Source organism: Psychrosphaera algicola, assembly GCF_028401425.1.
GTDB classification, from domain to species: domain Bacteria; phylum Pseudomonadota; class Gammaproteobacteria; order Enterobacterales; family Alteromonadaceae; genus Psychrosphaera; species Psychrosphaera algicola.
Genome location: NZ_JAQOMS010000002.1, coordinates 3,690,974 through 3,748,644 on the forward strand (window position 1 = coordinate 3,690,974; position 57,671 = coordinate 3,748,644).

General features: G+C 40.0%; 55 protein-coding genes and 13 pseudogenes (1 of these 68 cut by a window edge). 56 read left to right on the plus strand and 12 right to left on the minus strand.

Features of this window, described 5'->3' with window-relative positions; translation table 11 throughout:
- Both PN838_RS20270 and PN838_RS20275 read left to right on the plus strand, forming a co-directional pair.
- Positions 1–534, plus strand: a pseudogene (locus tag PN838_RS20270) (DUF3570 domain-containing protein); it begins 772 nt to the left of the window's first position.
- 32 nt (positions 535–566) lie between these two features.
- Positions 567–1,529 carry an FAD:protein FMN transferase gene (locus tag PN838_RS20275; protein ID WP_272181781.1) on the plus strand — a complete coding sequence of 321 codons (963 nt, stop codon included), beginning with the start codon at positions 567–569 and terminating at the stop codon, positions 1,527–1,529.
- 58 nt (positions 1,530–1,587) lie between these two features.
- Here the strand turns inward: PN838_RS20275 and PN838_RS20280 are convergent.
- Positions 1,588–2,087: pseudogene (locus PN838_RS20280) on the minus strand (lactoylglutathione lyase family protein).
- Between the two features lie 93 nt (positions 2,088–2,180).
- Between PN838_RS20280 and PN838_RS20285 the strand changes: the two are divergent.
- From PN838_RS20285 to ybaK, 4 genes and pseudogenes are all read left to right on the plus strand, one after another.
- Positions 2,181–3,059 (plus strand): annotated as a pseudogene (locus PN838_RS20285) (LysR family transcriptional regulator).
- A gap of 147 nt (positions 3,060–3,206) precedes the next feature.
- Positions 3,207–3,623: a GFA family protein gene (locus PN838_RS20290; RefSeq protein WP_215965361.1), complete on the plus strand. Its 417-nt coding sequence runs from the start codon at positions 3,207–3,209 to the stop codon at positions 3,621–3,623.
- 150 nt (positions 3,624–3,773) lie between these two features.
- The gene (locus tag PN838_RS20295) at positions 3,774–4,631 is read left to right on the plus strand and encodes a CPBP family intramembrane glutamic endopeptidase (RefSeq protein WP_272181782.1); all 858 of its coding nucleotides are present in this window, start codon (positions 3,774–3,776) and stop codon (positions 4,629–4,631) included.
- A 10-nt stretch (positions 4,632–4,641) separates the two neighbouring features.
- Positions 4,642–5,095 (plus strand): annotated as a pseudogene (ybaK, locus tag PN838_RS20300) (Cys-tRNA(Pro) deacylase).
- A 12-nt stretch (positions 5,096–5,107) separates the two neighbouring features.
- Here ybaK and PN838_RS20305 read toward each other — a convergent pair.
- From PN838_RS20305 to PN838_RS20320, 4 genes and pseudogenes are all read right to left on the minus strand, one after another.
- Positions 5,108–6,343, minus strand: a pseudogene (locus tag PN838_RS20305) (exo-beta-N-acetylmuramidase NamZ family protein).
- A 73-nt stretch (positions 6,344–6,416) separates the two neighbouring features.
- On the minus strand, positions 6,417–7,382 hold the full coding sequence (gene murQ, locus PN838_RS20310; protein WP_272182663.1) for an N-acetylmuramic acid 6-phosphate etherase: 966 nt from the start codon (positions 7,380–7,382) through the stop codon (positions 6,417–6,419).
- A 329-nt stretch (positions 7,383–7,711) separates the two neighbouring features.
- A complete protein-coding gene (locus tag PN838_RS20315; protein ID WP_272181783.1) occupies positions 7,712–7,915 on the minus strand; it encodes a hypothetical protein in 204 nt (67 codons plus the stop codon).
- Between the two features lie 59 nt (positions 7,916–7,974).
- On the minus strand, positions 7,975–8,262 hold the full coding sequence (locus PN838_RS20320; RefSeq protein ID WP_272181784.1) for a hypothetical protein: 288 nt from the start codon (positions 8,260–8,262) through the stop codon (positions 7,975–7,977).
- Positions 8,263–8,832: 570 nt separating this feature from the next.
- Between PN838_RS20320 and PN838_RS20325 the strand changes: the two genes are divergently transcribed.
- The 44 genes and pseudogenes from PN838_RS20325 (at position 8,833) to PN838_RS20540 (ending at position 46,696) form a co-directional block, all read left to right on the plus strand.
- The gene (locus PN838_RS20325; RefSeq protein WP_272181785.1) at positions 8,833–9,282 is read left to right on the plus strand and encodes a hypothetical protein; all 450 of its coding nucleotides are present in this window, start codon (positions 8,833–8,835) and stop codon (positions 9,280–9,282) included.
- Between the two features lie 155 nt (positions 9,283–9,437).
- Positions 9,438–9,776, plus strand: a complete 339-nt coding sequence (locus tag PN838_RS20330; RefSeq protein ID WP_272181786.1) for a hypothetical protein — start codon at positions 9,438–9,440, stop codon at positions 9,774–9,776.
- Positions 9,777–10,345: 569 nt separating this feature from the next.
- A complete protein-coding gene (locus tag PN838_RS20335; protein WP_215965368.1) occupies positions 10,346–10,522 on the plus strand; it encodes a glycine zipper domain-containing protein in 177 nt (58 codons plus the stop codon).
- A gap of 121 nt (positions 10,523–10,643) precedes the next feature.
- Complete coding sequence (locus tag PN838_RS20340) at positions 10,644–10,994, plus strand: hypothetical protein (protein ID WP_215965369.1); 351 nt, start codon at positions 10,644–10,646, stop codon at positions 10,992–10,994.
- Positions 10,995–11,098: 104 nt separating this feature from the next.
- Positions 11,099–11,323, plus strand: coding sequence for a hypothetical protein (locus PN838_RS20345; RefSeq protein ID WP_215965370.1), 225 nt, complete (start codon positions 11,099–11,101; stop codon positions 11,321–11,323).
- Between the two features lie 118 nt (positions 11,324–11,441).
- Complete coding sequence (locus PN838_RS20350; RefSeq protein ID WP_272181787.1) at positions 11,442–11,702, plus strand: hypothetical protein; 261 nt, start codon at positions 11,442–11,444, stop codon at positions 11,700–11,702.
- 567 nt (positions 11,703–12,269) lie between these two features.
- Positions 12,270–12,728 carry a division/cell wall cluster transcriptional repressor MraZ gene (gene mraZ, locus PN838_RS20355; protein ID WP_215965374.1) on the plus strand — a complete coding sequence of 153 codons (459 nt, stop codon included), beginning with the start codon at positions 12,270–12,272 and terminating at the stop codon, positions 12,726–12,728.
- Between the two features lie 23 nt (positions 12,729–12,751).
- Positions 12,752–13,697, plus strand: a pseudogene (gene rsmH / locus PN838_RS20360) (16S rRNA (cytosine(1402)-N(4))-methyltransferase RsmH).
- The gene (gene ftsL / locus PN838_RS20365; RefSeq protein ID WP_272181788.1) at positions 13,687–14,010 is read left to right on the plus strand and encodes a cell division protein FtsL; all 324 of its coding nucleotides are present in this window, start codon (positions 13,687–13,689) and stop codon (positions 14,008–14,010) included. The pseudogene rsmH and the gene ftsL overlap by 11 nt, the downstream one beginning before the upstream one ends.
- A complete protein-coding gene (locus tag PN838_RS26635; protein ID WP_334313411.1) occupies positions 14,007–14,861 on the plus strand; it encodes a hypothetical protein in 855 nt (284 codons plus the stop codon). Before ftsL ends, PN838_RS26635 begins: the two co-directional genes overlap by 4 nt.
- A gap of 26 nt (positions 14,862–14,887) precedes the next feature.
- Complete coding sequence (locus tag PN838_RS26640) at positions 14,888–15,826, plus strand: peptidoglycan D,D-transpeptidase FtsI family protein (protein WP_334313412.1); 939 nt, start codon at positions 14,888–14,890, stop codon at positions 15,824–15,826.
- On the plus strand, positions 15,816–16,904 hold the full coding sequence (locus PN838_RS20375; protein ID WP_272181789.1) for a Mur ligase family protein: 1,089 nt from the start codon (positions 15,816–15,818) through the stop codon (positions 16,902–16,904). The genes PN838_RS26640 and PN838_RS20375 overlap by 11 nt, the downstream gene beginning before the upstream one ends.
- Complete coding sequence (locus PN838_RS20380) at positions 16,874–17,365, plus strand: glutamate ligase domain-containing protein (protein WP_272181790.1); 492 nt, start codon at positions 16,874–16,876, stop codon at positions 17,363–17,365. Before PN838_RS20375 ends, PN838_RS20380 begins: the two co-directional genes overlap by 31 nt.
- Positions 17,362–18,862 (plus strand): annotated as a pseudogene (locus PN838_RS20385) (UDP-N-acetylmuramoyl-tripeptide--D-alanyl-D-alanine ligase). Before PN838_RS20380 ends, PN838_RS20385 begins: the two are co-directional and overlap by 4 nt.
- Positions 18,856–19,938: a phospho-N-acetylmuramoyl-pentapeptide-transferase gene (mraY, locus tag PN838_RS20395; protein ID WP_272181793.1), complete on the plus strand. Its 1,083-nt coding sequence runs from the start codon at positions 18,856–18,858 to the stop codon at positions 19,936–19,938. The pseudogene PN838_RS20385 and the gene mraY overlap by 7 nt, the downstream one beginning before the upstream one ends.
- A 9-nt stretch (positions 19,939–19,947) precedes the next feature.
- Entirely contained in the window at positions 19,948–21,309 is a 1,362-nt protein-coding gene (murD, locus tag PN838_RS20400; RefSeq protein WP_272181794.1) for a UDP-N-acetylmuramoyl-L-alanine--D-glutamate ligase, read from the plus strand.
- Positions 21,310–21,370: 61 nt separating this feature from the next.
- Positions 21,371–22,515, plus strand: a pseudogene (ftsW, locus tag PN838_RS20405) (cell division protein FtsW).
- Positions 22,505–23,601: pseudogene (gene murG, locus PN838_RS20410) on the plus strand (undecaprenyldiphospho-muramoylpentapeptide beta-N-acetylglucosaminyltransferase). Before ftsW ends, murG begins: the two co-directional pseudogenes overlap by 11 nt.
- A gap of 29 nt (positions 23,602–23,630) precedes the next feature.
- Positions 23,631–25,039 (plus strand): annotated as a pseudogene (gene murC / locus PN838_RS20415) (UDP-N-acetylmuramate--L-alanine ligase).
- A gap of 1 nt (position 25,040) precedes the next feature.
- The gene (locus PN838_RS20420; RefSeq protein ID WP_272181795.1) at positions 25,041–25,970 is read left to right on the plus strand and encodes a D-alanine--D-alanine ligase; all 930 of its coding nucleotides are present in this window, start codon (positions 25,041–25,043) and stop codon (positions 25,968–25,970) included.
- Positions 25,967–26,302: an FtsQ-type POTRA domain-containing protein gene (locus PN838_RS20425; RefSeq protein ID WP_272181796.1), complete on the plus strand. Its 336-nt coding sequence runs from the start codon at positions 25,967–25,969 to the stop codon at positions 26,300–26,302. The genes PN838_RS20420 and PN838_RS20425 overlap by 4 nt, the downstream gene beginning before the upstream one ends.
- A complete protein-coding gene (locus tag PN838_RS20430) occupies positions 26,272–26,712 on the plus strand; it encodes a cell division protein FtsQ/DivIB (protein WP_272181797.1) in 441 nt (146 codons plus the stop codon). Before PN838_RS20425 ends, PN838_RS20430 begins: the two co-directional genes overlap by 31 nt.
- 9 nt (positions 26,713–26,721) lie before the next feature.
- Positions 26,722–27,960, plus strand: coding sequence for a cell division protein FtsA (ftsA, locus tag PN838_RS20435; protein ID WP_272182664.1), 1,239 nt, complete (start codon positions 26,722–26,724; stop codon positions 27,958–27,960).
- Positions 27,961–27,986: 26 nt separating this feature from the next.
- Entirely contained in the window at positions 27,987–29,150 is a 1,164-nt protein-coding gene (ftsZ, locus tag PN838_RS20440; protein ID WP_215965386.1) for a cell division protein FtsZ, read from the plus strand.
- 89 nt (positions 29,151–29,239) lie between these two features.
- On the plus strand, positions 29,240–30,151 hold the full coding sequence (gene lpxC / locus PN838_RS20445) for a UDP-3-O-acyl-N-acetylglucosamine deacetylase (protein WP_215965387.1): 912 nt from the start codon (positions 29,240–29,242) through the stop codon (positions 30,149–30,151).
- 315 nt (positions 30,152–30,466) lie between these two features.
- Positions 30,467–31,546 carry a 4-hydroxyphenylpyruvate dioxygenase gene (hppD, locus tag PN838_RS20450; RefSeq protein ID WP_272181798.1) on the plus strand — a complete coding sequence of 360 codons (1,080 nt, stop codon included), beginning with the start codon at positions 30,467–30,469 and terminating at the stop codon, positions 31,544–31,546.
- Between the two features lie 18 nt (positions 31,547–31,564).
- Positions 31,565–31,879, plus strand: a pseudogene (locus tag PN838_RS20455) (VOC family protein); the annotation flags it as partial.
- A gap of 228 nt (positions 31,880–32,107) precedes the next feature.
- Positions 32,108–33,115 (plus strand): fumarylacetoacetate hydrolase family protein, encoded by a 1,008-nt coding sequence (locus tag PN838_RS20460; protein WP_272182665.1) that lies wholly within the window; start codon positions 32,108–32,110, stop codon positions 33,113–33,115.
- A gap of 229 nt (positions 33,116–33,344) precedes the next feature.
- Complete coding sequence (locus PN838_RS20465) at positions 33,345–33,590, plus strand: cyclic nucleotide-binding domain-containing protein (RefSeq protein WP_272181799.1); 246 nt, start codon at positions 33,345–33,347, stop codon at positions 33,588–33,590.
- Positions 33,591–33,613: 23 nt separating this feature from the next.
- Positions 33,614–34,492 carry a patatin-like phospholipase family protein gene (locus tag PN838_RS20470; RefSeq protein WP_272181800.1) on the plus strand — a complete coding sequence of 293 codons (879 nt, stop codon included), beginning with the start codon at positions 33,614–33,616 and terminating at the stop codon, positions 34,490–34,492.
- Entirely contained in the window at positions 34,489–35,139 is a 651-nt protein-coding gene (locus tag PN838_RS20475; RefSeq protein ID WP_272181801.1) for a patatin-like phospholipase family protein, read from the plus strand. The genes PN838_RS20470 and PN838_RS20475 overlap by 4 nt, the downstream gene beginning before the upstream one ends.
- A 19-nt stretch (positions 35,140–35,158) precedes the next feature.
- Positions 35,159–36,417: pseudogene (locus PN838_RS20480) on the plus strand (condensation domain-containing protein); the annotation flags it as partial.
- A gap of 15 nt (positions 36,418–36,432) precedes the next feature.
- Positions 36,433–37,800, plus strand: a complete 1,368-nt coding sequence (locus PN838_RS20485) for an amino acid adenylation domain-containing protein (RefSeq protein ID WP_272182666.1) — start codon at positions 36,433–36,435, stop codon at positions 37,798–37,800.
- Positions 37,797–38,441 carry a phosphopantetheine-binding protein gene (locus PN838_RS20490; protein WP_272181802.1) on the plus strand — a complete coding sequence of 215 codons (645 nt, stop codon included), beginning with the start codon at positions 37,797–37,799 and terminating at the stop codon, positions 38,439–38,441. Before PN838_RS20485 ends, PN838_RS20490 begins: the two co-directional genes overlap by 4 nt.
- Positions 38,432–38,917 carry a thioesterase domain-containing protein gene (locus PN838_RS27970; RefSeq protein WP_502592203.1) on the plus strand — a complete coding sequence of 162 codons (486 nt, stop codon included), beginning with the start codon at positions 38,432–38,434 and terminating at the stop codon, positions 38,915–38,917. The genes PN838_RS20490 and PN838_RS27970 overlap by 10 nt, the downstream gene beginning before the upstream one ends.
- A 1,598-nt stretch (positions 38,918–40,515) precedes the next feature.
- Positions 40,516–41,127 (plus strand): transglycosylase SLT domain-containing protein, encoded by a 612-nt coding sequence (locus PN838_RS20500; protein WP_272181804.1) that lies wholly within the window; start codon positions 40,516–40,518, stop codon positions 41,125–41,127.
- 40 nt (positions 41,128–41,167) lie between these two features.
- Positions 41,168–42,106: an SPFH domain-containing protein gene (locus PN838_RS20505; RefSeq protein ID WP_215965394.1), complete on the plus strand. Its 939-nt coding sequence runs from the start codon at positions 41,168–41,170 to the stop codon at positions 42,104–42,106.
- A gap of 12 nt (positions 42,107–42,118) precedes the next feature.
- The gene (locus PN838_RS20510; RefSeq protein ID WP_272181805.1) at positions 42,119–42,580 is read left to right on the plus strand and encodes an NfeD family protein; all 462 of its coding nucleotides are present in this window, start codon (positions 42,119–42,121) and stop codon (positions 42,578–42,580) included.
- Positions 42,581–42,697: 117 nt separating this feature from the next.
- Positions 42,698–43,201 (plus strand): MASE1 domain-containing protein, encoded by a 504-nt coding sequence (locus PN838_RS20515; protein ID WP_272181806.1) that lies wholly within the window; start codon positions 42,698–42,700, stop codon positions 43,199–43,201.
- Positions 43,202–43,413: 212 nt separating this feature from the next.
- Positions 43,414–43,824 (plus strand): CHASE domain-containing protein, encoded by a 411-nt coding sequence (locus PN838_RS20520; RefSeq protein ID WP_272181807.1) that lies wholly within the window; start codon positions 43,414–43,416, stop codon positions 43,822–43,824.
- On the plus strand, positions 43,752–45,401 hold the full coding sequence (locus PN838_RS20525) for an ATP-binding protein (protein WP_272181808.1): 1,650 nt from the start codon (positions 43,752–43,754) through the stop codon (positions 45,399–45,401). Before PN838_RS20520 ends, PN838_RS20525 begins: the two co-directional genes overlap by 73 nt.
- Positions 45,402–45,473: 72 nt before the next feature.
- The gene (locus PN838_RS20530) at positions 45,474–45,746 is read left to right on the plus strand and encodes a hypothetical protein (RefSeq protein ID WP_272181809.1); all 273 of its coding nucleotides are present in this window, start codon (positions 45,474–45,476) and stop codon (positions 45,744–45,746) included.
- Between the two features lie 222 nt (positions 45,747–45,968).
- Complete coding sequence (locus PN838_RS20535) at positions 45,969–46,241, plus strand: hypothetical protein (RefSeq protein WP_272181810.1); 273 nt, start codon at positions 45,969–45,971, stop codon at positions 46,239–46,241.
- Between the two features lie 17 nt (positions 46,242–46,258).
- A complete protein-coding gene (locus PN838_RS20540) occupies positions 46,259–46,696 on the plus strand; it encodes a hypothetical protein (RefSeq protein ID WP_272181811.1) in 438 nt (145 codons plus the stop codon).
- Between the two features lie 86 nt (positions 46,697–46,782).
- Here the strand turns inward: PN838_RS20540 and PN838_RS20545 are convergent.
- The 5 genes and pseudogenes from PN838_RS20545 to PN838_RS20565 all read right to left on the minus strand — a co-directional run bounded on the left by PN838_RS20545 (position 46,783) and on the right by PN838_RS20565 (position 50,974).
- Positions 46,783–48,163, minus strand: a pseudogene (locus PN838_RS20545) (Na+/H+ antiporter NhaC family protein).
- Positions 48,164–48,397: 234 nt separating this feature from the next.
- Positions 48,398–48,862 (minus strand): GGDEF domain-containing protein, encoded by a 465-nt coding sequence (locus tag PN838_RS20550; protein ID WP_272181812.1) that lies wholly within the window; start codon positions 48,860–48,862, stop codon positions 48,398–48,400.
- Entirely contained in the window at positions 48,790–49,851 is a 1,062-nt protein-coding gene (locus PN838_RS20555) for a 7TMR-DISM family protein (RefSeq protein WP_334313547.1), read from the minus strand. The genes PN838_RS20550 and PN838_RS20555 overlap by 73 nt, the downstream gene beginning before the upstream one ends.
- Positions 49,852–49,908: 57 nt before the next feature.
- The gene (locus tag PN838_RS20560) at positions 49,909–50,148 is read right to left on the minus strand and encodes a hypothetical protein (protein WP_272181813.1); all 240 of its coding nucleotides are present in this window, start codon (positions 50,146–50,148) and stop codon (positions 49,909–49,911) included.
- Positions 50,149–50,359: 211 nt separating this feature from the next.
- On the minus strand, positions 50,360–50,974 hold the full coding sequence (locus tag PN838_RS20565; protein ID WP_334313413.1) for a transporter substrate-binding domain-containing protein: 615 nt from the start codon (positions 50,972–50,974) through the stop codon (positions 50,360–50,362).
- Positions 50,975–51,365: 391 nt separating this feature from the next.
- Here PN838_RS20565 and PN838_RS20570 point away from each other — a divergent pair, with 391 nt between their 5' ends.
- From PN838_RS20570 to PN838_RS20580, 3 genes are all read left to right on the plus strand, one after another.
- Positions 51,366–52,007 carry a CSS-motif domain-containing protein gene (locus PN838_RS20570; protein ID WP_272181814.1) on the plus strand — a complete coding sequence of 214 codons (642 nt, stop codon included), beginning with the start codon at positions 51,366–51,368 and terminating at the stop codon, positions 52,005–52,007.
- A gap of 374 nt (positions 52,008–52,381) precedes the next feature.
- Entirely contained in the window at positions 52,382–52,573 is a 192-nt protein-coding gene (locus tag PN838_RS20575; protein ID WP_272181815.1) for a hypothetical protein, read from the plus strand.
- Positions 52,573–52,905: an EAL domain-containing protein gene (locus tag PN838_RS20580; RefSeq protein ID WP_272182669.1), complete on the plus strand. Its 333-nt coding sequence runs from the start codon at positions 52,573–52,575 to the stop codon at positions 52,903–52,905. Before PN838_RS20575 ends, PN838_RS20580 begins: the two co-directional genes overlap by 1 nt.
- Before the next feature lie 110 nt (positions 52,906–53,015).
- Here PN838_RS20580 and PN838_RS20585 read toward each other — a convergent pair whose 3' ends face one another.
- On the minus strand, positions 53,016–53,834 hold the full coding sequence (locus PN838_RS20585) for a mechanosensitive ion channel family protein (RefSeq protein ID WP_215965401.1): 819 nt from the start codon (positions 53,832–53,834) through the stop codon (positions 53,016–53,018).
- A gap of 288 nt (positions 53,835–54,122) precedes the next feature.
- Positions 54,123–55,376, minus strand: a complete 1,254-nt coding sequence (locus tag PN838_RS20590) for a hypothetical protein (protein WP_272181816.1) — start codon at positions 55,374–55,376, stop codon at positions 54,123–54,125.
- Between the two features lie 387 nt (positions 55,377–55,763).
- On the opposite strand from PN838_RS20590, the gene PN838_RS20595 reads away from it, so the two are divergent.
- From PN838_RS20595 to PN838_RS20605, 3 genes are read left to right on the plus strand one after another with little or no spacing between them, the layout of a single operon-like run.
- Entirely contained in the window at positions 55,764–56,429 is a 666-nt protein-coding gene (locus PN838_RS20595; RefSeq protein WP_272181817.1) for a caspase family protein, read from the plus strand.
- On the plus strand, positions 56,324–56,884 hold the full coding sequence (locus PN838_RS20600) for a caspase family protein (RefSeq protein ID WP_370661056.1): 561 nt from the start codon (positions 56,324–56,326) through the stop codon (positions 56,882–56,884). Before PN838_RS20595 ends, PN838_RS20600 begins: the two co-directional genes overlap by 106 nt.
- Positions 56,881–57,609 (plus strand): formylglycine-generating enzyme family protein, encoded by a 729-nt coding sequence (locus PN838_RS20605; RefSeq protein ID WP_272181819.1) that lies wholly within the window; start codon positions 56,881–56,883, stop codon positions 57,607–57,609. Before PN838_RS20600 ends, PN838_RS20605 begins: the two co-directional genes overlap by 4 nt.
- Positions 57,610–57,671 lie beyond the last annotated feature (62 nt).

Genomic DNA, 57,671 nt, shown 5'->3' on the forward strand with positions numbered 1-57,671 from the left:
CAAACGGACCCATTTAAAGTCGTGAGTGTCGTCGACGAAAACGGTGTAACCCTCAATAATATCTACGAATCTCGACCTGATAAACGTCAAAAAAACAGTGTGTACGCTCAAGGAAAATATCACCTAAGTAAGTCAGTTGTTGACGTGTCTTATCGCTATTTTTGGGATGACTGGGGAATAAAATCAAATTCAATCGACGCTAAATATTGGATGCCTATGGGCAAAGGGTATTTAGAGCCACACATTCGTTATTATCAACAAGACGAAGCTGATTTCTATCAACCTTTTGTGACACAGCAACCTGAGGTTGATTCTAATGTCAGTGCCGATTATCGCATTGGCAAACTGACAGGTCTAACATTAGGGCTCAGCTATGGATTTCCGTTAAATAACGGTCATGAGATCTCTTTTCGTGCAGAGTTATATCGCCAAAAAGTAACAGATCCAGGAGTGAATAACATTGGCGTCATTAATCAACTTGATATTTTTCCGGATGTAGACGCGGTCATTTTTCAAACCAATTATTCGTTTTGAGCGAATGGTTAAAAGCCATATTTACAAGCAACATGAAAGACCAAAAAATCGATAAACGTACATTTAAAATAAGCCAGCGGCCAAACGGTTTAGCCATTTTGTTCAACGCAATGGCTAGCCCCTGCGAGGTGTTAATAGAAACTGACGATTTTAATGAAACAGGCCGTATTGCTAAATTAATATGCGAACGTACGTGGCAAATTGAAGATAAATTCAGTCGATATAACCCATTAAGTATTGTTAGCAAGATTAATAACTCAAACAACAAACCTGTAGCAATAGACCCTGAAACCTACAGGTTATTACAGTTTTCCCATTCATGTTTTCAGATAAGTGGTGGTTTGTTTGACATCACTTCCGGAATTTTACGACAAGTTTGGACTTTTGATGGCAGTGATAAAATCCCTAAAAAATCGGACGTTAATCGGTTGGTAAAAAGTATTGGTTGGCAACATGTAAAGTGGGATGAGTCGTCGATTACTTTGCCTAACAATATGGAAATAGATTTAGGTGGCATTGGCAAAGAATACGCTGTAGATGTAGCCGTTCAGTTGCTCAGAGCCGAAACACCGTACTCTGCTTTAGTTAATTTTGGTGGTGATATTGCCGTTACAAATCAACCGAAGTTTGACCCAGCACCGCAACAGCAATTACACCAAAATAAAACAATAAATAGGGTAAAAACGGCTCACCCTTGGCATATCGCTATTGAACTGGGCGACAAACAAACATCAGATTTAACGACAATTGAACTAACTACAGGAGCAATCGCCACAAGTGGTGATGCCAATCGATATCTAGTAAAAGATGGTCAACGTTACTGTCATATATTAAATCCAAAGACTGGCTGGCCGGTTGCTGGGGGACCGAGTTCAGTAACGGTCGCTGCGCCAACATGTATCGAAGCCGGCATCGCGGCTACGATAGCAATGCTGAAGGGGAATTCTGCGAAAGCTTTTTTAACTGAGAATCAAATTCAGCATTGGATTTATTGATCAAACTAACATTATTCAAGGCAACCAAACTGTCTCAACAGCTCAATACGTCGAGGGTTTAATAAGCGCCAGCGGCGTATGTCAACTCATAACTGTGGCTATATATTTCAAGAATATTGCCAAACGGGTCTTCCATATAGATCATTCGGTATGGCTTTTCATCTGGGTAATAATAGCGCGGCGCTGCCATTCGTTTTTTCCGCCAGCGTCGACAATTTTTTCAACAAGTTCTTCTAAATTAGGATCTTGCACACAAAAATGGAATACGCCTGTTTTCCAATACTCAAAATTGTCTTCTGGTTGTTGTTGATTAACAAACTCAAACAATTCTACGCCAATGCGGTCGCCAGTAGATAGGTGCGCTATTTTAAATTTTTGCCAATTGGCACCAAATACATCAGTACACATTTCACCAATTGGACTTTTGTCTTCCGTTATTTCAGTCGGCTCCATAATGAGATACCAACCTAAAACGTCGGTATAAAATTTAACGGCTTGCTCTAAATTAGGTACTGAAATTCCAATGTGTGAAAACGTTCTTGGATAAGGTTTAGTCATGTTTTTTCCTTTATTCATTTGATGGTTAAACTATACCGCCAGTGTTAAAGTATAAAAAATTATCGATTGTTATATTTATGAGTATATTTTGTAATGATTAATCAAACTTGGTTAAATACGTTTTGCACATTGGTTGAGGTAGGGCACTTTACCAAAACGGCAGAGAATCTTTTTATGACCCAGTCTGGTGTTAGCCAGCATATAAAAAAATTAGAAAACCAACTTGGTGTAGCCTTGTTAATAAGGCATGGCAAGTCGTTTTCGCTAACGAATGCCGGAGAGCAACTTCATAAACGCGGAAGAGAATTACTTAATTCTTTGCAAGAATTAGAGGGGTGATCAAATTTGACGAGCAATACGAAGGTAAAGTTAAAATTTCATCGCCGGGTAGCATTGGTCTAAAACTATACCCCCATTTGCTCAACATTCAGCAAGTACATCCAAAGTTGGTAATGGACTATACGTTTGCGCCGAATAAAAACATTGAGCAAAACTTATTAGAGCGAAAAATCGATTTAGGCCTGCTGACCGAACTCAGCGATTCAAGTCGGTTAGTGAGTAAAAAATCGCAAATGAACCGTTGGTTTTAGTAACAGCAAGTGATGTCAAATCAATAGATTGGGGGTATTAATCGAGCTTGGGTTTATATCACATCCAGATGCAGCGCATCATGGCCGACTTCTCCTCAGTAAAAATTTTGAACAATTCGAAACCATAGAACAGTTTCAAATCAAGGGGTTTTCTAATCAAATAAGTCTTATTTTAGAACCGGTTAGCAAAGGATTCGGCTTTACCATTTTACCACTTTATGCAGCCAAGGCATTTTATCAACAAGACAAGATTTACATTCATCAACTCGCCAAGCCTGTAGCCGAAAGTTTATTCCTGTGCACTAATCGACATTCCATAATGGCAAATCGAATTAAATTTATTAGCCAAGTGGTGACGACTTACCTTGAAAGCAGTGATTAATATAATCAAAGGTTGTTATGCAACGCCTTGCTTAAATCTATATCTTCAGTACATTAGAATTTGGTGTAAGTAACATCAACTTAAATTTGATGGACATATTGAAGGAAAGTGATTACTTGTATTGATAACGGTTAATGGAAATTAGAAATGTTAAATGCGAAAGCGAGTTGTCTGTGCGGTAACGTTAAGATTACCGCCAATGAAATAAATCCTAAATTCACGGTTTGTCATTGTGATTCCTGTCGAGTGTGGGGCGGTGCGCCATTTTTCGCGGTGCAGTGTGGCACAAATGTCGAATTTGAGGGTGAGAATAACATCACTATGTTTGATTCATCGAGTTGGGCATCGCGTGGTTTTTGTGCACAATGCGGTACGCATCTGTTTTATAAACTTAAAACAAGCGGTGAATATAATATGCCAGTCGGCTTCTTCCAAGATTTGACTGACTTAACCATGGATATGCAATATTTTAGCGACCAACGGCCAGCTTATTATTGTTTTTCTAACCAAACCAAAGAAATGACAAAGGCTGAAATTATGGAATATTTCGCCAATAAAATATGACAATCCATATTTTGTAGCGCGTAAAGTGTTTAATTCTTTTTTCTGTTTAGACCCATATTGATTTTTAGTTTTAGTAATATAGCTAGGTTGAAATAGAAATATTATGCAATTGCAAAATAAGGCAAGCTAATGATAATACTCCGCACTTTAATGACAATAATGATTAAAATTGTATTAGCTTGTCTGGCGATATTTGCAGGGATATTCGCGGTTAAGTTTTTGTTGTTTCCAGCCGTCTATTTTATTTTTAACATGCAAAGTGGTCAGTTGAAAGTAGTAGAGCAGTTTACAACGCTCATGTTTATCGGCTTGGGATATTACTTATATGTTAAATATTATGAAAAGCGCAGGCCTGACGAGCTAACGTTTAGAGCGAGTCACCTCTTTTACGGCGCAGTTTCCGGTGCGGCTTTGATCTCGGTAACTAGCTTATTGCTCTTTTATTTGGGCTATTATGAAGTTGTGTCGTTTCAGGGATTAGAGGGCATACCGATTGTAGGGAGTACGATATTAGTCGCTGCAATGTTAGAAGAGTTTTTGTTTAGAGGTGTACTATTCCGTGTAATTGAAGCGCATGTTGGGACACTTTTCTCGTTGTCTTTTGTTGCAACCCTGTTTGGTCTGCTTCACCTCTTTAATGAAAATACGACCGTTGTAACCGCATTTTCTGTAACCCTACTCGGTGTTTTTTGGGGAGGGATTTATGTATTAACGCGCAATATATGGGTTGTGGGGCTTAACCATGCGGCTTGGAACTTCTCAATTTTCTCTACGGGTATCCCCTTGTCTGGAAATGAAGATTGGCGTGCAGTTGCCCCTTTTGAAAGTATTTATAATGGACCTCTACTGTTAACTGGCGGTGAATTTGGGCCAGAAGATTCAATTATTAATATTATTGTTCTACTTATTAGCGTTGTTGTAATATTTTATTTTGCACAAAAAATAAGGCTATTGTCGGCTTTGGCGAAAATACCACGTCGCCTAAGTTGGAAAAGGAGGTTTAGATGACGCCTATGGAATTAATGTCGCAAAGAAAAACAAAATTGCACATACGATACACGAATACACACATGATGAATCGGTAAGGTCATATGGTTTAGAGGCGTCTGAAAAGCTTGGTATACCACAGGGGCAGGTATTTAAGACCTTAGTGGTCGCAACTGATAATAAAGAATTAGTCGTCTCAATTATTCCTGTATCAAGCAAATTGAGCATGAAGCTGATAGCTAAGGCTGTTGGTGTGAAAAAAGCAGTGATGGCGGATAAGTCTGATGTAGAACGTTCTACGGGCTATGTATTAGGTGGCGTCAGTCCGCTAGGTCAAAAAACGACTCAAAACCATAATCCATAGTGCTGCCCTAGATTATGAAACCATCTTTGTCAGCGCTGGGCGGAGAGGACTAGAAATAGAGTTGCGCCCAAATGATTTGGCGAAGCTGACATCTGGAAAATTTGCGGAGATCTGCCAGTGAAAACTCGTTCCGTTATAGATAGATAAGGTAGGGTTTTCTATCTGCTAGAAACTTTTGTAAACCCGGTTGCCATTGTTGTTTAATTTGCTCAGCGCTATGGCCCGCCAATATGCTTTTTCTTACTTTGTCAGTCCCCGCTAATTTGTCCATAAACTCAGGCCGTTCAAAAAACTCAAGATCATTTTCTTTAAACATTTGGTACCATTTTATAAAAATGGCCAGATCTAATCCTTGGATCCTTGATGAGGATAACGACTCACCGGTTAATAGTTTGCCTTTGAGCTTAGGAAAAGGAGCGGCATGAGCAATGGGTTGTGGCGTGAACTGGAATTTAACCTTGGCCAAAAAGTTATTACTTACAAGGTCATGACCGACAACTTGAAATGGAAATGGGGTGCCCCGACCAATGCTCGCGGGTGTTGCTTCAAAAAACATAGTGATGGATATAAGCGGACCGCAATCTCATTAGGCAAGTTGGGGCTTGGTGGTATGGGCAAAATATAAGGTGTTGTTCTGTTGTAGTTCGCTACCGGAATAACCCTTAGATCTAATGTGGGCAACTCACTTTGGGTAGTTGTGCTTGATGTATTTGAGTGCTCAATCGACAACCAGTTTTCACCAATAATCATTTGGGCCAATTCTCCTACCGTTAAACCATGTAATAGCGGAATAGGGTGTATACCAACAAAAGAGCGAAACGCTGGTTCCAGCACAGGTCCATCTACATGCATAATATTGGGATTAGGTCGATCTAAGACGATAAACGTAACACTAGATTCAGCGGCGGCTTGCATTACATAATGCATAGAGCTGATATAGGTGTAAAAACGCGTGCCGACATCTTGAATATCAAAAAGCATGACATCAATCGAGTCCATTATCTGCGCTGAAGGCTTTTTGTTTTTGCCATATATCGAAACGATGTCTAGGCCAGTGACAGGATCTTTGCCTGAACTGACCTTTTCACCTGCGCCATGATCGCCTCTAAATCCATGTTCCGGGGCAAAGATATATGTAATGTTGACATCATGGCTTAATAAAATATCAACAAGGTGTTGGTCGCCCACCATAGAGGTTTGATTAACGACTAACCCAACGGATTTGTTTTTAGCAATGGTAAGTATTTTTTAATTGAGCGGCGCCAACCACCACATCATTATTAGTTGGTGGTTGACCATGTTGAGCAATAACAGAAAACGTTGAAGCGGCGAGTAATATCAACACTGTCAAAAATATTCTAATCCACATGATTTACTCTTTATGTACGGCATTGTGGCTACGTTAATAGCCGGTTAGTTACCTAATTATTTGTTTTATCATTTTACTCTGTTGCCTGTTTTACGCTTTGTAAGGCATGCCGTAAAAAACCACCATTACGAACCAATTCTTGTTGGATATCTTGGATATTTTCATTCGTCAAAATATGAACAATCGCCAGTTTGGCATTGTAGTGCGTTAAGTCGAGGGCGACTTGCGCCGTATGGGCGTCGCATCCTGTAGCCTGCATCACAATTCGGATTGCTCTGACATACAACTTTTTGTTGCTGGCGTTTACGTCAACCATAAGATTTTCATAAACCTTACCAATGCGGATCATACTGGCAGTACTCAACATATTTAGAATGAGCTTTTGTGCCGTTCCCGACTTCATTCTTGTTGAACCTGTTAATACTTCCGGGCCAACTACAGCGCAAATATTAATGTCACAATAACTGGCTAACTGACTGCTCGGGTTACAGCTGATGGAAATGGTTTTTGTACCTATGCTTTTGGCATAATCAATTGCGCCAATTACGTAGGGTGTACGACCACTTGCAGCAATCCCCACAAGGATGTCGTTTTCACCATAATTGATATTGATAAGATCATTTTTACCGAGTTCAAACGAGTCTTCAGCACCTTCAACGGCCTTATAAATCGCCTGGCTGCCTCCGGCAATAATGCCAACAACTTGTTTACTCGAAACGCTAAAGGTTGGCGGACATTCAACGGCGTCGAGAACACCTAAACGACCACTGGTACCAGCACCAATATAGATAAGTCGACCACCTTTATTAAACGCGTTCACAATCTCTTCAACCGCTTTCCCTATTTCTGGAATACAGGCTTTTATTGCGTTGGGAACAATGGCATCCGCTTGATTTATTTTGGTTAATAGTTGTTCGGTATCAACTAAATCGAGATCTAAAGTATCTGGGTTTCGAGTCTCCGAAACCATATTGTCTAGCTGTGCGAGCAGACTATCGCGTTCATTGTTATCGTATTTACTGCTTTTACTGCGATCAATTACATCGCTTGAGTTACTGCCTAGTTGAAGTTTTGCTAAGAAGCACGCGCCATCTAATGAACTGCCGCCGGTGAGTTTGCAATAAGACTTAATTCGGTCGTTTAGCAAAGGTAATGTGACTTCGGCTAGGCCGCCCATAATTACCACATCAACTTTGCTGTCTAATCGAGTTTGTTGAATAAGTTGTTCTGTGTCTAACACATGTTGTTCAATTAAACTGTTGGCCACAGGACAAGCATTGTGAAGAGAAAATACATCGGTGCTTAATGTTGCATAATCTTTAGCTTGAGATTGCGCCAACCAATTTGCGATTTGCTGTTTATCTGTACCTAGTTTTTCGGCGAGTTTTTTGTGGTGACTGAGACAGCTTGGTTATGCCAGTTAATGTCAGCTAGTAGCTTTTGAACCGCGTTAAAACCAAGTTTTGCGCCACTGGCTTCGTCACCGATTGGAAATCCCCAACCACCAACATAATGCTCTTTGCCATTTTTATCTAACCGAGCACCAACCGATCCTGTGCCCAGTGCAACCACAGCGATAGGCTCGCCATTGTTTGCACCATATAGTGATGTTTTTGCATCATTAACAACGTCTAATGAGGCAAAAGCAAAGGGAGTTCATCTTTTAGTTGATTCGCTTGATTTGCCACTCCGCCGCCTGCAACACCGATAAGAACGTGCACGTTTAACGCGGAGGCTTGAAATTTAAGTAGCAGTTTCTCGATTAATTCTTTTAAAACAATTTGGGCATTTGCAAAGTCGTTGCTTAATGACGAAGCGCCAGCTTGCAAGGTGTGACTTTCACCGGTAGAAAGCTTTTCAATTCGACCTATGGTTTTTGTGCCACCACCGTCGATACCGATTACGTATTTTTGTACCACTAAGATTCCTTAGAATATGTGCTGATGCAAGTTTGGGCGTTGAGGTGGCTTTTTAAGAGATCAATAAAACGTGATAAAGCCGCACCTATGAAACGTTGCCTAACTGATCCAAACTTCATTATCCAGATAACAATTTTACAATTATCAATTTCCATATTGTTGTATTTGCAGAATATATAATTCGCAATGGAATGTAAAAATTAAACTCGCTTATTAGTGCGATATGACGCTAATTCTGCGGCAACTTACCCGGTTGTTTATCAGTTAGGTGGCGATTATGTTTACCACGGAGAGTCTGGAATATTGGACCTCATGACGAATAAGGTCATTTACTTTCGCAACAATCGGCACTGATAGTGCTGTTAAATCTGCGTTAAGTTATTATCAAAAAGCCCTTGTTTTGGCCAAGAAATACAAAAGTAATCAGTGGTAAATATATAATATAAAGGCTAACATCATGAAAGATAAAGGTTAAAACCTTTTTGATTAATATAAACTTGAGTTGGTTATTTCTACTAGAAACCTCACTCGGTCGTATTCTCATAAAAATGCAGTAAGGATGAGTTAGGAATGCAGTTTTCAGACAATTTTGTGAAATATTTATTTGCCGCGTTATCGACAGGGTTATTTGCTTTTTATTTAGGCGAGTTATTTACAAAAGGTGACGCGAACAGTTTCTTTATTGTGTTCGCAATATTTTCAGCGTTTTATTCGTATAAATTTTCAAGCCACTATAGAACTAAGAACGCAGTGGAACAATTAATAACGAGAAATGGCGAAAGCATTCAATTTTCTTCTGTTAAAACGTTGCTATTTGTTAATCCGTCTCGCGTTGAGAATATTGACGTTAACCGTATATCGGTTGCAAGCATAGGTAAAAACTGGCTTTCAATAATCATCGACGGTAATGGCAATGGATTTGACTTTCAATTATGCGGCTCACGGCAAGATATTGAATCTCATATTAAGTCACTTTTAGATGACCAAGAATTATCGAAAATTGACTTTAGGCTGATCTAACGTTCTTCTAGCTTACTCCGGTAAATCGTATTAGAGTCACCTAAGGTTGAAATATATTTTATTTTCTTACTTTCAGATTTACGAACGAGAAATTACGGTTTAAAAACGTTTATTTTAGGGCGATAAAAATAGAGAGTTTGCACTATGGCGCGGTTGTGAGATATTTTTTACTTTTTATAGGCTGGTCCTCGGTTGTTGGCAGCTTTGGCGATGGTGCACTTGGCCTTTACGCGCTGTGGATTAATTTTTTGAACGATTGGGAGCTATTAGATTTTTCAATTAATGAATTTTTAAAAGACTACGTGCCTTTTATATATTGGGTTAAAAGTATCGCGTTTTATGTGCTGCCTGAAAACATCGTTTTGTGGTTGTTTAATTTACCCGCCTTATTATATTTTCCGACACGAATTGTTATGAGTATTATTATTGGCTGGTGGGCTTTGTCAAAAGCCGAACAGTTGGCAAATAGAAAAGTCCCAGTTCAGCACAACTAATCACAACTAAACACAACATTCCGTCATTCAAAATCAACAGAAAAAACGTCATTCTAAAAGAGTCTAAGCGATATTAAGAACCTCCAACCAAGTGCAGAGGAAGTTCATAGTTTGCCCCAAATTGGCTCGTAATTTCAGAACAAAAAACGTCATCCTAAAAGAGCCTTAGCGATATTCAGGATCTCCAACCGAGTGCAGAGGAAGTTCATGATTCGCCCCAAATTGGCTCTTAATTTCAGAACAAAAACGTCATTCTAAAAGAGCATTAGCGATATTAGGAACCTCCAACCGAGTGCAGAGGAAGTTCATAGTTCGCTTTCAATTGACTCATAATAACCAGAACAAAAAACGTCATCCTAAAAGAGCCTTAGCGATATTCAGGATCTCCAACCAAGTGCGAGGAAGTTCATAATTTGCATTGCAGGTTTCGCCTTTTAGCTAAATCAAAGACCAATTGTTTGCAACAGAGAGTTAGTAGTAAAGGTCCAATAATTTTGATACAAATATGGTTATCGTAAAAAGAGAGTCGGTTTCCTGTCATTAGGTTGTTAGCAGGTAAAGGAATAACTATGAATAAGTGGAATAATTCTAACAAATTAAAGAAACCTGTGCTTTTTGGTATAGCAATGGGAGTTGCTATTGGCGCAAGTATAGGTGTTGCATTAAACAGTGCTACTTTCGGTATTAGTATTGGAATTGCTATGGCAGTTGCTTTCTGGGCTTCTGCCAAAAACTCAAATAAATAATTGCTTACCGTATCATCCATACAAGCAATTAATCAGGAAAAATATCAGTTGGTTGTGACTCCTGTGCCGCTACTACTCAATCAACTAGATAGCCGCATTTTTATGTGGCCTTAGGTGCTCTATGAATCCAGTCGTCACATTAGGTAGAAAATCTGTCGATTTAAAGTTTAAAGCATTTGGTTTAAAAATAATTCAGGATATTCCAACTGACGACTTTAATCGCATATTGGAATTTCATCTTAAAAATGGCTGGATCAAAACTTACGAATACGATGGTTTTGATGCTTGGATCGATTACGGCAAAGTTAAGTTGTCAAATGAAGGTCGTAAACTTAAGTTTGAGTGGGATAATTGGCGTGAAGGTGAAATATCGGGCAAAGCAAGTGATGTTGAAGCTTTAGCCGCTAAATTTAACTACACCGCGCGAGAAACGCCAAACTGGTGGCCAGCAACTAGCAAAACATTCAAATAGGCAAGAAATTGCGGATATCCTGTTTAGTGCTGTTTCGTTCCGATTTATCAGAGAAATGCGGTCTTAGCTGCTTCATGTCTTGTTTTATATAAGGAGACCTAAAATTGAATATTAACGTAACGTTTTATGGCGAACTCATTTTCTATTCGATGTTTATCGTAGGTGGATTGAGTTATTACTTAGGCAAACGAAAAACAAACAATCCTAAAATTGTGACATTAGTGGGAGTTTTATTATGCATTACGCCACCTTTAAACTTAGTGTATTTGTTTGTTCTAGCAATTAAAAATAAAGAAGCCCCAGAGAGTGTCGTTGAAAACAAAGTTTGATTTGGTTAACACAACTCATTTAATCTGGGAACGTAACGCACAATATGTGTTATTAGACGGGCAAGCTGGGGTTTATTTTGACGGTTTCAGATAAAACGAAGAGAAATTTTTTGGTGCTTTGTTTATCATATTCATTGTGATTTTAAGTTACAGCGTTGTACCTAATCGTATCCCTGTTGTGTCATGTGAAGATGTAACTTGGAACGACGTTGTGCTGTTAGTTCAACCTCATCTTGATGATACGCTTAACGCGGCACTCGTTATGCAGGGACAAAGTTCAGAATATCATCCATCAGCCGCTGCGATACAGGTGATGGATGAACCATTACCAGAAAATATAAAGCGTACATTAAAAGCAATAATCAAAGCCGATTGCTAGCGGTAAACTTCCCTTACAAAGTTATTCTCAGTCGAACGGCTTCCTCTGCATTCTACTAAGAAGTTTGACATCCCATTCATTAACCCTCTACCTGTCTTTATTAGCCTATATAAACCATAACTTAAGCTATTAGAACTTCTCCGATAATACTATTTAGGTCAACTTTTAGTTGAGCCTAGCGTAAATGAAGTCCTATCTTTTTTTACGCGCTCATCTCAATGTTATCAGCCAAATTTGTAGGTATCAGCAAGTTCACTTCATCGCTGCTCAAAATCGGATTTATTGCTCTGAATTTATCAACTACACAATGGAACTGGATCCGACACAAAGTCAACCTATTTTCAGGCAAATAAAAATTAATTTCCCACAAATTACCACCAAATCTCTTTTCTAATCAAAGACCTTATTTTTTAAAGGATCTTATAAGTTAAATTGGATGATCCTACCTCTTGACATTGTTGACAGTGAGAGCCTAAACTCTAATTTGTGGGAAAAAGTGGAATTTTTTGGATCTTGTTCCCATATTTACGTTTTTAGTGGAAATAATAACCATAAAATGGAGTAAACATGTTTCGCGGTGCGAATCCTCTTTCAATAGATAGCAAAGGCCGGTTGTCGATCCCGACACGTCACCGGGATATTTTGCTGTCTGAATCTGAAGGACGATTAGTTTGCACTGTGGATTTACATCAGCCGTGTTTATTGTTGTATCCACTTATCGAATGGGAAGACGTTGAATATAAATTGCGCGGGTTGTCGTCGATGAACCCGCAAGAACGTCGAGTACAACGTGTATTACTTGGTAACGCACATGAAATCGATATGGATAAAAGCGGTCGTGTGTTGTTGCCTAATCAATTACGTCAGCATGCTGGATTGGAAAAAGAGATCCGGCTTGTGGGGCAATTAAACAAATTTGAAATTTGGTCTGAGTCTCGATGGATTGAACAGATGGCTGAAGATATCGAAACAGAGCTGACGGGTGACTTTGAGTTAACCGAAAGACTGAAAGACTTTTCGTTTTAACAAAATAACTAAACGGTAGAATCATGACGCAAGCGCACGTTTCAGTGTTACTCAAGGAGTCAATTGATGCCTTGGCTATTAAGCCAGATGGCATTTACATCGACTGCACCTTTGGTCGCGGCGGGCATTCTGGCGAGATACTAAAATTATTAAATTCTGACGGTCGATTAATCGCAATTGACCGCGATCCTAGCGCAATAGAAGCCGCTAAAAAATTCGAAGATAACCCTTCATTTATTATTGAACATAGCCCATTTTCTGAAATTCTCGACGTTGCTAAAAAGCACGGTGTTGTCGGTAAAGTAGACGGTATTTTAATGGACTTAGGTGTGTCTTCACCACAATTAGATGAAGCAGACCGTGGTTTTAGTTTTATGAAACTAAGGCCCTTTGGATATGCGTATGGACTATACGCGCGGCATTTCTGCTGCCGATTGGTTGGCTAAAGCTGAAGAAGCGGACATCGTTTTTGCGTTAAAAACCTACGGTGAAGAAAAATTTGCCAAACGCATTGCCAGAAAAATTCTAGAACAGCGTGATGAAACGCCGTTTACCACAACAGACGAACTCGCAAAATTAGTGGCGAGCTGTGTGCCTAAAAGTAAGGCGGAGAAAAAACATCCAGCAACTCGCACATTCCAAGGTATTCGAATTTACATCAATAGTGAATTGGTTGAAATTGAAAAAGCCCTTGAAAGTTCATTAGAGGTTCTTGCTCCAAATGGACGATTGTCGGTGATCAGTTTTCATTCGTTGGAAGATAGAATTGTAAAACAGTTTATTCGTAAAGAAAGCCAAGGTAAGCAAGTCCCAAGAGGGTTGCCAATTACCGAAGCGGAATTGAACCTAGGGATCAAATTAAAATCCGTTGGTAAGGCGATAAAGCCTACTGACGAGGAAATAACGATTAATAGTCGTGCGCGCAGCTCTGTTTTGAGAATTGCAGAAAGGCTCAACAATGATAACTAAAATAAACATTGAAGCCGATCTTGCGAAGTATATTTTTCAAGACTTAAGTAAGTACAAACTTACAATGGGGCTTCTGTTACTCAATGTTATCCTGGCGTTAGCTGTGGTGCATTGGGCTCAGTTAAATAGGCAAATGGTTATCCAACAAGATGTGTTATTACAACAACGTGATGACATAGACTTGCGATGGCGCCATTTGTTGTTGGAACAACGAGCATTAGCCGAACACAGCCGAGTCGAACAAATCGCAAGAGAGCGACTGGCTATGGACAGACCAACTACTGAAGCTGAAGTGGTGGTAACCTTGCCGTGAATGACTGGTTAAACTCGAAGCTGACAAAGAAGTCAAAAGCAAGGCGTTCAACACGCTCGAGTTCATCATTGCCTAAAGGCAAACAAGCAAAACAAATCGCGAAGCCATCGTTTAACCGATGGCGATTTCAGTTTGTGGTTGTCAGTTTGGTTGTGATTTTTAGTACGGTTGTGTTTCGCGCGGCATTTCTGCAAATCATTCAACCCGAAAGACTGATCAAAGAGGGCGACAACCGCACGGTACGGATTAAACGTTCTACGGTTCAACGTGGCATGATCACTGACCGTAATGGTGTTGAACTGGCGGTAAGTGTGCCGGTACAAACCATTTGGGCTGACCCAAAACGTGTTCTTGAATATCCTGAATTTGAAACCGACGTTCGTTGGAAAGCGCTGGCAAAAGTATTACAGGTTGAAGAACAAGAACTAATTTCAAAGATTACGACAAATCACACCAAACGGTTTATCTATCTAAAGCGTAAAACAAATCCCGCCGTTGCCGATTATGTTGAACAACTCCAGATCCTAGGTGTACGTCTAAGAGAAGAATCCAAACGTTATTATCCTGCGGGCGAAATTACAGCCCATGTTGTCGGTTTTACTAATATTGACGGTAAAGGTATTGAAGGCATTGAGTTACGACATAACGACAGAATGGTTGGCACACCGGGCAAACGTACGGTCATTAAAGATGCCAAAGGCCGTGAAATTGAAGTCCTCGAAGAAGAAAAGGGCTCGTTGCCACAAAACATTCGTTTAACTATTGATCAGCGTATTCAATCTGTTGTCTATCAAGAATTAAAAAAGCGGTACAAACTTACGAAGCGGCCTCAGGCAGTGCAATTGTTGTAGATATCGAAACAGCGGAAGTTCTTGCTATGGTGAACAGCCCATCGTTCAATCCTAATAATCGCGTTAATGTGCCCATTCATCGATACCGAAATCGAGCCATTACCGATACGTTTGAACCGGGGTCGACAATGAAACCTTTGGCGGTAATGAACGCCTTGGATTACGGCTCATACGGGACGTTAGATTTAGTCGATACTTCACCTGGTTTTGTGCGTATTGGTGGCCGTCGGATCCCTGATCCTAAAAACCGTGGCATGTTAAGTTTGGCCGATGTTTTGAAATATTCATCAAATGTGGGTTCAACCAAACTTGCGTTGTCGACGCCAAAAGATTCATTTTTAAGTTTGTTTTACAGAATGGGATTAGTGGACTCAAGCGGAGTTGATTTAGTAGGTGAAAGCGCTGGTTTGTTTAATGAACAACGACGTTGGTCTGATTCAGAAATCGCAAGTTTGTCGTTTGGCTACGGAATATCGGTAACTGCGGCGCAACTCGCTAGGATGTATACCACGATTGGCGCTGGTGGTATAAGTAGACCATTGTCGATTGTTAAAACTGACTTTGCAAAACCAACAGATAAAGTCGTGTCAGAAGACGTTGCCCGTGACGTACTGAGTATGATGGAAAGCGTGATAAGCACAGAAGGTTCGGGTAAAAATGCGATTGTTAAAGGTTATCGACTAGCCGGTAAAACTGGCACAAGTCAAAAGGCGACCGCGGGTGGTTATGGCCACGATTATGTCAATACATTTGCCGGAATTGGACCTGTTTCAAATCCTCGTATTGTCACAGTTGTCGTTATTAATGATCCAAAAGGGGATTATTATTACGGTGGCGAAACCGCAGCACCAACGTTTGGTAAAATCATGCAGCAAACCCTCAGGTTACTTAATGTGCCACCGGATGCTGCCGACCAACAAATCCAGTTAGCCGAAATAAAACGAGGCTCGAGCAATGTTAACTAATTGGGCACAGATTAAAGAACAGTTGCTCAGAAGCAACTTCAAATTACCGGCAACAGCACAAATGGTGCAAGATAGCCGGAAGTTAAAGCCGGGTGACGTATTTGTTGCCTTAGTTGGCTATTTAACAGACGGCTCTCGGTTCGTTGATAAAGCCATTCACAGTGGTGCGAGCTTGATTTTGGTATCGTCCAATTGTGACGAAGTTCATTATCAAAACAGAGGTGCTCAAGGGGCACCTTTGTTGGTTATTGAAGATTTGGAAACTAATCTGCCATCAATCGCCAGAGAGTTTTATGAGTTTGAACAAAACAGAATGCCGATCGTTGGCATTACCGGCACAAACGGCAAAACGTCAATTAGTCATTTCCTCGCGCAATTAAGTGAACTGGCCAACTCCCAGCACCTAGCGGTAATAGGGACAATGGGCACAGGCCGTATTGATCAATTGGTTCCAGCAGAAAATACCACACCGGGTGTGACGGAAGTTTATCAACTTATTCAACAGTTTAGTCGAGACTCTAAGACAAATTATAGTGGCGTCGCGATGGAAGTTTCTTCTCACGCGCTACACCAAAGTCGCGTAAAAGGCATTTCCTTTGATGTCGGGATCTTTACCAATCTAACATTAGATCATTTGGACTATCACGGTTCAATGGAACAATACTTTGCTGCTAAAGCTAAGTTATTCACTGAATATGCCACTAAACGTGCCGTGATTAATATTGATGATGAGTTTGGTCAGCGATTGTTGGATATGTTACCTGAGTATGCGTTAGCAGTGGCTGTAGGTCGCTCAAAACAAGTTAAAGCATATTCAGATTATGTTCATATTGTTGATTCTGAATGTCATGCTCAGGGCATCATTTTGTCGCTCGATTGGCAGATTGGTGGGCATAGAGATTTTATCGAACTGCAATTACCAATCTTTGGTGAATTTAATGGTTTTAATATCGCAGCAGTATTTGCCACTTCGATTTTATTGGGTTGGTCAGTTCAAGCGACCCATTTTAGTTTTCTCAAGTCGGTTCGGGGCGATTGGAAATGTATGTGCAACCAAAGCTTCCTATTGCGGTCGTAGATTACGCCCATACACCAGACGCTTTAGAGCAGTCGATTCAGTCGTTAAGGCAACATTGTTCTGGCGAAATATACACGATATTTGGTTGTGGTGGAGACAGAGATCGAAGCAAACGACGGGTCATGGCCGAAATTGCGGAACGTTTATCTGATCATGTCATAGTTACCAATGACAATCCAAGAACTGAATCGCAGGAACGTATTGTCGCTGACATACTTACCGGTTTAACCGGCCAACATAAAGTGATCTACGATCGAAAAGAGGCCATCGTCGATACGTTATTGCGGGCCAAAGCAGAAGACACAATTTTAATCGCAGGCAAAGGCCACGAGACTTATCAAATCATTGGACCTGTGTCCCATGAATACGATGAAAGAGCATTTACCAATCAAATATTGCAAGCACTTGCGGATGGTAAAGATATTCGTTTGGAATTAGAAAAAATAAAGGCGGGTTTATGATAGCCGCAACGTTGAAATGGGTTTCTGACGTATTAAATCGCCCATTTGAGAACCACGGATCAGCAGGACGAACTGTTGATATGGAACAACAGGTGGTTGGTATCACCACGGATAGCCGCAACATTGTAAGTGGCGAAGTATTTTTGGCGCTGAATGGCCCTAATTTTGATGCCCATAAGTTTATTGCTGAAGTCAAAGCTAAAGGGGCGATTGCAGCGGTTGTTGAACAATCAGATACTACAGTGGATTTACCTCAAATTGTGGTCCCAAATACGCTACGTGCATTAGGTCTTTTGGGGGCCGCTGTCGCCAAAACCGTTAACGCAAAAACTATTGCGATTACAGGTAGTGTGGGTAAAACCTCTGTGAAGGAAATGTGCGCAGAGATTCTAAAGCAAAAAGGTGAAGTACTCGCGACCGCCGGTAATTTTAACAATGAAATTGGTGTGCCATTGACTTTGCTTAGACTTGAGCCAAAGCACCAATTTGCAGTTGTGGAATTAGGCGCGAATCATTTAGGTGAAATCGCATATACCACAAGATTGGCCTCGCCAGATGTCGCAATACTCAATAATGTTGCTGAAGCTCACCTAGAAGGCTTTGGAGATTTGAACGGGGTTGCAACCGCTAAAAGTGAAATATTTGAGGGGCTTAAATCAGGCGGAACTGCTGTTTTTGATCGTCATTCAGATTATCGTTCACAATGGTTAAGCAAGTTAGAACAGCAGTTTGCTCAAACTCCAGGGCAAGTGGTTGAATTTAATGCGAATGACGAAACGGCCGAGGAAAATCAATTTTCTGCGTCGGATATTACATTAGATGAACGTGGCTGTGCCAAATTTGTCATGCATTTCGAACAACACAAGTTAGCGATAACCCTCAATGTACCGGGTAAACATAATGTGGCGAATGCACTAGCCGCTGCCGCCGCTTGTTATCAAATTGGGGCGACATTGCAGCAAATCGCCGCTGGATTAAATGCAGCACAGTCGGTTAAGGGGCGCGTCAATTTACACCCGGTAAATGATCAGGTTTTGATCATAGACGATACGTATAATGCCAATGTGCAATCGGTTAAAGCAGCAATAGATCTGTTGCAAAGTTATCAAGGTTTACGAATTTTAGTCCTCGGTGATATGGCAGAACTTGGTGCAGATGCAAGGCGACTGCATCAAGAAGTTGGGGTTTATGGCGTTCAACAAGGCATAGATAAACTGTTTAGTTTTGGTGTGTTAAGCCAAAACACATCGACTGAGTTTGAACGTAATGGAGCACATTATTCTTCCCAAGGCACAGTTGATTAAAGATATTCACTTGGTTATAGCCAGCGCGGGTAACGAAGTCAATAAACAGCCAGTAGTCGTATTAGTTAAAGGCTCACGCAGTGCCAAAATGGAATTGGTGGTTGAGGAGTTAATCAAGCAAATCGAATTCAGCGTTAATGATGACAACGATAAAAATAATAACAAAAACAGTAAAGGTACAGCATCATGTTAGTTTGGCTGGCAGAGTATTTAACTCAATTTCATAGTGGCTTTAATGTCTTTTCGTATCTTACGTTACGGGCAATTCTTAGTGTTTTGACAGCAATGTGTTTGTCACTTTATTTTGGTCCTAAATTGATCAGAAAATTACAACAAATGCAGATTGGTCAAACCGTTCGCAATGATGGCCCTGAGAGCCATTTTTCCAAAGCCGGAACACCGACTATGGGCGGGATTCTAATTCTGGCGTCCATTATTGTCTCTACTTTATTGTGGGCAGATCTCACCAACAAATACGTGTGGGTTGTTATGGCAGTCGTTGCAGGTTACGGCACCATAGGCTTTATAGACGATTACCGAAAAGTGATCCGCAAAGACAGTGCTGGCCTTATCGCCAAATGGAAATATTTTTGGCAGTCGGTGATTGCGATTGGAGTTGCAGTTTATCTCTATAGTACAGCGCAACAACCTGAAGAAACTCAATTGTTAGTGCCATTTTTCAAAGACGTTATGCCGCAATTAGGTTTGATGTATTTAGCCGTTGTTTACTTTACGGTTGTTGGTACAAGTAATGCGGTTAACCTCACTGACGGTTTAGATGGGTTGGCAATTGTGCCTACTATTATGGTTGCGGGGGCATTAGCCTTGTTTGCGTATGTAACGAGTAATGTGAACTTTTCAGCCTATTTACATATTCCATACCTGCCATTAGCTGACGAATTAACTGTGGTATGTACCGCTATCGTCGGCGCAGGACTAGGCTTTCTTTGGTTTAATACGTATCCAGCTCAAGTCTTTATGGGCGATGTTGGGTCGTTGGCATTGGGTGGCGCGCTGGGGATTATTGCTATTTTGGTTCGACAAGAACTTGTTCTAATCATTATGGGTGGTGTCTTTGTAGTTGAAACGTTGTCGGTGATTTTACAAGTGGGTTCTTACAAATTACGTGGTGAACGGGTGTTTAAAATGGCTCCTATTCATCATCATTACGAACTAAGTGGTTGGCCTGAACCTAGGGTTATTGTTCGTTTTTGGATCATTTCTCTCGTGTTAGTTTTGGTCGGTATTGCGACCTTAAAGATCCGTTAAGGCCAAACCATGAATTCAATGTTCGATACGCTTAAAGATATGAAAAACGGTAAAGTTGCCGTTGTTGGACTTGGTTTGTCTGGCATTTCTACAGTGGACTACTTGCTTCGTAATGGGATCTCACCAGACCTATTCGATTCGCGAATTACACCACCAAATAAAGATGCAATTGAAGAAAAGTACAAATCATTAAAACAGTCTTTTGGCGTATTCAGTGACAACGAATTTTTAGATTACACTTATGTCATTGTTAGCTCAGGGATCACGCTAAAAACACCAGCATTAGCTAATGCTTTAAGACACAACGAGAACGTATTTTGTGATGTTGAGTTGTTTGCGCGAATTAATACTAAACCTGTTTTAGCGATTACTGGTTCTAACGGTAAATCCACTGCGGTTGGTTGGTTGGAACATGCGTTAAACGGGTTGGGAATTAAAGCCGCTGCCTGCGGAAATTATGGCGTTCCGGTACTCGATGTCATTGATAAAGACGTCGATGTTTTTGTTATAGAACTGTCAAGTTTTCAGTTAGAGTCGGTGCAAAGCTTAGAATGCGCGGCAGCCGTTGTGCTTAATGTGTCAGAGGATCATATGGACAGATATGATTCCTTTGAAGACTACAGTAAAGCCAAAAACAAGATCTATCGACATGCCGATCTTTGTATTTACAATCAAGATGACTTTCAAACAAAACCCCTTATCAGCCATGATAATGTCGTTTCATTTGGTTCTCTTGATGAATGCTGTGAACAAACTTGTTGGCAGTATGATGTTACAAATAAATTGTTACTTAAAAATGGTCGCCAGATCGCATGTTTAGACGATTTTAATATTAGTGGGAATCACAATGGCCTGAATGGTTTAGTGGTACTGGCGATGGCACAGGCAATTGGGGTCGATGTTGAACTAGATTCTACATTAGCGGTATTTAAATCTTTTGCAGGATTACCTCATAGATGCCAGTTGACCCTAGACGCTAATGGTGTTCGTTATATTGATGATTCCAAAGCGACAAATGTAGCGTCGACCTTAGCTGCATTAAATGGTTTAGCGAATGACAAAAATATTATCTTAATCGCAGGCGGCGATGCGAAAGGTGCAGACTTAGCTGAACTTGCTGATGCAATAGACCGTGATGTGAAATTTGTGGTGGCGTTAGGCAAGGACAAACAGCAATTTGAATCATTTGTACCAGCCGAAAAATTGAGTATTGTAGATGATCTTAAACAGGCGGTGGAACAAGCAGGTAAAGTCTCTGTTAGTGGTGATTGCGTTTTATTGTCACCCGCGTGTGCCAGTATTGATATGTTTAAAAATTATCAGCAACGCGGTTTGATGTTTCAATCTCTAGTAAAGGAATTGAGACAGTAAAATGAGTCGTATCGGATTTGGCTTAGTTAGCTTAACTGCACGAAATAAAGAACCTGAAGCAATGGTTGAACCTATGTACGACCGCCATTTGCTATTTTTGGTTTTGAGTTTGATGTGTTTTGGTTGGGTAATGGTGACCTCAGCGTCAATGCCTGTTTCGGAAAAGCTTTATGTAAACGAATTTTATATTTCCATTAAACATGCAGTATTTATTGTTATCGCGTCTGTTGCGATGTTGGCCGTGATGTTTTTCCCAATGAGTTGGTGGAAAAAATACAATATGGCATTGCTGTTTGTTGCTCTAGTGTTGTTGATAGCCGTATTAGCTGTAGGTTCAACCGTTAATGGTAGTCGGCGTTGGTTGCCATTGGGCATATTTAACCTACAAGCCGCGGAAGTCGCGAAGTTGTTTTTCTTTAGTTTTTAGCGGGTTATTTGGTAAGACAACATGAACAACTTAGAGAAAATGTATTTGGTTTTGCTAAACCCTTAGTCATCTTTTTTGTTCTCGCAGTATTGTTATTAATGCAGCCTGATTTAGGCACAGTAATCGTGATGTTTGTCACGACAGTTGCTTTATTATTTTTAGCAGGCGCAAAACTTTGGCAATTTTTTGCTTTGATAGGTGTCGGCGCATTTGCCGTTATAAGCTTAATTATTCTAGAGCCCTATCGGATGCGCAGGGTCACGTCGTTTCTCGCACCTTGGGACGACCCATTCGGTAGCGGCTATCAGCTAACACAGTCTTTGATGGCATATGGTCGAGGCAATTGGTTTGGTTTGGGCTTAGGTAACAGTATTCAAAAATTAGATTACCTACCAGAGGCACATACAGACTTTATTGCGGCCGTTATCGCTGAAGAACTTGGTTTTATTGGTCTGAGCATTGTCGTCTTAGTTATGGGCTTATTGGTTTTAAGAATTCTAAAAATTGGTCAAATCGCGATGGAAAAAGAACATCACTTTGAAGGATTTTTTGCCTATGCAATAGGTATTTGGATTGCGTTTCAAGTGTTTGTAAATATCGGCGCAAGCGCGGGTATGTTGCCTACTAAGGGACTGACTTTACCATTTATTTCCTACGGTGGTAGTAGCCTTATTGTGTTTGCCGTCGCCACGGCAGTTGTCGTGCGAATTGATTACGAATTACGCATACACGAACGGAACTCCAGTTCGACAGAAAAAGGTGCGGCTAATGAAGTCTAAAACCGCTTTGATAATGGCTGGTGGTACCGGTGGCCATATTTTCCTGGGCTGGCGTTAGCTGAAAAGTTAATTCAACATGGTTGGAATGTGGAATGGATGGGAACGGCAGACAGACTGGAAGCCGACCTAGTTCCAAAACATAATATTCCTATCCATTTTATCGAAATTAAGGGCCTGCGTGGCAATGGTTTGCTGCGAAAATTAGGTTTTCCTTTTTCGATTTTAAAAGCGTTTTTACAAGCTAAAAAGATCATTAGTAACATGAAGCCAGATGTTGTAATTGGTTTTGGGGGTTATGCTTCAGGCCCCGGTGGATTGGCGGTGAAAGCCTTAAATATTCCGCTAATTGTGCATGAACAAAATGCAGTTTTGGGCATGACCAATAAATGGCTAAGTAAATTTTCAGCCCATACCTGTCTGGCGTTTGAACTTTCAGGCGGGACTAAATTACCTAATGCAGAAGTGATTGGTAATCCTGTTCGACACGAAATCGTTGAGTTAGGTAAATTACCAAAGCGGACCCTAACGCCGGAAAGTCATTTTCGGATCTTAGTGATAGGCGGTAGCTTAGGCGCAAAAGTATTTAACGAGGAATTGCCCGCACTATTTGGCAAATTTGCGCAAGCACATAGTGTCGAAATTCGACATCAGTGCGGTAAAGACAACAAAACTACAGTGCTAGCAGGCTATACGCAGTTGGCAATGGATGATGGTCAATTACATGTCGAGGTAGATGAATTTATTCACGATATGACTAGTGCACTTAGTTGGTGTGATTTGGTAGTATGCAGAGCAGGCGCATTGACTGTGTCGGAACTCGCGGCGTCGGGAAATGCCGGAATTTTTGTGCCATTGCCACATGCGGTAGACGATCATCAGACCGCTAATGCAATGTGGTTAGTAGAGCAGAGCGCAGGGTTACTAGTGCCTCAGGCAAATTTAGGCAAGTTAACTTCTGTGTTGACTGAACTTGCCCTTAACCCAAATAAAATTAATGAAATGCAAAGTCGTGCAAACAAGGTTGCACGTAATGACGCAACGCAAGAGTTGTATTCTTTGTGTCAAAAATTGGAAATAAGCAATTGAGTATTCAAGATAATATCGTAAATCCAGCGATGAGAAAGTTACAGGCAATTCATTTTATCGGCATCGGTGGTGCGGGTATGGGTGGCATTGCGGAAGTATTATTAAATGATGGTTACCAAGTCACTGGTTCAGATATAAATCAAAATGTCGTATGCGAGCGATTGACTCGATTAGGTGCAAAAATTTACATCGGGCACCGTGCTGAAAATGTGTTAGACGCTAGTGTTGTCGTTGTTTCTAGTGCGATAGATGAAAACAATGTCGAAATCATGTCTGCACGAGAGCACCGTATTCCTATTGTTCGCCGAGCAGAAATGTTAGCTGAACTTATGCGATTTCGCTTTGGTATCGCAGTCGCGGGCACACATGGTAAAACGACCACAACAAGTTTAGTTGCCAGTATTTTTGCCGAAGCGGAATTAGATCCAACGTTTATCATCGGTGGTTTGTTAAATAGTGCAGGGACCAATGCACGACTAGGAAAAAGTCGTTATTTAATTGCGGAAGCGGACGAGAGTGACGCGTCATTTTTGCATTTACAGCCAATGATATCGGTTGTAACTAACATCGAAGCCGATCATATGGAAACCTATGACGGTGACTTTGAGGTAATGAAAAAAACCTACGTTGAATTTTTACATAATTTACCGTTTTATGGTTTAGCGACAATGTGTGGTGATGACCCTGTTATTCGTGAGCTTATTCCGACCTTAGGTCGCCGAGTTGTGACCTATGGTTTTGAAGATTCGAATGATTATGTGATCACTAACTTTGTTCAAAAGGGCACGCAGAGCCATTTTACTGTAAGCCACAATCAAACATCGTTTGAGTTAACCCTGAACTTACCTGTAGGGTTCATAACGCGTTAAATGCGACAGCAGCGATTGCAGTTGCACATGAAGAAGGCATAGATAATCAACATATTATTCAAGCCTTGGAAAAATTTGAAGGCATTGGCCGTCGTTTTCAACAATATGGTGAATTTGAAACCGGTAATGGCAAAGTGAGATTGATGGATGACTATGGCCATCATCCAACTGAAGTTTTGGCGACCATTAAAGCGGTTCGTGCCGCATGGCCTGAACAGCGGATCGTAATGTGTTATCAACCACATAGATACAGTCGTACGCGTGATTTATATGACGATTTTACAAGAGTATTGTCGCAGGTAGACTGTTTATTATTGTTAGAAGTTTACCCGGCGGGTGAAAAGCCGATTAACGGTGCCGACGGACGCAGTTTGGCGCATTCAATTCGCCAACGAAACCTAGTCGATCCGATTTATGTGGCGCTGCCTGAAGATATTCCAGCTGAATTGGCAAACATTATCCAAGACGGTGATATTGTTATTACACAAGGTGCTGGCAACATTAACTCGATTATTAAAACGTTGACCGATTATAAGATGGATATCTCCTTAATGGCGGAGGCAAATTAAGATGAGCAGTACGTTATCTCAACAATTTGGTAAAGTCGCCGTGATGTTTGGCGGCAAATCAGCAGAGCGTGAAGTGTCGTTGAACTCTGGTCAAGCGGTACTAAATGCGTTGGTTTCTCAAGGGATAGATGCCCATAAGTTTGATCCAAAAGATCAGCCTATAACCGATTTAATTGCCGGTGAATTCGACCGAGTATTTATCGTTTTACATGGTCGCGGAGGCGAAGACGGCAGTTTGCAAGGCGCACTCGATTTGTTTGGCATACCGTATACCGGTAGTGGCCAGCAAGGCTCCGCATTGGCGATGGATAAAGTTAGAAGTAAATATTTATTTGTAGGTGCCAATTTATCTACGGCCCCGTTTGCTGTTGCCACTGAAGGCAAACCTTTTGATGCTGAGGCCATTATGAAGTCACTCGGTGATAAAGTAATGGTAAAACCTGCTAATGAGGGGTCGAGTATCGGCATGTCTCAGGCTAATTCGGCGGAAGAATTAGAAAAAGCTTTGGAAAATGCGTACCAATACGATCATGAAGTGCTCATAGAACAATGGATCACGGGCCAAGAAGTCACTGTTTCGATATTAAATGGCGAGGCCTTACCCATTATTGAAATGAGAACTCCACACCAGTTTTATGATTACGACGCTAAATATAAAAGTGATTCAACGGTATACTTATGTCCAGCACCACTAGCTCAAGAATTAACCGATAAAATAAAGCATCTTGCCGTTGAAGCATTTGCGTTACTTGGCTGTAAGGGGTGGGGGCGAGTTGATTTGTTAATTGACGCTAATGAACAGCCTAAATTGTTAGAGGTAAATACCGTCCTAGGGATGACAACTACGTCTCTAGTGCCAAAAGCGGCAAAAGCCGAAGGCATTAGTTTTGAACAATTAGTAGTCAATATTTTGCGCGGAACACTTGCATGAGTAGTGAAGCCGTACAAAAGATCAAACAATCCAGTTTTATAGTTGGAATTGTTTTCTTTTTAACGGTTATTTTATTACTGATATGGGGGTATAATGGACTGCTGAATTGGGCTCAGGATAAAAACGATGCGCCGATTAATGAAGTCGTTATTCACGGCGACTTTATTTATATTGATAGAGACGAGTTAACGTCTGGAATTCAGCAAAAATTAGATGGTAGCTTTTTCACGCTTGATGTTGATTGGTTACGTGGCCAAATAGAAGAAAACCCTTGGGTTTATGCCGCATCAATTCGTAAAGAATGGCCGCAAAAATACATGTCTTTGTTGTAGAACAAGATGTATTTGGTGTTTGGAATAACGACTTATTACTCAATAAGTTTGGCGATGTGTTTTATGCCGACGGAGTTGCAGTGGATGAGTCTCTACCGCGCCTATTTGGACCGGAAGGAAATGAAAAGGACGTACTTAAAGGGTACGTTAAAATGCAGCATTTACTTGACCTGCATAAGTTTAAAATTAAAGAAGCGGTGTTGTCGGAGCGATATGCTTGGCAACTCTGGCTAGAAGTCGGCATACATTTAAATTTAGGCCGCTCAGATAAGATGAAAAGAGTACAACGATTTGTTGATTTGTACCCTATTTTATCTGAGTATGGCGACAAGGACATCGCGCGCGTTGATTTACGTTACGACATAGGTCTAGCGGTAGCGTGGCGAGATAAACATAATAATGAAAGTTAAGTGCGTAATATAAAATATGAACCTATAGGTGCAAAAGCCGTTGAAAGAAATCTAATCGTTGGACTTGATGTTGGCACATCTAAAGTGGTGGCGGTCGTCGGCGAAATTACACCAGACCAACAAATTAGTATTGTTGGTGTTGGTCACCATACCAGTCATGGAATGGATAAAGGCGGCGTAAACGATTTAAATCTAGTCATTGGTTCGGTACAAAGCGCGATTAACGAAGCAGAATTAATGGCGGATTGCCGTATTTCTTCGGTTTACTTAGCGATAAGCGGTAAACATATTTCATGTCAGAATGAGAGTGGCATGGTGCCAATTCACGACGCTGAAGTGACAAACGAAGATGTAGAAAATGTTATTCATGCAGCCAAAGCAGTACCAATGGCCGCAGAGCGTAAAATGTTACATGTTTTACCTCAAGAGTTTTCGGTTGATATGCAAGAGGGAATTAAAAGCCCAGTGGGTATGTCAGGCGTTCGAATGGAAGCAAAAGTTCACATAGTGACGTGTGCCAATGACATGGCAAAAAACATCGTTAAATGTGTAGAACGTTGCGAACTTAAAGAAGACCAATTGATTTTTAGTGCACTGGCCTCCAGTTATTCTGTTTTAACAGAAGACGAAAAGGAGCTTGGTGTATGTGTTGTTGATATGGGCGGCGGTACGCTGGACATTGCTATTTATGCAAATGGGGCCATCCGTCACTCAGCTGTATTACCTATTGCAGGTAATCAGGTAACCAACGACATAGCTAAAATTTTCCGTACGCCTATAAGTCATGCGGAAGATATAAAAGTTAAATATGGTGCGGCTTACAGTAATTTAGCCAGTGCCGAAGACAATATAGAAGTACCGAGTGTCGGAGGCCGCCCTGCGCGAATTATGTCACGACACACGTTAGCTGAGGTAATTGAGCCTCGCTATCAAGAGATATATGAATTGATTTTAGATGAAATTCGAAAATCAGGTTTGGAAGATCAAATTGCAGCTGGCATAGTACTAACAGGTGGCACCGCAAAAATGACGGGCGCCGTAGAATATGCAGAGCTGGTATTTCAAATGCCTGTTCGAGTTGGCACCCCAGTCGGTGTAAAAGGACTAACAGAATACGTGCAAGACCCCAGTTACGCCACAGCAGTTGGTTTGTTGTTATACGGTATGGAAAAACAGCAAGGCAATGATGAAGAAAAACAACAGAATTGGTGGCAGAGAATTGCAAGTTGGTTCAAAGGTGAATTTTAAAAGGTTTTTAGACGGAGAGTATGACAATGTTTGAGTTGATGGACGATCATAACGAAGAAGCTGTCATCAAGGTATTTGGTGTAGGTGGTGGTGGCGGTAACGCTGTTGATCACATGGTGAGCGCTTCGATTGAAGGTGTAGAGTTTATTGCTGCGAATACGGATGCTCAAGCATTACGTAAATCAGAAGCGGGTACGACTTTACAATTAGGTTCAGAAGTAACTAAAGGGTTAGGTGCTGGGGCGAATCCAGAAATTGGACGTCAGGCAGCTATCGAAGACAGAGAAACAATTTCTGCCGCAATGCAAGGTGCAGACATGATCTTTATCGCAGCCGGAATGGGCGGCGGTACAGGTACAGGTGCAGCTCCAGTTGTTGCTGAAATTGCAAAAGAGCTAGGCATTTTAACGGTTGCTGTTGTAACTAAACCGTTTAACTTTGAAGGCAAAAAGCGTTTGAGCTATGCCGAACAAGGTATTGCACAATTAGCGAATTCTGTTGATTCTTTGATTACAGTTCCAAACGATAAATTATTAAAAGTACTTGGTCCTAAAACCAGCTTACTTGACGCTTTTAAAGAAGCAAATAATGTATTACTTGGTGCGGTTCAAGGTATTGCTGAGTTAATCACCCGTTCTGGTTTGATTAACGTTGACTTCGCCGACGTAAAAACGGTGATGTCTGAAATGGGCAATGCAATGATGGGAACTGGCGCATCGTCTGGTTCTGACCGTGCACAAGAAGCGGCGGAAGCTGCGATTTCTTCTCCACTATTAGAAGACATCGACTTGGCAGGCGCTAAAGGTATTTTGGTTAATGTTACTGCAGGTATGGACTTAACAATTGAAGAGTTCGATACCATCGGTAATACAGTTAAAGCATTTGCCTCTGAAAATGCGACGGTAGTAATTGGTACTGTTATTGATATGGATATGCAGGACGAATTGCGAGTTACTGTAGTTGCTACAGGCATCGGCGGTGACAAACGTGCGGATATTTCTCTTGTTCCAGCAACGCCATCAGCAGCGACTGCGACGGGGACTATGGGTTCAATGGGCGGTTCTTCTGCGGCAAGACAACCACGTTCTCATGTTCAGCCAGAACAACAACCGTTGATTGAAGCTGAAGAGAAAAAGGAAGAAGAAAACTACTTCGATATTCCTGCATTTTTGAGAAAACAGGCTGACTAAAAAATAATCACTTGTTAGCTGGTCTGATATGTAGTAAAATGTCTGCCGCTTTTTATGATTGATATACAAATAGAGAGAAAACAGCTTAAATGATTAAACAACGCACTATCAAATCACAGATTACAACTACTGGGATTGGATTGCACAAAGGCGAGAAGGTCACCCTTACTCTTCGTCCAGCAGCCGAAAATACAGGTATTGTATTTCGACGTGTGGACTTGTCGCCTATTGCTGAATTTCCGTCAAGCCCAGAGCTTGTTGGCGATACACAGATGTGTACGTGTTTGATTAATGCCGACGGTCAACGTTTGTCTACGACAGAACATTTGATGGCGGCGCTTGCTAGCTTAGCAATCGATAACTTGATTGTAGAGGTGGATGCAGCTGAGATCCCAATTATGGATGGCAGCTCGCTACCATTTATCTATTTGTTACAGCAAGCTGAAATAATCGAGCAAGACGCATTACGTCGCTATATAAAGATCACGAAACCGGTTCGCGTAGAGATTGACGACAAATGGGCTGAATTACGTCCATATGACGGGTTTAAAATTGATTTTGAAATTGAGTTTAACCACCCAATTATTTCTCAGTCTAAACAACGTGTCTCTTTAGATATCACTGCTGAATCGTTTTTAAAACAAATAAGTCGTGCACGTACATTTGGTTTTATGCGTGACATCGAATATTTACGTAACAATAATTTAGCCCTTGGCGGCAACATGGACAATGCAATTGTATTGGACGAGTTTAGGGTATTAAACCCAGATGGATTACGTTACGAAGATGAATTTGTTAAGCACAAAATTCTAGACGCTGTTGGCGACCTATATATGGGAAGCAAACCATTGTTGGCAGAATTTGTGGCATTTAAGTCAGGACATGACTTGAACAACAAGGTCTTAGTAGAATTGATGAAAAATCAAGATTGTTGGGAATACGTAACCTTTGGTGACAAAAAGCCAGAAGCAATTGGCGACATTGTACCGCAATTTGCCTAAGTTATTCTCATATTAAAATTGAGCCAGCGTAAGCTGGCTTTTTGTATTTGCACTTTAGGTTCTGCTCACTTCGCGATAAAAACACAAGCTCTTGTTTTATTGCTGTATCTAATTCTATACACCCCGTAAAACATCCCCTGTAAGCCAATCAAACCGCCACTTCATTGATGTAAACAATACTTTCCCAATTCGCTGTAGCCCTTATTTTTAAAGGCTTTGGAAAGAAGTGTTAGCTGGGTATGATGGCGCAAAATAAAGTAGTAATTCTTACTATAGTTAATAATCAATAGCGTAAGCTGAAATGAGGAAAATGCGGTGGCAGATTTATTTGAAAATCCAATTGGGTTAGATGGCTTTGAATATGTAGAATTCTGTGCCCCTGAAAAAGGTATATTAGAAGCTGCTTTTGAAGTGATGGGCTTTACCTTAGTTGCGCGACATAAATCAAAAGACGTTGAACTGTGGCGTCAAGGTGATATTAATTTTATTACTAACTACGAAAAAAACAGCCACGCCTTTTATTATGCTGAAGAACATGGTCCATCTGCTTGTGGCCTAGCGTTTCGAGTTAAAGATGCACAGCTAGCTTATGCTGAAGTTCAAAAACGTGGTGCCCAACCCGTTAAAGTTGAAACGGGTCCTATGGAATTGCGTTTACCAGCGATTAAAGGCATCGGTGGTGCGAACTTATATCTAATAGACCGTTATCAAGGCAGTAATACAATTTATGACATCGACTTCAATTGGATTGAAGGCGTTGACCGTCATCCTGAAGGATGCGGCTTCCACACGTTGGACCATTTAACCCATAATGTTTACCGTGGCCGTATGGATTATTGGGCTAAATATTATGAAAGCCTATTTAACTTTCGTGAAATTCGTTATTTTGACATTAAAGGCGAATATACCGGATTGTTGTCAAAAGCAATGACAGCACCAGACGGCAAAATTCGTATTCCGTTAAATGAGGAAGCGGCTGGTGGCGGCGGTCAAATCGAAGAGTTTTTGATGCAATATAATGGTGAAGGTATTCAGCATATTGCCTTCTCCTGCGATGATTTATTGGCATGTTGGGATCGCTTAAAAGCTAACGGTGTTAAGTTTATGACCGCACCACCAAGCACCTATTACGACATGTTGGAAGAGCGTTTAACCGGACACGGCGAACCTGTAGATGAATTACAAGCTCGTGGTATTTTGTTAGACGGAACAACCGAAGGTGAAACACCTCGTTTATTGTTACAAATATTCTCTGAAGCAACGCTTGGTCCGGTATTTTTTGAGTTTATACAGCGTAAAGAAGATGATGGATTTGGTGAAGGAAACTTCAAAGCATTGTTTGAATCAATCGAACGTGATCAAATGGCCCGTGGCATTATAGGCGACGACAAATAGTCGTCGTTAGGAGTGGTTATGAAAATTAATCGAATACATCACGTTGCATATCGCTGTAAAAATGCGAAAGAAACGGTAGCGTTTTACCGTGACCTTTTGGACATGGAATTCATGTTAGCGATTGCTGAAGATGAAGTGCCGTCAACTAAAGAGCCAGATCCGTACATGCACGTCTTTCTTGATGCAGGACAGGGCAACGTATTGGCATTTTTTGAAATACCTAATGCTCCTGATATGGACCGCGATAATAATACGCCACTTTGGGTTCAACACATTGCATTTGAAGTCGATACAATAGATGAATTAACTGAAGCGAAAACTCGATTAGAAGATGCGGGGATCAGTGTTTTAGGTCCAACAGATCATACTATTTTTAAATCAATATACTTTTTGATCCTAACGGGCATCGAATTGAACTTGCAGCAAATACTGCTAAACCAAGGTATGCTGGAAGAGTTAAAGCGCGTAGCGCCTGCGATGTTAGACGAGTGGGACAAAACAAAAAAGCACCTCAGCATGCAGCTTGGCTGCATTCGGGTGAAGATTTTCCGGGGAAATAAGATGAAATTAGCAAGTTTAAAGTCAGGTCGTGATGGTCAATTAGTTGTTGTTAATTCGGCACTCACTAAAATGACGCGTGTAACAGACATCGCGCCGACCATGCAAGCAGCACTAGACCAATGGCAAGAAATTGAACCACAACTTAAAGTTCGTTTTCAGCAACTGGAAAACGGCCAAGTAGAGGCAGAAGATTTTGATCAAACAAAATGCGAATCGCCACTTCCTCGGGCTTATCAATGGGCCGATGGCAGTGCTTATGTCAATCATGTGGAGTTAGTTCGCAAGGCTCGAAATGCTGAAATGCCAGCCACGTTTTGGACTGATCCACTGATGTATCAAGGCGGATCTGATAGCTTTTTAGCACCGCGTGACAATATTGTAATGCCTCAAACTGACGGGTTTGGTGTTGATTTTGAAGCAGAAGTCGCAGTAATAACAAATGACGTACCTATGGGGGTTAACCCAGAAGATGCATTACAACATATTAAACTTATTATGATTGTAAATGACGTTTCATTACGTGGACTTATTCCAGGAGAGCTTGCAAAAGGGTTTGGTTTTTTCCAGTCTAAACCAAGCAGCGCATTTAGCCCTGTGTGTGTAACGCCTGATATGTTAGGTGACGCGTGGCAAGGTGGAAAGTTATCATTGCCTTTAATGTCACATTACAACGGCACACTATTTGGCAAGCCTGAAGCTGGAATTGATATGACATTCCATTTTGGGCAGTTAGTGGCGCACGCCGCTAAAACACGACCGCTGTGCGCCGGTACGGTAATTGGTTCGGGTACGGTTTCTAATAAATTAAATGACGGCCCTAGTAAACCAGTTGCTGAAGGTGGTGTTGGTTATAGTTGTATTGCTGAGATTCGAATGATTGAAACAATCCAAAATGGTTCACCAACAACTCCATTTATGCAGTTTGGCGATAACATCCAAATTGAAATGTTCGATAAATCGGGTCAATCTATTTTTGGGCAAATAAACCAAAATGTAGAGCCTCAATAAATATTAGGCACTCTATTTAGGGCACTCTGATTAAGGGCGCCCTATCTTTTTATCCAAACCTTCTACATTTGCTCTTATATCGTCGCTAAACCTCACATTTTTGTCATAATATCCGCTTAAATTATCTAAAAGTTGTTTTAACTTTATTTTACATTGTGTTTGTTTTTACTTTTACTGGTATGATTCTTAACTTATAGATTGGAACTTAAAGTAATAATTTGAACAGAAAATGAACGTATCAACGGAATATTTAATTGAGTTGCTAAAAGCGAGCTCTGACTTTAATCAACTGTCAGAAGGTGCCATGATCGGACTTGCGGAAGCGCTTGAAGTTATTACGGTTGCCGGCGGTGCAGAAGTTATTCGGGAAGGCGCTGAATCTGATTCAATGTTTATTTTGGTTAGTGGTCGTCTCAGGGTTTCTCGAACCGATAAAAATGGCCAACGTTTGTTATACAACGAAGTTTTGCTATAGGTGATTGTGTTGGCGAAACGGGAATGATTTTACGCCAAGCGAGAACGGCAGACATTACGTCTATGCGGGAGTCGCAACTTGCAGTCCTTTCTGATAAAGCCTATGAAGAACTTATAGCGAAACATCCATCGGAGTTAAACAGAGCGTTTTCTCAGGCTATTTATCGTCATCTCAGACATGACCGTAGAGTCGCAGAACGTCGCAGAGCACAAAGCTTTTTCTTAATCCCAATCCACGAAACGGTAGATATGTCGGTATTCACTTCTCAAATGAAGTTGAACTTGACCAAGTATGGTTCAACCGAGGTTGTGCCCGTTAGTTTAATTGATGCTGAACGCACAGTTGGCGATGACGGTTACCTTAATCTTGATAAATTAGAAGCGGATTTCGATTATATAATTTATCAGGGTGAATTAAATCTTGATGAACAATTAAATGAAACGTTTGAACATGCTGATCAGGTAATATTTGTCGCCGACGGCACCAAAAGTTCGTCATTAACAAAATTAGAAGAGTCAATTCGATCACGTTTTGATATAGCCCTGATCCGTAGTCATTTAGCGCTAGTTTATCCAGAATCTGAAGTGAGTTGTGGTGACCGGGCTGAGTGGAATAAAGAACGAAAAACCGAGCGTGTCTACCCAATTAAATTGGCAAGTAGTGATGACTTTGGGCGGTTAGTTCGATTTTTACTTGGCAAAGCCATCGGTGTTGTTTTAGGTGGCGGGGGCGCACGTGGTTTTGCTCATTTAGGTGTATTACGAGCATTTGAAGAGTCAAATATCCCCATTGATCTCATTGGCGGCAACAGTATGGGAGCACTTATTGGTGCTTGTTATGTTTCGGGAATGCCTCGAGAGTCTATCCATAAAGAAATATTGAGGTATTCAAAGGGGGAATGAAACTTACTTTCCCACTTGTCGCACTTATGTCGAATAAAAACCTAAAAGGTGCGTTTCAAGAAGCCCTAGGCAATTTAGATATTCAAAGAATTTGGACGCCTTATTTTGCAGCCGCGTGTAATTTAACAACAGCAGAAACCTTGGTACTTGAAGAAGGGCCACTTTGGCAAGCGGTATTGGCAAGTAATTCACCAGCCGGGTTGTTTCCGCCAGTAGTGGTTGATGGGCAATTATTGGTGGACGGTGCAATACTTGAAAATGTACCAGTGCAAGCAATGCGTCAACGTCTATCGACGCCACTTGAGCGTCGTCGAGGCAATGGTGCGGTAATTGCTATTGATGTTGATGTTAAAGATGCGTTTGAAGTTAATAAAAATGTCACGGATTTATCCTCATGGAATAAGCTTAAATCTCATTTTGAAAAAGCCCATGATAACTTACCGGGCATAGTTGATATTCTCATGCAAGTCGCACATATCGGTGGGTTGGCTCAGCGTCAGCAGACAAAACATGCAGCGGACATTTATTTTGAGCCGCCGTTAAGTAACTTCAGCATAATGGACTATAAAAAAGCTGAAGAGATAATTGAAGTTGGGTATGAATATGCGATGCAACAAATAAACGTGATTAAATCGAGTATTCAGTAAACATATAGCAAGGACGGCAATGGCAACTATTCCCTTATCACTAAGTCAAAAAGACATATGGACTGAGATTTTAGCTTGGTCAAATAGTTGTCATCTAAATATTGGTGGTTTCTCTCGGATTGTAGGAGAAATTGATGCCGCTTTATTTCAGCAAGCGTTAGACAATTTAACGGCAGCGGAAGATGCATTGAGGCTTGTGCCGACAAGTGAAGGCAATCAAATATTACTCGATACTTACCGTTATCCGCTAGTCATTAAAAATTTTACAGATCAACCAAATGGTGAAGATTTAGCAACGTTATGGCAACAACGATGGATGTCGGAGCCGTTTGAAATAGGCAAGCAGCCAACAATACGTTTTGCTTTGGTGACTGCCACCCCTCAATTACATTATGTGGTAATTCAGAGTTTGCACATTGCTATGGATGGCTGGAGTTTATCTAATGCAGTGCAAAAGCTTGGGCAACATTACACTTCATTATTAACAAATGACCCCTCATTGATTGCGGAAAGCCGAGACTATCAAGACTTTATTGTCGACTCGAATAGTTATAAGTCAGGTAAGCAATTTCAAAAAGATGTCGATTATTGGAACTTAGCAATACCGCAACTTCCTGAGCCGGTATTTGAAGCTCGGTACAATGCGCCTATCATTTCCGGAGTGTCTCGGGCCTATGTCGAAAACTGCAAAATTCAACGAGCACTAATAGACCAGTTAAAAACCTTATGTACTGCCAATAAACATACTATTTTTCATGGGTTTTTGGCGCTGTTGGCGATTTATATATTTAAAAGTCAAAACCGTAGTGAGTTTATAATTGGCGTTCCAAGTCTCAATCGTGGGGAAACAAGTTTAAGAATACCCTCGGCATGTTTGTTGGGGTTATACCGATAAAGGTCACGCTAGAGCAGGACGATACACCAGCAACCGTCGTAGAAAAAATATCGAAATTTCTAAAGCAAGCTTACCGGCATGCAAAATATCCTTTGAGTGAGCAATTTAAACGATTAAAAGCGATAAAGCAGGGGCGAGATCGTTTATTTGACGTCATATTTTCATACGAAGAATTTGAGTTTGCGAGTCAATACGGTGATGCTAAAGTCGGTGCGACAAATCAAACATTCGCCGGGTTTAGTCGCTATCCATTAGCAATCTCGGTATGTGACTTTCTGGATGGAGACGATGCTGAAATTGTTTTAGAGGGTAACGAGCAGTACTTCACAGCACCTGAAACCAATTTGATTGGCAATCGACTTATCTACTTGGCCGAGCAAGTCATTAATGACTTTAATATGCCAGTGAGTTCACTTGATATTTGTTCATCAGCCGAGCGCACCAGACAATTGACGGCAGGTATAAGTCTGGCTGAAAACCCTCAGGCAGTATTGCCTTTTGTGAAGCAATTTGAACAACGTGCATTATTACATCCAAAATCCAACGCCTGTATTTCAGCAGAGGTAAAACTGACTTACTCAGAACTGCTGCATTGCTCTAATCAGTTAGCGCTGCAATTATTGGCAAATGGGGTCGGCAAAGGCGATATCGTCGCTTTTGTTCTGGACAAAGGCGCAGAGGTTCTCATCGCGCAGTTAGCCATTACTCAAATTGGCGCAGCGTTTTTGCCTAATGACGTTGAAATACCCATCACCCGTTTGGAATTGATATTAAGTGAAAGCCAGTCTAAATGCTTATTGGTAAACAACAATATTGATAGTCGTTTTAAGGCGTTAGACGGTACACAAATTACAATAAATGTTGGTTCACTTTTAAAAGAAAAAGCATCCACAGCTCAACTGGCCGATATAACCGTTGAACCGGATTTATGCGCTTATGTGTTGTTTACATCTGGTACAACAGGAAAACCGAAAGGGGTAGCCGTAAGTCATAGAGCATTATCGCTACGATTGTCGTGGATATGCGAAAAATGGAGCATAACTTCCACTGATAGGTCTCTCAATGCGACTCAAGTTAATTTTGATCCTGCATTAATCGAATTGTTAACGCCAATAATACGGGGCGGCAGTGTGGCCTTTCCACCGCCGGGCAGGCTATTACCTGAAGCTTTACCGGCATATTTGGTTCAATTTAACGCGACAATGATGGCGTTTGTTCCCTCTACATTAACGCGTTTCTTAGATGGCATTAAACAACCAGATAAACTGAAATTACGAGTTTGTTGTTGTGGTGGCGAAATTTTGTCAAAGGAAATTGCAGTTCGTTTTATCAAACAAACAAATGCCATTTTATATAATGTCTACGGCCCGACCGAGGCAACTATTTTTGCCTCGAGTTGGCAAGTTAAATTAAACGATGACAATCATAAAGCGATGCCAGTCGGCGCCGCACTTACCGACGTTCAGCTTTATATACTAGATGAACAACATGCTTTAATGCCCTATGGTGTCGTGGGGCGGGTGTTTATTGGTGGACTGACACTGAGCGATGGTTATCTTCGTCAAGATGACAGTAACGCGGATAAGTTCATTACAGTTGATTCTATTTCGAGCCATCCGCTTTATGATACAGGTGACAGCGGCTGGTTAGATACTGATGGGGTACTGCATTTTAGTGGTCGCAATGACAGACAGATAAAACTTCGCGGTTATCGTATCGAGTTAAATGAGATCGAGAATAGCCTGCTGCATTTGCTTATGGTGTGAAGGCCGCAGCCGCAAAATTGGTAGGGCAAGGATCTAAATCTCAAATTCACAGTTGGGTCGTTATAGGATCAGAAGCACAACCTGAAGCGTATCGGTCTAAGTTATCTGGGATCTTACCAGACTACATGTTACCAAATCGGATCCACATTTTAGATCAAATGCCGTACACACCAAACGGTAAAATTGACTACCCTAAATTAATAAATAGCGGTCATGTGATCGAAAAGTCAGCTGCCCGTGAACCGGTAGGTCGGTTGGAAAAGTCGATATTAAAAATCTGGAAAAACGCGCTAGAACAACCTAATTTAACGGTACTTGATAACTTCTTTGAAAGTGGCGGCGATTCATTATCTGCTGTAATTACCCTCCACGAAATAGAAAAGCTACTAGGAAAAAGGCTGTCTTTGCATCAGTTGGTTGAAAACGCAACCGTATCGTCATTAGCCGAGTGCGTCGAAGCCGAATTAAATTTACCGCAGTTGTTGGTCAGCCTTGGTGATACAACTCGTAAAGTGAGTATGTATATTTGTGCGTCCGGTAACGGCGATATGCTGCGATTTAAAGCGCTTGCCAAGGAGATGTATGGTGTCTGCGATCTGCATATGTTGCAACCTCCAGAAATCAAACAAGCATTGAAATAAAAGAATTAGCGACACTTTATGCAAATAAAATAAAGCAACGTGGCGAATCTGAAGTCTATATTGCAGGGTTTTCGGTCGGGGGACTCGCAGCGCTAGAAACAGCAAAGTTACTTCAAAAAGATAATATTAAAGTAAATGAGTTATTTATTGTCGATACAATATTGCTCCGTATGCCAAAACTCGGACTCATGGCGTGGCGTCTTATAATGAAGATGTTGGGTGAAAACGGAGGGCGGCATCGACGATTTATTTCGACTCAATTGGGCAATACACTTAGAGATAAGGGATTGTTTATGCAAGTTAAAGCGATGAAGGGTTATCGATTGTCTAAATATGACGGTTCGTTGGTTCTACTAAAATCAACGGCTTACCGATACTTACAAAAGTGGCTATTAGGCGGTTGGTATAAAGAAGTAAATGCGGATCTGGTGTCGTTTAAAATTGATACGCCGCACAATGGCTTTTTTGAACTATAGGCCGTGTAAAAATGTTAGCTCAAAAATTAGCTGAACGTATTAACCTACAAAACGATGGAAGTTAAATTTAGACAAAAAAAGCGAGCATTAAAAAATGCTCGCGAATAAAACAACAACTTTCAGGGAATAAAACTTAATAACTATAAAGTTAGACAGGCTAATTCAATTTAGTTCAAATAAACCCAAATTAATTTTTCAATCCATCGTCTATCGGCATTTACCAATAACCCCTGTGTGATCTACAAATTTTGAACAAAAAAAGCGAGCATTAAAAAACGCTCGCGAATAAAACAACAACTTTCAGGGAATAAAACTTAACAACTATAAAGTTAGACAGGCTAATTCAATTTAGTTCAAATAAACCCAAATTAATTTTTCAACCCTTCGTCTATCGGCGTTTACCAATACCTTGCGTGATCTACAAATTTTGAACAAAAAAAGCGAGCATTAAAAAATGCTCGCGAATAAAACAACAACTTTCAGGGAATAAAACTTAACAACTATACAGTTAGACACAGCAATTGGATTTAGTTCAATAAAATGAGAAATAAATTTAAAGCTTTATTTTTAGGCGGTCAGGAGCTGTATTTTCGCTGCTTATTCCGACCTCAAATGTTAGGCAAAAAAAGCGAGCATTAAAAAATGCTCGCGAATAAAACAACAACTTTCAGGGAATAAAACTTAACAACTATACAGTTAGACACAGCAATTGGAATTAGTTCAATAAAACGAGAATTAAATTTAAAACTTTATTTTTAGGCGGTCAGGAGCCGTATTTTCGCTGCTTATTCCGACCTTAAATGTTAGGCAAAAAAAGCGAGCATTAAAAAATGCTCGCGAATAAAACAACAACTTTCAGGGAATAAAACTTAATAACTATACAGTTAGACACACTCATTGCATTTAGTTCAATAAAATTCGAATTAAATATAGAGTTTTTAAATGGGGCGTTAAGAAGTGAAGTTGAGGTTTTTAAGAAATTTAAATTTTAGGCAAAAAAACGAGCATTAAAAAATGCTCGTGAATAAAACAACAACTTTCAGGGAATAAAACTTAACAACTGTACAGTTAGACACGCTATGTGAATTTAGTTCAAAAAAATCGAAATTATTTTCTCAACGACTTACTATTTACTAATAAACGCGAATATTAAGCAAAAAAACGAGCACTAATAAATGCTCGTAAATAAAACAACAACTTTCAGGGAATAAAACTTGAAACTATAAGGTTAGACAGGCTAATTTTAAAAAGTTCAAATAATTTGCAAACTAGTTTAATTAGGTGAGATTTTGTCTTGTTTCTGATGTAAAAGATCAATCGTTAATATTTAAATTAAACGCAAAACGACAGATTTGACTTATGTGTCGCAGTAAGTTCGAACCCCTGGGCATAAAAAAGCTTAAGCACGACGTTAAAGCGATAGAATCGTAAATAACGACAATGTTGAATTTAAAGTAATAGGTCTGAGCGTTACGAGTCGGTAAAAAATAAAAAGCGGATTATTAAGTGCCAATAGGTTTAAAATAGTTAAACTAAGGTTAAAGGTAATGAAAGTTTATGAGAGAAAATTCATAAACGTTATATAGGGAGACTTCATTATGTTCACAAAAATTATAGCCACAATTTTTTTAGCTTGCTTCTTTACGGTTGCACGACCCCCGCCAAAAAATGTAAATAACATTTGCGAAATTTTTGAAGAACGACCAGATTGGTGGGATGCAGCTAGTGATATGCAGGACAAGTGGGGAACCCCGGTGAATGTCATCATGTCTATGATGTATCAAGAGAGCTCCTTTAGAGCCGATGCTGCGCCTCCAATGGAGTATTTTCTCGGATTTATTCCTATTGGGCGGGCGAGCAGTGCGTATGGTTATTCTCAGGCTAAAACTGGTACATGGGATGAATATATAAAAGAGACTGGAAATAGTTGGGCCGACAGGGACGATTACGATGACGCTATTGATTTTATGGGGTGGTTTACAAATAAAACAAATAAAATCAATAAAGTATCGAAATGGGACGCTAAAAATCAGTATTTAAACTACCATGAGGGGTGGGGTGGTTATAAGCGTAAAACTTACCGTAAGAAACAATGGCTAGTTCGTGTTGCAAATAAAGTTGATAGTCGAGCTAAAACCTATGGACAGCAATTGAAAGGGTGTGAAGATTATCTAAATTCAAGCTGGTTGTGGCGCCTTATTTTTTATTGATTTTAGCAAGTAAATTAATTTAGGAAACTAGGAAATGATAATGGAAAGTATTTTTGAACATGTTTTAACGTTTCAATTTGCGTTATTGGTATTGATAGTTGTATTACTAAAGTCGTCAATTAAATTTGTGCCGCAAAATAGAGCTTTTTTAATCGAACGTTTTGGTAAATTTAATAAGTCGATAGAAGCGGGTCTTAACTTTATCGTGCCATTTATTGATAAAGTTGCTTACGACAGATCGTTAAAAGAACAAGCTGTAGACGTGCCAAGTCAGTCCGCAATTACCCGGGACAATATATCATTGACCGTTGATGGCGTATTATATTTCCGTGTACTTGACCCATACAAGGCATCGTATGGTGTCGACAATTACATCTTTGCTGTTATTCAGTTGTCACAAACAACGATGCGAAGCGAAATCGGTAAAATGGAATTGGATAAAACGTTTGAAGAACGTGATAGTTTAAATAGTAATATCGTGTCTGCTATTAATGATGCCGCGGCGCCATGGGGTGTTCAGGTTTTAAGATATGAAATAAAAGACATTGTCCCACCTTCTTCTGTTATGGAAGCGATGGAACGACAAATGAAAGCTGAACGAGAAAAACGCGCGCAGGTTTTAGAATCGGAAGGTGATAGACAAGCGGCGATCAATGTAGCAGAAGGACAAAAGCAGGCCCAAGTATTGGCGGCTGAAGGTGAGAAAGCTGAGCAAATATTACGTGCTGAAGGTGAAGCACTCGCTATTATGCAAGTTGCCAAAGCTCAGGCTGAGGCGCTTGAAACGGTTGGTAATATCGCGAAAACAGAACAGGGTCAAAGTGCGGTTCAACTAGATTTAGCTACAAAAGCAATTGCGGCTAAACAAGCAATTGCTAAAGAATCATCTGTGGTTTTATTACCTGACAGTAGCACAGACGCGTCAAACATTGTGGCGCAAGCGATGACCATAATTAACACACTAAACTCAAAAAAGTAAGGTGGAAAGCCAATGACGCTATTTAGTGAAACTTATCAAGTATTGTTAGCGGCGGGTCTTATACTCGCGGCCATCGATATTCTCGCTATGGGATTTGCTACATTTTTCCTGACTATTTTGGGTTTAGCCACTATATTGACTGGTACGTTAGTGTTCTTTGGCCTAATCGGTGAAGGTATGCTCGCCATAAGTTTGTCTATAGCGTTATTTTCTATCGTTTGTACGCTGTTGCTTTATAAGCCATTAAAATTATTACAAAGTAATTCAAGTGCTGCTCCGGCAACAGTACATTCAGACTTGACTGACATGACCTTCATTCTTGAAGACGATGTTGGACCAAATCTTGTAGTCAACTATCATTATTCAGGCATTGATTGGAAGCTTAAAGCGAATGAGCATATAGGCTCAGGGACATTGGTTGCTGTTTATAAACTTGAAGTTGGCGAAATGTTTGTCCAACCTATTACAGATTAGTTGAATATACGACGTAATGTTTACACTAGTAAATTTAAACCCTACTTTCTATCTTTTGAAACGATATTGAGCGCCTATAGTAAACCTGTAGGCGCTTCCGTTGGTTAAAGGAATATTTTGAAAAACATATCAATTGTATTATTTGCATTTATTGCAGAATTTATTTTCTCGAAAATTGGGTTAATGTTTGCTATTCCCTTTGGCTTTGCAAGTTCTATCTGGCCAGCAGCCGGCATTTCGTTAGGTATTTATTTATTATTTGGGCGTCCTGCTCTTATTGGTGTGTTCTTTGGTTACCTTCTCGCTGTCTATCACTCAGGTATGGCGTTTGATTTGGAAACATGGGCACTGCCAGTGGCCTTATGTGTGTGCAGTTTATTACAACTGATTATTACAAAACGCATAATATTCAAATATATAAAGCTACCAGTGGAGACCTCTAAGCTTTCTAAACTCGTTAAATTTTTACTCATAATTGGACCGCTATCCTGTTTAGTTGCAAGTGCCCTAGGCGCGTCAATTCTTTATGTTGTAAATGATTTGAATTACCAAGAAGCCATTTTCACGTGGGCTATTTGGTGGGTCGGTGACTTTACAGGCGTACTTTTTTCGCACCTTTAGTTCTATTTATTAAACCCAACGCCATTGTTGAAACCCCTGCACAACCTTTAAAAATAGTATTCTCTAACGTCATTGTTTTTTGTTTTATTAGTCTGCTGTTTGCATTCTCAAGTGATAAATATCAAGCGCAAAATCAATTAACATTTGAACAAAAAACAACAGCATTTATTAAGCAATTTGAAAATGCGCAGGAATCAATTAAACATCAACTTTTGGCATTAAGTGGCTTGTTTCAATCAAGTGACTTTGTCTCGCGTTATGATTTCGAAAACTTTAGTCAAAAAATAGCGGATAAAAATATTAATTTACGTGCTGTTGCGTGGATCCCAAAAGTAACCCGAGCCAATAGAGCTGCATTTGAACAAAAGGCTAAAAGTGAAGGGTTCGACGATTTTGAGATTAAGTATCTTGCTGCTAAAGGGTTTAAAACATCCCCTCAAGCCGCCGTATATTTTCCAATTTTATATTCCGAACCGTTAAAGACCAATAGAGCCGCGTTGGGGTTGGACTTAAATAGTCATCCGTCGGTAAAAATGAGATTCGCGAAGCAATGGAGAATGATAAGTTCATTGTTACCGCAACTCTGCCGCTTGTACAACAGCAAGATAAGTTCACTGGAGTGATTGTTTACTATCCGGTATATAAGTCAGGTGCGCTCGATCCTACTCGTCCTCATTTGGAGCAGCTTCTTGGTTCGGTAGAGGCAGTGTTCGAACTCGACGTTTTGCTCCAAAATCTACCTGCCGCCGATCAAGACGAGTTTGCGTTTGAGTTTACATATGGCGCGGGCAATACGTTCCAATCAAAGGGGTTTAACAGTAATGGATTGTTTTCCCATCAAGTTTTAGTTGATGTATTTGATAAACAAGGGACATTGCGATTTACCAGTTTAAAAGAGTTTGAAAGTCATTTAGTCGATTGGGCAAGTTGGTTGGTTGTCGTTGGTGGCACCTTGTTTGGGGTTGTCAGCATTATCTTTTTATATTCCATCACAAGTTTTAGCGCCAACTTAGAAATGCAAGTTTTGAAAAAGACTCAAGACTTAACTGAAAGTAATAAAAAACTGGAATTAGCGAATAGGGCCAAAACGATGTTTTTAGCCAATATGAGCCATGAATATCGTACCCCACTAAATGCTATTATTGGGTTTACCGAAATTGCAAAACGACAAACCAAAGATGTTGAAGCAAGCAAATACCTAGGGAAAATTGAAGCCAGTTCACAAACCATGCTAAATATCGTCAATGATGTGTTAGATATTTCTAAGATCCAAACAAATGAGTTTGAGCTCGAAAATTCCTCGTTTCAACCAACTGAAAGTTTGAATCATGTCGCAGACATGCTTAGAGAAATTGCCCTTGGCAAAGGTTTAGATTTTATAGTTGATATTGATGACCTTGGTGATATTTGGGTCAAAGGTGATAATTATCGCTTTAAACAAATCGCAATTAATTTACTAAGTAACGCCATTAAGTTTACAGATAATGGGTTTGTTAAATTGTCCGCCACAGTTTTTAGCAAAACAGTTGATAGTTACCAGCTTCAAGTCGTCGTTAGTGATTCAGGTTTGGGAATTGAAGAAGATAAGCAAAAGATTATTTTTAAACCGTTTCAGCAGGCGGAAAGCACTACAACTCGGCGGTTTGGTGGAACAGGGCTAGGACTATCGATAGTCAACGAACTAACGCACTTAATGTACGGTGATATTCAAGTATCAAGTAAAGTAGGTGCGGGCAGTGAGTTTAGAGCAATGTTAATGTTTAGTAAAAGTGAGCCACAGATTCTAAAAGCCACCTTAGACGATAAAGAAGAGGTTAATGAAGAGAGTTTTGTTGGCTTAAATGTCCTTATTGTTGAAGATAATTTAGTTAATCAGGAAGTTGTTAAAAAGCAATTGGAGTCGCTTGGTGCGGTACCTTTAGTGAGTAATAACGGGCAAGAATGCTTAGATTATTTGCAATCAAACACGCCGGATATCATTTTGATGGATTTACAAATGCCGGTTCTCGATGGTTTTATGACGTCTAAAGCTATTAGAAATAATCCAAATTGGGATGGTATTTCAATCATTATCCTCAGTGCCAGCGTTACGCAAGAAGATAGGTTAATTGCAAGAGAATTAGGGATAAAGTCGTATCTTGCAAAACCATTTTTCCTAGAACAGCTCAAAGCGGTTTTAAGAGTCAACCTGCCTTCATAAGTCTGGGCGCGTTGTTGTACAAGTGCATTTCAAAATTGAAAAATATGTAGTTATCGAAAGTAGGAGATTTGGTTGATGAAAGGTTGGTTTAATCGATTTTCAGCCCAGATATTAGCCACTCTACCACCGCAAAGATTATTGTCTCTTGATGTTTTTCGTGGCATTACGATAACGGCGATGGTGCTCGTCAATAATCCCGGTAGTTGGTCCTATACATATGCCCCTTTGGCCCACGCGAAGTGGCATGGTTGGACCCCAACAGATCTTATATTTCCTTTTTTGTGTTTATCATTGGCATATCTATGGCCATCGTTATGGATAGAAAACCCAAAACGCCTGAAATAAATACCAAGTTGATTAAAACAGCATTTGTCCGGGGGCTAAATTATTTGCGCTTGGGTTATTTTTAGCCGTTTTTTATTATGATTTTACAAATCCAAAATTTGATTGGCTCGAACAGCAAGTTATGTCTATTCGTATTATGGGCGTTCTACAGCGCCTAGGCCTAATATTTTTGCAACAGTTTGCATCGTACTCTGGTTTAAACAAGTCGGCAGAGCGTTGGTTATGGCAACGTTATTATTAGGATATTGGGCGATATTGATGTGGGTGCCATACGGTAACGAACATACTGGCCTTTTTGTGGGGAAATTGGAATTTGGTAATAATATAAGTGCGTGGTTGGATGACACTTTATTTGCTTCTAAAAATCTCTATTTTTCTTCTGCAACTCCGTTTGCGTTTGATCCCGAAGGTGTTTTAAGCACGTTTCCTGCAATTGCCGGAGCATTAGCCGGGGTATTCACTGGTGAATTATTGTTAAAAAACATATCCCTTTAATTAAGAAAGTAAAATTAATGTTGATTGCCGGAGGGGTATGTTTATTCGTGGCAAAAATTTGGTCTATTTATTTGCCAATTAATAAGTCAATTTGGACTTCAAGTTATGTGGTGATGAGCACGGGATGGGGCCTAGTTTGTTTAGGCGTGTTGACATACATTGTCGATATTAAAAAATCCAAATATTGGACAGCGCCATTTGTTATATTTGGTGCCAACGCCATTGCATTTTATATGTTCTCAGCGATAGTCGCGCGGTTACTTATAATGATTCCTGTTGCAGACACGACATTGCACGGTTGGCTTTTTCAAAAACTATTCCAACCCTTATTTGGGAATTATCTCGGTTCGTTGATGTTTGCTATTGCATTTTGCCTTGGCAGTTTTTTAGTTATGAAATGGCTCTACCAAAAGAAGATATTTTTAAGGTTTAAGCAAATAGTAAACTTAAAATAGGCCTCAATTGAATTAAGGCCTATTTAGTAAATATTCTATATCTATTGGCATTACGCTATTGAACACCCAAAGGAGTTATGGCGTCGCTAAATCATCATTAATCCCAACACGACATAACCGATAATCGATAGTGCACCACCAAATAGAGCGTAAGGGAGTTGTGTTTTAACGTGCTCTAATAAGTCACAACCAGACGCCACAGAGCTCACAGCGGTTGTATCTGAAATAGGGGAGCAGTGATCGCCAAATATGCCGCCACCTAAAATAGCCGCTAGAATTAGTGGTGCAGGAAGACCGATTTCGATTACAAGTGGCATTCCAATGGGGATTAATATTGCGAACGTTCCCTAGGATGTACCCGTCGAAAATGACATTAAACCGCCGGCAATAAATAACATGGCTGGGACTAGAAATAGCGGTAAGTTATCTGCGACCAAATTAGCAATAAAAGCACCCGTACCTAATTCTTTAAGGCTAGCGCCAAGTGCCAGTGAAAATAATACAATTGTCACTAAAGGAAGAAGGTCTGACATGCCTCGGAAGCCTAATGCAGTAGCCTCTTTATGATTAAACTTTTTAGAGCCAATTAACATAAAATACGCTGTTAAGCAGGCAAGAGATGTCGCATATAATACAGACTTAGAACCCGAACCGTCGGTAAAATTACCATTTCCTGTTAAAAACATAAAACCGACCATAGACACTGACATAACGGCTAACGGTATTAACATAAAGGCTGGATGACTAGAGTGACTGGTTATTTCCGACTCTTGTTCGTTTAACCTTGTATTTTGTTCCGCGACTTTCATCGGCCCGTGGGTCTTATCGGCGATGATGGTATAGAGCACGATAAGCAATGTGATAATTGGGTATAAATTAAAAGGGATTGTCTGCAATAAAATGCTCACCGTCGATTGTTCTAATTCATAAGCTCCCATTAGTCCTAATATGTAGGCTCCCCAGCCGTTAAGTAAAATGAGGATACATATTGGTGCTGAGGTGCTATCGATAATATAAGCCAAGCGCGCTCGGCTCATTTTGAACTTATCAAACAGACCACGGGAGATAATACCTGCCATTAAAACACTTAAATTTGATTCGATGAAAATTGCCACACCGGTGAAAAAGGCTAGGAAACGAGCACGTCGAGGCGTACCGCTTAAACCTTTCTTAATTAAATAATTGACCGTTGCCGTTACACCGCCAGATTTACGCATAAATATGAGTAAGGCGCCGACTAACATCGAAAATATTAAGATCCTAGTATTTCCCGGAGAACTAAAAACCGCCACAACACGGTCGATACCAGCCAATAAAAAATGACTAATTGCGGGGTCGTCTTGTTGTTTAAACATGAGCAGAAATTCTGAGCTAAACATCGCCAATAGCAATGCTAGAACAACTTCTTTTGCCACAATACAACTATTATGGCGATAATTGGGGAAGAACGGTTAACCACTCAGACACAAAAACTCCTCGTTCGGACACTTAGCAATTGTCTTTTTACTATTGCAGTAATGTTAACTGGTTCAAATAAAAAGATAGTTAGATTCGTTAGACATCTGGAACAAAAGCGATAAAGCGTATTGTGAGCGACAACGTGCGGTGAATTTACCGAAAAGCGCTAAACATCCGCTAAAAGATGCAATCACGCGCGAATAAACTAACTAAGGAGTTTTTAAAGCTCTTTGTGTCAAAGTTTTATTGGTTCACGAGTGCGAGTTGATTGGCAAAGACTTGATCTCGGCCACCGTGCTTAGCACCATAAAGAGCGTCATCGGCAAGCTGAATGAGATCTTCAAGTCTTACGGCTTTGACATTTTTACCATTAATATGAGAATCATGAGTACCAGCAACGCCGATGCTTGCGGTGACATATAAAGTCTCGCCACCATAATAAATGGCGCTAGAACTCACTGCGACTCGAAGTTTTTCTGCCAGTAGAATACCTTCTTTTTGATTTGTATCAGGCAGCAATAATATAAACTCTTCCCCCCAACGAGCCAAAATATCGCCACGGCGGGCTGTTCTATCTAGAACTTTCGCTATGTGACTCAAAACCAAATCTCCAGTTGCATGTCCGTACCTGTCATTTAGCGACTTAAATTTATCAATGTCGAGCAATACAGCTGTGACGTCTTTTTCTCGTGCCGCAATCGCTGCCAAAGTGGTGCAATAGCCTCTCTGAATCCTCGACGATTGTTTAGTGAGGTTAGTTCGTCAGTACGAGCATTTTCTTCGGCGATAATTTTATCTCGCTGTGCCGTCCTAAATCGTTCAGCAAGTAAAATGGCCAATAATATACCCTCTAACGCCATACCGACTTCAATCGCTTTAAAAGTAAAGTCGTTGTAAGGCAAGATGCCAGCGACAGCAGAAGTGCTGATCCCAATGCATGAGGCAGCCGTTACAGATGCGAAGAAAAACAAGTTTGCCGAAGCTATGTTATTTTTTACTGCTTTGAAGCCCATAATAATAAATAAAAAGGCAAATGATGAATTAAGTGCAAATGCCAGTATCATCGAAATTTGGAGATTATTAAACAACGCCCCAATTAACATTCCAATAGGTATACTGCTTGCTACCCAAACCACAAATTTATTTAGTTTTGGCGCATACATTTTGGTTTTTAACGTTGTCCTCGCAAAGTGCAACCCAAATACACTGTAAGTAATCATCAAGGAGATATCCATCCAGTCTTGATATAACGGACCCAAATTAGGTGTGAATATGGTATGCAGTTGTCCTGTATAGGACAAGCTGTTAAAGACAAATCCAGTTAGATACAGTGCATATAACCCAAATTCATTTTGCCTAATTTTGACAAATAAAATGAAATTATATGCCGCTAGAGCAAACATCAATCCATAAATTAAACCATATTCATATGCCGTACTAATGTCACGTTGAATCGCTTGTTGAACCTCATCAAGCCTGATTGGTATAACCATAGGGCCTTTAGATTCAACTCTGATAAAAATCTCAGAATAACCAACTTCAAATCCAGTCTCAAACGCAAATACTCGATATTGCATCGGTCTTTCTTCATAAGGAATGCCGTCGCCCCCACTAACCGCACTTAAGGTTTTGCTGTTGTGGACAATATACGTGTCAACGTAGTCCAACCAAGGTGTTTCGATAGCTAAGGCGGTAATTTAAATCTAAATGAGCGGGGCGATATATCCTTGTTTTCAACCATACTGTTGGTACCCCTAGACCAAAGGTGAGGGAGCTCCCAGTACTTTTTTTACATTGCCTTGGGTAAAACGTAATTTCGCTTGTTCAAGGGTTAACCGTTGCCCGTCTATTTCTTGGAAATAGCTGACATTTTTGCCAATGGCGCCTGAATTAAAACGGTCGAGGTGAATTGTTTCTTCGGAAGTTGCTGAAAAACTAATGAGAATTAAAAGTAGCACTAGGATAGCATTCGATATTTGTTGAAAAACAAACATAATGTTTACTGCCTCGAATGTCGGTACTAATTTAAATGGGTGTCTAAATTTTAGAATAAAAAACTGTAATATGCAGTAATAAATCAACATTTAACCTTACTTCATAACACTTCGACGGGGTTACAAAGTTTATTCTGTTAAATGTTTGAGGTTTTATAATGTTAAGTTTTTGGTTATGTGTATTATTTCTCGTGCATTTTTAAGGCGTCAATTATCTTGTTGGCGTTGGCAATGTACTTTTCATTCTGCGCATTTTTATAACATACCATAGCTTCATCCGCTTCGTAGATAGGCTGCTCTTTGTTGTAGTAAGGAAGGTGTCTTTCCCTATTTTGTGCTGCGCTGCAATAAGGTCAGGAAGGTATGCCACGATTGCATCTACACGTTCTCTTTTAAGCATTTTCAGCACAAGTTCGTCTGTGTTAAGTTCAACGTAATTTGCAAAAATTCGGTTCCGAATATTACCAAAACCTAGGCCGCGCTTTAACGCAATATTTTTGTCGGCTAAAGATTGGTTTAGTAACGCTTTATTTTTAACTAATATGTACGCGTATATAGTCTTCAGTGGCTTACTCTGGATGAACCTTTCCTTGTTAGGCATCTGGGCGGTACTGGCTGGAAAAATACAATTTACAAGTTTACGCTCAAACATTTGGTCTGCCCGAGCCATAGGTACAAAATCCAATGTTGAATCTTCTAGTTGTCGGATAAAGTTCATATAGTCGTTTGATAATTTTGAATTTACGTCAATAGCGCCGGGAATAATTCCAATGGTAACTTTTGTGACTGCATAGGATTTGAAAGACAGCAAAACCGCGCACATCAATGTGCACACGAGGAAAGTTAAGTCCGTTTTGTTTAGCCGCGTCATTATTACCACTCTTGAAGCTCTGAATTCTTATTCAAGCAAATTGGGGATTAATATGCCAATTTAAAAAACTATAACTTATTAAATATTTGTTTGTCGCTTTATTTTAGCTCTGTAAAATAAATTTATCTATGGAGATAATTTGTAACCTAAATTTCAATTGTTTGCTAAAATTCTCAATTATAAGTGCATTAAGGTGTTAAGAAAGCGTTAAAAATCAGTTAGTCTTAATTCCTTAAAAAAGGTAATGTTATGATCAAACCAAGTTCAATGCATTATTAATGCTTTGCTTCTTTAAGTGACATTAATAGAATTGCTCAAAGGTAATAACCATTTACAATAGGATTGTATGTCAAGTTCTTCCACTGCGTCTTTTGACCGAGTTTTTGCATTAGTTTCGGTTGTTATTTTAGCCGTTTTAATGTGGTTTTCTGCGTCTTTATATTTTGAAAATGATATTAAAAAGACGTTAGTAAGAGAAGCCCAATCGGGTATTGAAAAGTTAGACATCATTATTTCAGAAGTCGCCGAGACTCTGCATCAGTTAAACAACATACCCGAACAAGATTGCAGCAAAGATTTACTAATTCAAATGCGTCGAGAGTTGTTTAAATCTAACTTTATAAATGACATAGGATTTATACGCAATGGCAAGTTGGTTTGCACAACAGGCTTAGGCGTCTTAGACAATCCGATAGATGCTGCTGATTCTGACTATGTGAGTTTAAACGGTTTTGAAGTTTCAGTTAACCATAATATTGCGCTATTTGATAACCTGTATTTAGCCAGTATCGCCCGCTTAAAATCTTATAACGCGGTTATTAGAGATGAGTCTCTAAATGGCTTAGTGGACAACCAATTTCATTGGCAGTTGGTATATCAAGATAATGGAAAAAACATTCACATTGTCGGTGAAAAAGGCATATTTCAGCCTGATAATTTGTCCACCTATTCTAATTTTGGTTGCAGTAAAAAGCACCTTATTGTATAGGCTTGTTAAGTGACAAAGGTCAGCTATATAAACATTATCATCAAAGTCTTAATTTAACCTACCTACTTATTATTTGCTTATCGTTAATGTTTTACGTGTTAATTAGAAAACAATTACGTAAATATCGCTCAATAAAATCAAGAATTAGGCGTGGATTTGGCAATGATGCATTTTATTGCCTTTACCAACCAATAGTTGAATTACGCTCAGGCAAGATTGTTGGGTGTGAAGTTTTGGCTCGATATAAAGATATTCAGGGGATGTGTATCCTGATGAATTTATACCGCTAATTAACAAATTGGAGCTTACCTTAGTCATTTACTGAAAAAGTTATTTTAGAAACGCTTAGAGATGTAGAGTTGATTGCCCCAGAATTGAAAGGGTTTAAATTTAACATCAATTTTTTTGCTAAAGATATATCTAGTTCACAAGTGTTGGAAATCCTTAAATTACCCGAATTGTTAGAGTCAAAGGTGCAGCTCGTTATTGAGATCACAGAAGATGAAAAACTGTCGACTCGAAGCAGTGCTAAAGCGCTTAAAAACTTTCTGATAAAGGCTTTTTAATTGCCGTAGATGACTTTGGTACTGGCTATTCAAACCTTAAGCAATTACGAGACATTAGCTGCGATACACTGAAAATAGACCGCAGTTTTATCAGTGAAATGGAAGATGGTTCAATCCGTTCAACATTAATACCTCATATTGTGGATATTGCAAAACAGCTGAACTTAAAAATCGTCGCCGAGGGCGTTGAAAATGAAATGCAACGTTCAGCATTATTAGATGAAGGTGTGGAGTTTGCCCAGGGCTGGTTATTTGGTAAAGCGATGCCAATGGCAGAGTTGTTGGCATTAATAAAAAAGCAAAAGCAAAAGCAAGAGCAAGAGCAAGCTTAGGTTGTAGCCTTAATTAGAATATTCGGATGACGCTTAGACATAAAAAAACCAGATATAAGTTTTTATATCTGGTTTTTATTTACGGTCTGAATACAAGACAATGTATGTTATCAGTCGTTTTTATGAACGTGAACATCCATTTGTGGGTAAGGGATGCCGATTTCAGCTTCATCTAGAGCGATTTTAATTTGTTCAGTAAGATCGAATTTTACTGTCCAAAAATCAGCTGTATTTGTCCAAGGCCTAACAACGAAGTTAACAGAAGAATCTGCAAGTTCAGCGACAGCAATTGTTGGAGCTGGGTCAGCTAATACTTTCTCATGACTTGTTACGATATCAGTTAGAAGCTTTTTAGTAACTTTAAGATCAGCGTCATAGCTTACGCCAATTACCATATCTACACGACGGGTAGCTTCACGTGAATAGTTAACAATTGCGCCGCCTGTGATTGTAGAGTTAGGGACGATAACAACTTTGTTGTCACCGGTTTTAAATATAGTTGAAAATATTTCAATTTTTACAATGCTACCAGCTACGCCAGCCGCTTCGACAAAGTCACCCGCTTTAAATGGTTTTAAAATGATGATAAGAACACCAGATGCGAAGTTTGACAACGAGTCTTTTAGCGCTAAACCAATGGCTAAACCAGCCGCACCTAAGATAGCGATAAAGGACGTTGTTTGTACACCAATTTGCGACAGCGCCATTAGCACAACCGCCACTAAGACGAGTGCATAAACCAAGCTACCTAAAAAGCCACTTACAGCTTTATCTACATTCTTTTTCTTTAACGCTTTTTCTAGCAAACCACTAATTGCACGAGCAATCATTTTACCAACGATAAAAATCGCTATGGCATAAGCTAGCTGAATACCAGATTCAACTATTTGATCTGAGTTATTTGAAAACCAATTAACTACTTGTTCCATGAAACTTCCTCTTAAAAATTAAACTTAATAATATGATTTGAATATGACAACGCTATGGCATTGATCCATAGGTCGTAAACTTTAGTACGGCTTCCGCTACTTTATTCGTATTTATCGCGTTTTCAAAGACGTGGGTATTAAATTGACTGTTTTTCGTCAATTTTGCACTCTTCTTTAGATTTACATCGCGAATTGTCGAAGTATTGTCGGTAATCACTGGCTTGTCACTTTTTATTTGTGTGCCTAGTCTTTTTTGTTGCTCAGGTTTATTTGATCTTGATTTTCTAACTAAACCTCGTGTTTTCCTCGCAACCTGTGAAAACGAGCCGTTAATGAGGTAATAAGTCCCATCAAATTGCGTAGTTGGCAGCTTGTCGTCTGGGTAGTCGAGTGTGCCGAACGCTTGAATCGATTCACTGCCATAGGGGCTGTCACGTCAAACTGACCGATATCAACCCAACGGTTAATTTGTTCAACTCCGAGGTAGTGAATGAATTTCTGATTATCGCTACTGTCATTTAAATCCACTAAATATGACTGTGACTTTTGACTATTCTGGCTGTGACCTACGAGATAAAAATAGCCAGGATGCGAAAGCTTTACCAGTAACTTAACGGTTTGGCCTTTTTCAAATAGCAAATCTCGGGAACCTTTATTTGTTTTAATCTGGATCTTGAAGTCATTGCCAATTATATGTTCTTTAATGAGTTGTTGGTCAAACTCTAATGATTTAGGTAGGTAATCTAAATTGGCAATTGCGCCTAATGTCAATTGCTGGCTATTGGCATGGACAATTTGTTTGTTTTTTTCTTTAACTAGGGCAATTAAGTTGTTTTGAATGTTGATGTGCTTTTCATTATACGAATAGTTTCCTGTTAGCTCGTAAAAAGCATAGTCTCGGTCAGAAATAACATCTAGATGCGAAATTATTTTTGCCCTGAGTGTTCTAGAAAATGGCGTAACTTCTAACGATTCAATTGGGGTGAATGGTTTCACAAATATACGACGGTATTGTTTTAACGGAGTTGCAATCGCAATAGCGAGTTCGTCGATATTGGAAGGTCTACTTTGAATATTAGCCAAAGCGCTATTAATTTGTGGCTCACTCACAATAGGGCTGCCAATGGGGGTATTTGGTGCGAGTAGTTCATAAACGACAACGATTGTTTTGAGCTGTTCATGAAGCAATAACAGCTGCTGTAATTGTGCAAACTTGTCGTTACCTAATGACTTTTTAGTCAGTTCCCAGAGTTCATCAATTTGACGAATCAGCCGAGTTATTTTGGCCGCATAAAGTTCAGCCTGTGCTTCGCCAAGCTCTACGGTGCAGTGATGTTCGTTATTAACCCGTAAACAATCGTTTTGAGTCCCCATAATCTGCAGTTGCGATGACAATTTGCTGGTTAGTCGATAGTAATTTGCTGTTTGAGTGCTTCGCTCAACGTGCGTTTTAGTTTCTACGTAGACGTACAGATTTTGCTGTAAATCAGATAAAGCGAGCTGTTTTGCCTGCGCCAAAGATTTGTCGACCCCGAGCCCCATATAAGACATTGCCATTAATGATTGACAAAAAACGACATTAACAGGGCCGCTAATATAGAAATGTTTTTTGACATTTAAATGCCCTCATTAAATTTTGTTGCTTTTTATCAACCGTTTATACCATCGACTTGCGTTTGTAAATCGACCTAAGCTCGTTCGATGTTAGCGTATTAGTGTAAACACTGTATTGCAAACTTTAGGCCTAATTTACATCGGCATAAAGATTGCTTTTGTACTTAATAAATAATTTGTACTTAATTAATAATTTGTACTTAATTAATAAATCGATTGGTCATAAAACCAATAGGCTCATTTCGATAGTCGACAAACTTTAAAATTAAGTTGGCTGGTACAGTAATAGGTGATGGAGATTGCGTGGGAAATAAAATGATTAACCAGTTAGCTATCTTTATTTTTGCTTGTTTGTTGATGCAAACGGATTCTCTTGCTGGATCAAAAATAGAAAAAATCGCGCTGGTGATTGGCAATGCGAATTACGACGACTCTGATTTGAAATTAGACAATCCGATAAATGACAGTGTGGCAATGAGTCGCAAGCTTACCGATCTTGGTTTCCAAACTCATCTAATCCACAACACGAATAAAGGGGCGTTTGAATCAAAGTTTGCAGAGTTTATCGCTGATATTAATGTTTTGAAGGCGAAAAACGACAATGTTGTAGTAACTGTGTTTTATGCGGGTCATGGTGTTCAGCTAAACAGAGTGAATTATTTAGTGCCTGTTGATACGCAATTGATGCAAAAAGAAGAATTGAATAACCGTGATATCGAACAGCAATTTATCTCAATGCAATGGGTGACCGAACAGCTAGAACAACAAAATAACTTATTGAATATTGTGATCTTAGATGCCTGCCGGGATTTACCCTTCACCTCACTAAATAGCAAAGTGGGCGGTTGGACTGAAATTGTGAAACCGAACTTTTTGTGGCTTTTGGAACCGGTCCTAGTGAACAATCTCTTGACGGAAAACGAAATGAAAACAGCGTTTATGTCTCTGCTATTTTGTCCCATATCGACTCCCCGGGCATAAATTTATCACAGTTGTTTCAACGGGTTAGGCTGGACGTAATGGAGGAAACTGAGGGGTTTCAAGTTCCTCAAGAATCAAATCGGTCGGTTTACGATTTTAGCTTCAGTCAAACCCAATCTAGCAGTAGCCAGTTTTACATTGCCTTTTTAATTGCCATTGTCGGTGTTTTGGCGCTGGGGCTATTGCTCTTATGTAAACTAAAGGTATTTTCTGAATTTAATCCTTTGCAAACATCTAAATATAGATTGGCCAGTGTCGCTGTATTTACCTTGGTGGTTGGTGGTTTTACATTAACTCAATTTATCGATTCATCAGGGACAATTGAGCAGTATTTCAAAAAGTTAGCGGTGTCACTTAATACCAAAAGTGATGGGGAAAATGGGGCTATAAATGGATCTGAAATTGACGCAGGAACTTTTGATAAAAAAGAGCAAACAAAACCACTGAGCAGATGAGCGCTGCACAAACGCCTGCTGAATATACTGTAATTGAATCAAATGAAATGGCAATCAATGCAGACCGAGGGTTGAAAAGAGTTGCACCAAAAAGCGTCGCATTCGGTAATAAACCTAGCGTGTTAGATGAATTTGAAGCTAACAGGACAGAACAAACCAACAAACAAATTGTAGAATCAATGTTAAGGGCAATGGTTCGGTTTGAAGGCGGTTCATTAGAACTCGGGTCTAATCAATTTGGCAAAGAATCAAAGCCTGTCATAGTCACCTCAGTTGAGGCTTTTTCGATAATGTCCCATGAAGTAACAAATGAAATGTATCTACTTTGTGTAGACAGTGAGTCATGTGTCTTAGACTCAGTGAAACGTTCGTCACTTGATGCTCTGCGTCCTGTCGAGTCAGTCAGTTATGAACAAATAACAAAACAATTTATACCTTGGCTTAATGGCCTATCTGATATCAAATTTCGATTACCTACAGAATTAGAGTGGGAATATGCTGCCAAGTTTGGGGTGGATGACCCATTTAATGAAAAATTACTTTTAGGTGAAATAGAAGCCAATTGTGCCGATTGTTTTGGTAAAAGCTTTGGACGTAGAACCGCGCCGGTTATGAGTTATTCACCTTCAATATCAGGGGTATTTGACTTACTTGGAAATGTCAGTGAGTGGACAGCAAGTTGCTGGACCCCGAATTACCAGCAGCAATATTATGGCGACCTCTGACCGAACATCAACAATTGCTCAAATGTCGTGATCAGGGGGCGCTTGGCACCAAAAAATGAAAA

Coding starts and splice junctions, on each gene's coding strand:
- PN838_RS20325 (WP_272181785.1), top strand. CDS start 8,833: ATGCAGTTTTCAGACAATTTTGTGAAATATTTATTTGCCGCGTTATCG.
- PN838_RS20420 (WP_272181795.1), top strand. CDS start 25,041: ATGAGCAGTACGTTATCTCAACAATTTGGTAAAGTCGCCGTGATGTTT.
- PN838_RS20605 (WP_272181819.1), top strand. CDS start 56,881: ATGAGCGCTGCACAAACGCCTGCTGAATATACTGTAATTGAATCAAAT.
- PN838_RS20540 (WP_272181811.1), top strand. CDS start 46,259: ATGTTGATTGCCGGAGGGGTATGTTTATTCGTGGCAAAAATTTGGTCT.
- PN838_RS20585 (WP_215965401.1), bottom strand. CDS start 53,834: ATGGAACAAGTAGTTAATTGGTTTTCAAATAACTCAGATCAAATAGTT.
- PN838_RS20560 (WP_272181813.1), bottom strand. CDS start 50,148: ATGTTTGTTTTTCAACAAATATCGAATGCTATCCTAGTGCTACTTTTA.
- ftsZ (WP_215965386.1), top strand. CDS start 27,987: ATGTTTGAGTTGATGGACGATCATAACGAAGAAGCTGTCATCAAGGTA.
- PN838_RS20570 (WP_272181814.1), top strand. CDS start 51,366: ATGTCAAGTTCTTCCACTGCGTCTTTTGACCGAGTTTTTGCATTAGTT.
- PN838_RS20340 (WP_215965369.1), top strand. CDS start 10,644: ATGAATCCAGTCGTCACATTAGGTAGAAAATCTGTCGATTTAAAGTTT.
- PN838_RS20335 (WP_215965368.1), top strand. CDS start 10,346: ATGAATAAGTGGAATAATTCTAACAAATTAAAGAAACCTGTGCTTTTT.
- PN838_RS20535 (WP_272181810.1), top strand. CDS start 45,969: ATGGCAACGTTATTATTAGGATATTGGGCGATATTGATGTGGGTGCCA.
- murD (WP_272181794.1), top strand. CDS start 19,948: ATGAATTCAATGTTCGATACGCTTAAAGATATGAAAAACGGTAAAGTT.
- PN838_RS20460 (WP_272182665.1), top strand. CDS start 32,108: ATGAAATTAGCAAGTTTAAAGTCAGGTCGTGATGGTCAATTAGTTGTT.
- PN838_RS20595 (WP_272181817.1), top strand. CDS start 55,764: ATGATTAACCAGTTAGCTATCTTTATTTTTGCTTGTTTGTTGATGCAA.
- PN838_RS20510 (WP_272181805.1), top strand. CDS start 42,119: ATGACGCTATTTAGTGAAACTTATCAAGTATTGTTAGCGGCGGGTCTT.
- PN838_RS20475 (WP_272181801.1), top strand. CDS start 34,489: ATGAAACTTACTTTCCCACTTGTCGCACTTATGTCGAATAAAAACCTA.
- PN838_RS20500 (WP_272181804.1), top strand. CDS start 40,516: ATGTTCACAAAAATTATAGCCACAATTTTTTTAGCTTGCTTCTTTACG.
- PN838_RS20525 (WP_272181808.1), top strand. CDS start 43,752: ATGGAGAATGATAAGTTCATTGTTACCGCAACTCTGCCGCTTGTACAA.
- PN838_RS20465 (WP_272181799.1), top strand. CDS start 33,345: ATGAACGTATCAACGGAATATTTAATTGAGTTGCTAAAAGCGAGCTCT.
- PN838_RS20290 (WP_215965361.1), top strand. CDS start 3,207: ATGTTAAATGCGAAAGCGAGTTGTCTGTGCGGTAACGTTAAGATTACC.
- PN838_RS20295 (WP_272181782.1), top strand. CDS start 3,774: ATGACAATAATGATTAAAATTGTATTAGCTTGTCTGGCGATATTTGCA.
- PN838_RS20505 (WP_215965394.1), top strand. CDS start 41,168: ATGGAAAGTATTTTTGAACATGTTTTAACGTTTCAATTTGCGTTATTG.
- PN838_RS20485 (WP_272182666.1), top strand. CDS start 36,433: ATGCCAGTGAGTTCACTTGATATTTGTTCATCAGCCGAGCGCACCAGA.
- mraZ (WP_215965374.1), top strand. CDS start 12,270: ATGTTTCGCGGTGCGAATCCTCTTTCAATAGATAGCAAAGGCCGGTTG.
- ftsL (WP_272181788.1), top strand. CDS start 13,687: ATGATAACTAAAATAAACATTGAAGCCGATCTTGCGAAGTATATTTTT.
- PN838_RS26640 (WP_334313412.1), top strand. CDS start 14,888: ATGGTGAACAGCCCATCGTTCAATCCTAATAATCGCGTTAATGTGCCC.
- lpxC (WP_215965387.1), top strand. CDS start 29,240: ATGATTAAACAACGCACTATCAAATCACAGATTACAACTACTGGGATT.
- PN838_RS20590 (WP_272181816.1), bottom strand. CDS start 55,376: ATGGGGCTCGGGGTCGACAAATCTTTGGCGCAGGCAAAACAGCTCGCT.
- PN838_RS20470 (WP_272181800.1), top strand. CDS start 33,614: ATGATTTTACGCCAAGCGAGAACGGCAGACATTACGTCTATGCGGGAG.
- mraY (WP_272181793.1), top strand. CDS start 18,856: ATGTTAGTTTGGCTGGCAGAGTATTTAACTCAATTTCATAGTGGCTTT.
- PN838_RS20375 (WP_272181789.1), top strand. CDS start 15,816: ATGTTAACTAATTGGGCACAGATTAAAGAACAGTTGCTCAGAAGCAAC.
- PN838_RS20430 (WP_272181797.1), top strand. CDS start 26,272: ATGGCCGCAAAAATACATGTCTTTGTTGTAGAACAAGATGTATTTGGT.
- PN838_RS20275 (WP_272181781.1), top strand. CDS start 567: ATGAAAGACCAAAAAATCGATAAACGTACATTTAAAATAAGCCAGCGG.
- PN838_RS20425 (WP_272181796.1), top strand. CDS start 25,967: ATGAGTAGTGAAGCCGTACAAAAGATCAAACAATCCAGTTTTATAGTT.